56 protein-coding genes (2 of these 56 only partly in view) are annotated in these 57671 nt (G+C 39.6%); 22 read left to right on the top strand and 34 right to left on the bottom strand.

Annotated features, from left to right (window positions below):
• From M1D52_RS06110 to ubiE, 7 genes are all read right to left on the bottom strand, one after another.
• Window positions 1-169, bottom strand: the beginning of a protein-coding gene (locus M1D52_RS06110; RefSeq protein WP_437391844.1) for an NAD kinase. The gene continues 722 nt to the left of window position 1, outside the view; the window shows 169 of its 891 coding nt (coding positions 1-169); it begins with the start codon at window positions 167-169; its stop codon lies off the left edge, out of view.
• A gap of 88 nt (window positions 170-257) precedes the next feature.
• Entirely contained in the window at window positions 258-923 is a 666-nt protein-coding gene (locus M1D52_RS06105; RefSeq protein WP_013668391.1) for a CBS domain-containing protein, read from the bottom strand.
• Window positions 924-1065: 142 nt separating this feature from the next.
• Entirely contained in the window at window positions 1066-1827 is a 762-nt protein-coding gene (locus tag M1D52_RS06100) for an alpha/beta fold hydrolase (RefSeq protein WP_013668392.1), read from the bottom strand.
• A gap of 58 nt (window positions 1828-1885) precedes the next feature.
• On the bottom strand, window positions 1886-2341 hold the full coding sequence (locus M1D52_RS06095) for a GatB/YqeY domain-containing protein (protein WP_437391843.1): 456 nt from the start codon (window positions 2339-2341) through the stop codon (window positions 1886-1888).
• A 226-nt stretch (window positions 2342-2567) separates the two neighbouring features.
• Complete coding sequence (locus M1D52_RS06090; protein WP_013668394.1) at window positions 2568-3335, bottom strand: SDR family oxidoreductase; 768 nt, start codon at window positions 3333-3335, stop codon at window positions 2568-2570.
• 142 nt (window positions 3336-3477) lie between these two features.
• Window positions 3478-4305, bottom strand: a complete 828-nt coding sequence (locus M1D52_RS06085; protein WP_013668395.1) for a hypothetical protein — start codon at window positions 4303-4305, stop codon at window positions 3478-3480.
• Window positions 4302-5036: a bifunctional demethylmenaquinone methyltransferase/2-methoxy-6-polyprenyl-1,4-benzoquinol methylase UbiE gene (ubiE, locus tag M1D52_RS06080; protein WP_013668396.1), complete on the bottom strand. Its 735-nt coding sequence runs from the start codon at window positions 5034-5036 to the stop codon at window positions 4302-4304. The genes M1D52_RS06085 and ubiE overlap by 4 nt, the downstream gene beginning before the upstream one ends.
• 199 nt (window positions 5037-5235) lie before the next feature.
• Here ubiE and yihA point away from each other — a divergent pair, with 199 nt between their 5' ends.
• The 5 genes from yihA (at window position 5236) to M1D52_RS06055 (ending at window position 10359) form a co-directional block, all read left to right on the top strand.
• A complete protein-coding gene (gene yihA, locus M1D52_RS06075) occupies window positions 5236-5838 on the top strand; it encodes a ribosome biogenesis GTP-binding protein YihA/YsxC (protein ID WP_041387796.1) in 603 nt (200 codons plus the stop codon).
• 63 nt (window positions 5839-5901) lie between these two features.
• Window positions 5902-6756, top strand: a complete 855-nt coding sequence (locus M1D52_RS06070) for a UbiA-like polyprenyltransferase (protein ID WP_013668398.1) — start codon at window positions 5902-5904, stop codon at window positions 6754-6756.
• Window positions 6757-7166: 410 nt separating this feature from the next.
• Window positions 7167-8003, top strand: a complete 837-nt coding sequence (locus M1D52_RS06065) for a hypothetical protein (RefSeq protein WP_437364513.1) — start codon at window positions 7167-7169, stop codon at window positions 8001-8003.
• A gap of 54 nt (window positions 8004-8057) precedes the next feature.
• On the top strand, window positions 8058-9779 hold the full coding sequence (locus tag M1D52_RS06060; protein WP_437393120.1) for a M3 family oligoendopeptidase: 1722 nt from the start codon (window positions 8058-8060) through the stop codon (window positions 9777-9779).
• The gene (locus tag M1D52_RS06055) at window positions 9763-10359 is read left to right on the top strand and encodes an LOG family protein (RefSeq protein WP_013668402.1); all 597 of its coding nucleotides are present in this window, start codon (window positions 9763-9765) and stop codon (window positions 10357-10359) included. The genes M1D52_RS06060 and M1D52_RS06055 overlap by 17 nt, the downstream gene beginning before the upstream one ends.
• Before the next feature lie 84 nt (window positions 10360-10443).
• Here M1D52_RS06055 and M1D52_RS06050 read toward each other — a convergent pair whose 3' ends face one another.
• Together M1D52_RS06050 and M1D52_RS06045 are read right to left on the bottom strand one after the other, a co-directional pair.
• Window positions 10444-11100, bottom strand: a complete 657-nt coding sequence (locus M1D52_RS06050) for an HAD family hydrolase (RefSeq protein ID WP_013668403.1) — start codon at window positions 11098-11100, stop codon at window positions 10444-10446.
• A gap of 75 nt (window positions 11101-11175) precedes the next feature.
• Window positions 11176-13233, bottom strand: a complete 2058-nt coding sequence (locus tag M1D52_RS06045; protein ID WP_437364506.1) for a dipeptidyl-peptidase 3 family protein — start codon at window positions 13231-13233, stop codon at window positions 11176-11178.
• Window positions 13234-13597: 364 nt separating this feature from the next.
• Here M1D52_RS06045 and M1D52_RS06040 point away from each other — a divergent pair, with 364 nt between their 5' ends.
• The gene (locus M1D52_RS06040; RefSeq protein ID WP_013668405.1) at window positions 13598-14308 is read left to right on the top strand and encodes a hypothetical protein; all 711 of its coding nucleotides are present in this window, start codon (window positions 13598-13600) and stop codon (window positions 14306-14308) included.
• A gap of 159 nt (window positions 14309-14467) precedes the next feature.
• On the opposite strand, the gene serS is transcribed toward M1D52_RS06040, so the two are convergent.
• On the bottom strand, window positions 14468-15739 hold the full coding sequence (gene serS / locus M1D52_RS06035; protein ID WP_013668406.1) for a serine--tRNA ligase: 1272 nt from the start codon (window positions 15737-15739) through the stop codon (window positions 14468-14470).
• Window positions 15740-15962: 223 nt separating this feature from the next.
• On the opposite strand from serS, the gene rsmI reads away from it, so the two are divergent.
• From rsmI to lnt, 3 genes are all read left to right on the top strand, one after another.
• Window positions 15963-16628, top strand: coding sequence for a 16S rRNA (cytidine(1402)-2'-O)-methyltransferase (gene rsmI / locus M1D52_RS06030; RefSeq protein ID WP_013668407.1), 666 nt, complete (start codon window positions 15963-15965; stop codon window positions 16626-16628).
• A 120-nt stretch (window positions 16629-16748) separates the two neighbouring features.
• Window positions 16749-17387 (top strand): PH domain-containing protein, encoded by a 639-nt coding sequence (locus M1D52_RS06025; RefSeq protein WP_013668408.1) that lies wholly within the window; start codon window positions 16749-16751, stop codon window positions 17385-17387.
• Between the two features lies 1 nt (window position 17388).
• Entirely contained in the window at window positions 17389-19029 is a 1641-nt protein-coding gene (gene lnt, locus M1D52_RS06020; protein WP_437391840.1) for an apolipoprotein N-acyltransferase, read from the top strand.
• Between the two features lie 210 nt (window positions 19030-19239).
• Here lnt and M1D52_RS06015 read toward each other — a convergent pair whose 3' ends face one another.
• The 3 genes from M1D52_RS06015 to M1D52_RS06005 all read right to left on the bottom strand — a co-directional run bounded on the left by M1D52_RS06015 (window position 19240) and on the right by M1D52_RS06005 (window position 22243).
• Complete coding sequence (locus M1D52_RS06015) at window positions 19240-19794, bottom strand: DUF4136 domain-containing protein (protein ID WP_013668410.1); 555 nt, start codon at window positions 19792-19794, stop codon at window positions 19240-19242.
• A gap of 95 nt (window positions 19795-19889) precedes the next feature.
• Complete coding sequence (locus M1D52_RS06010) at window positions 19890-21533, bottom strand: NAD+ synthase (protein WP_377611569.1); 1644 nt, start codon at window positions 21531-21533, stop codon at window positions 19890-19892.
• Window positions 21534-21556: 23 nt separating this feature from the next.
• Complete coding sequence (locus tag M1D52_RS06005) at window positions 21557-22243, bottom strand: outer membrane beta-barrel protein (RefSeq protein WP_437391839.1); 687 nt, start codon at window positions 22241-22243, stop codon at window positions 21557-21559.
• 396 nt (window positions 22244-22639) lie between these two features.
• Here M1D52_RS06005 and gldB point away from each other — a divergent pair, with 396 nt between their 5' ends.
• Window positions 22640-23683: a gliding motility lipoprotein GldB gene (gene gldB / locus M1D52_RS06000; protein ID WP_013668413.1), complete on the top strand. Its 1044-nt coding sequence runs from the start codon at window positions 22640-22642 to the stop codon at window positions 23681-23683.
• Between the two features lie 17 nt (window positions 23684-23700).
• Here the strand turns inward: gldB and M1D52_RS05995 are convergent, their stop codons facing one another.
• From M1D52_RS05995 to M1D52_RS05945, 11 genes are all read right to left on the bottom strand, one after another.
• Window positions 23701-24360, bottom strand: a complete 660-nt coding sequence (locus tag M1D52_RS05995; RefSeq protein ID WP_377611571.1) for a hypothetical protein — start codon at window positions 24358-24360, stop codon at window positions 23701-23703.
• Window positions 24361-24503: 143 nt separating this feature from the next.
• Window positions 24504-25271, bottom strand: coding sequence for a 5'-nucleotidase, lipoprotein e(P4) family (locus M1D52_RS05990; RefSeq protein WP_013668415.1), 768 nt, complete (start codon window positions 25269-25271; stop codon window positions 24504-24506).
• A gap of 86 nt (window positions 25272-25357) precedes the next feature.
• On the bottom strand, window positions 25358-25576 hold the full coding sequence (locus M1D52_RS05985; RefSeq protein ID WP_013668416.1) for a hypothetical protein: 219 nt from the start codon (window positions 25574-25576) through the stop codon (window positions 25358-25360).
• A gap of 267 nt (window positions 25577-25843) precedes the next feature.
• Complete coding sequence (atpG, locus tag M1D52_RS05980) at window positions 25844-26731, bottom strand: ATP synthase F1 subunit gamma (protein ID WP_013668417.1); 888 nt, start codon at window positions 26729-26731, stop codon at window positions 25844-25846.
• Window positions 26732-26827: 96 nt separating this feature from the next.
• Entirely contained in the window at window positions 26828-28402 is a 1575-nt protein-coding gene (gene atpA, locus M1D52_RS05975; RefSeq protein ID WP_437364496.1) for a F0F1 ATP synthase subunit alpha, read from the bottom strand.
• 44 nt (window positions 28403-28446) lie between these two features.
• The gene (atpH, locus tag M1D52_RS05970) at window positions 28447-28983 is read right to left on the bottom strand and encodes an ATP synthase F1 subunit delta (RefSeq protein WP_437391838.1); all 537 of its coding nucleotides are present in this window, start codon (window positions 28981-28983) and stop codon (window positions 28447-28449) included.
• 22 nt (window positions 28984-29005) lie between these two features.
• Window positions 29006-29500: a F0F1 ATP synthase subunit B gene (locus M1D52_RS05965; RefSeq protein ID WP_013668420.1), complete on the bottom strand. Its 495-nt coding sequence runs from the start codon at window positions 29498-29500 to the stop codon at window positions 29006-29008.
• 111 nt (window positions 29501-29611) lie between these two features.
• A complete protein-coding gene (gene atpE / locus M1D52_RS05960) occupies window positions 29612-29818 on the bottom strand; it encodes an ATP synthase F0 subunit C (RefSeq protein ID WP_010601523.1) in 207 nt (68 codons plus the stop codon).
• Window positions 29819-29866: 48 nt separating this feature from the next.
• Window positions 29867-31039: a F0F1 ATP synthase subunit A gene (gene atpB, locus M1D52_RS05955; protein WP_013668421.1), complete on the bottom strand. Its 1173-nt coding sequence runs from the start codon at window positions 31037-31039 to the stop codon at window positions 29867-29869.
• 14 nt (window positions 31040-31053) lie between these two features.
• Window positions 31054-31443, bottom strand: a complete 390-nt coding sequence (locus M1D52_RS05950; RefSeq protein ID WP_013668422.1) for a hypothetical protein — start codon at window positions 31441-31443, stop codon at window positions 31054-31056.
• An 18-nt stretch (window positions 31444-31461) separates the two neighbouring features.
• Window positions 31462-31692 (bottom strand): AtpZ/AtpI family protein, encoded by a 231-nt coding sequence (locus M1D52_RS05945; RefSeq protein WP_013668423.1) that lies wholly within the window; start codon window positions 31690-31692, stop codon window positions 31462-31464.
• A 287-nt stretch (window positions 31693-31979) separates the two neighbouring features.
• On the opposite strand from M1D52_RS05945, the gene porW reads away from it, so the two are divergent.
• Genes porW through uvrC form a run of 3 tightly spaced genes read left to right on the top strand, consistent with a single transcriptional unit; the run spans window position 31980 to window position 38940 of the window.
• Window positions 31980-34883, top strand: coding sequence for a type IX secretion system periplasmic lipoprotein PorW/SprE (gene porW, locus M1D52_RS05940; RefSeq protein WP_437391837.1), 2904 nt, complete (start codon window positions 31980-31982; stop codon window positions 34881-34883).
• A gap of 14 nt (window positions 34884-34897) precedes the next feature.
• A complete protein-coding gene (locus M1D52_RS05935; RefSeq protein WP_437391836.1) occupies window positions 34898-37138 on the top strand; it encodes a transglycosylase domain-containing protein in 2241 nt (746 codons plus the stop codon).
• A 2-nt stretch (window positions 37139-37140) separates the two neighbouring features.
• Window positions 37141-38940: an excinuclease ABC subunit UvrC gene (gene uvrC, locus M1D52_RS05930; RefSeq protein WP_013668426.1), complete on the top strand. Its 1800-nt coding sequence runs from the start codon at window positions 37141-37143 to the stop codon at window positions 38938-38940.
• Window positions 38941-39005: 65 nt separating this feature from the next.
• On the opposite strand, the gene porN is transcribed toward uvrC, so the two are convergent.
• From porN to M1D52_RS05910, 4 genes are all read right to left on the bottom strand, one after another.
• Entirely contained in the window at window positions 39006-39872 is an 867-nt protein-coding gene (gene porN, locus M1D52_RS05925; RefSeq protein WP_013668427.1) for a type IX secretion system ring subunit PorN/GldN, read from the bottom strand.
• A gap of 10 nt (window positions 39873-39882) precedes the next feature.
• Complete coding sequence (locus tag M1D52_RS05920; protein WP_013668428.1) at window positions 39883-41178, bottom strand: gliding motility-associated lipoprotein; 1296 nt, start codon at window positions 41176-41178, stop codon at window positions 39883-39885.
• A gap of 296 nt (window positions 41179-41474) precedes the next feature.
• Entirely contained in the window at window positions 41475-42239 is a 765-nt protein-coding gene (locus M1D52_RS05915) for a uroporphyrinogen-III synthase (RefSeq protein ID WP_013668429.1), read from the bottom strand.
• Window positions 42240-42260: 21 nt separating this feature from the next.
• Window positions 42261-43049: a DUF4271 domain-containing protein gene (locus tag M1D52_RS05910; protein WP_168204603.1), complete on the bottom strand. Its 789-nt coding sequence runs from the start codon at window positions 43047-43049 to the stop codon at window positions 42261-42263.
• Window positions 43050-43506: 457 nt separating this feature from the next.
• Between M1D52_RS05910 and M1D52_RS05905 the strand changes: the two genes are divergently transcribed.
• Window positions 43507-44943, top strand: a complete 1437-nt coding sequence (locus M1D52_RS05905) for an NAD-dependent succinate-semialdehyde dehydrogenase (RefSeq protein ID WP_437364485.1) — start codon at window positions 43507-43509, stop codon at window positions 44941-44943.
• A gap of 108 nt (window positions 44944-45051) precedes the next feature.
• Here the strand turns inward: M1D52_RS05905 and M1D52_RS05900 are convergent, their stop codons facing one another.
• Together M1D52_RS05900 and M1D52_RS05895 are read right to left on the bottom strand one after the other, a co-directional pair.
• Window positions 45052-46020 (bottom strand): isopenicillin N synthase family dioxygenase, encoded by a 969-nt coding sequence (locus M1D52_RS05900; RefSeq protein ID WP_013668432.1) that lies wholly within the window; start codon window positions 46018-46020, stop codon window positions 45052-45054.
• Window positions 46021-46169: 149 nt separating this feature from the next.
• On the bottom strand, window positions 46170-47012 hold the full coding sequence (locus M1D52_RS05895) for an alpha/beta fold hydrolase (protein ID WP_130858578.1): 843 nt from the start codon (window positions 47010-47012) through the stop codon (window positions 46170-46172).
• 255 nt (window positions 47013-47267) lie between these two features.
• Between M1D52_RS05895 and M1D52_RS05890 the strand changes: the two genes are divergently transcribed.
• Window positions 47268-48386 carry a M42 family metallopeptidase gene (locus M1D52_RS05890; protein WP_013668434.1) on the top strand — a complete coding sequence of 373 codons (1119 nt, stop codon included), beginning with the start codon at window positions 47268-47270 and terminating at the stop codon, window positions 48384-48386.
• A 58-nt stretch (window positions 48387-48444) separates the two neighbouring features.
• Entirely contained in the window at window positions 48445-49590 is a 1146-nt protein-coding gene (locus tag M1D52_RS05885; RefSeq protein ID WP_437364482.1) for an MFS transporter, read from the top strand.
• Window positions 49591-49686: 96 nt separating this feature from the next.
• On the opposite strand, the gene M1D52_RS05880 is transcribed toward M1D52_RS05885, so the two are convergent.
• Together M1D52_RS05880 and folP are read right to left on the bottom strand one after the other, a co-directional pair.
• Window positions 49687-50712: a WD40/YVTN/BNR-like repeat-containing protein gene (locus M1D52_RS05880; RefSeq protein ID WP_013668436.1), complete on the bottom strand. Its 1026-nt coding sequence runs from the start codon at window positions 50710-50712 to the stop codon at window positions 49687-49689.
• Window positions 50705-51562, bottom strand: a complete 858-nt coding sequence (folP, locus tag M1D52_RS05875; RefSeq protein ID WP_013668437.1) for a dihydropteroate synthase — start codon at window positions 51560-51562, stop codon at window positions 50705-50707. The genes M1D52_RS05880 and folP overlap by 8 nt, the downstream gene beginning before the upstream one ends.
• Before the next feature lie 227 nt (window positions 51563-51789).
• Between folP and M1D52_RS05870 the strand changes: the two genes are divergently transcribed.
• The 3 genes from M1D52_RS05870 to M1D52_RS05860 are packed head-to-tail and all read left to right on the top strand — an operon-like array spanning window position 51790 to window position 54067.
• The gene (locus M1D52_RS05870; RefSeq protein ID WP_013668438.1) at window positions 51790-52350 is read left to right on the top strand and encodes a DUF1599 domain-containing protein; all 561 of its coding nucleotides are present in this window, start codon (window positions 51790-51792) and stop codon (window positions 52348-52350) included.
• 6 nt (window positions 52351-52356) lie between these two features.
• Entirely contained in the window at window positions 52357-53541 is a 1185-nt protein-coding gene (locus tag M1D52_RS05865) for a BT_3928 family protein (protein ID WP_013668439.1), read from the top strand.
• Between the two features lie 13 nt (window positions 53542-53554).
• Complete coding sequence (locus tag M1D52_RS05860) at window positions 53555-54067, top strand: shikimate kinase (RefSeq protein ID WP_130858582.1); 513 nt, start codon at window positions 53555-53557, stop codon at window positions 54065-54067.
• On the opposite strand, the gene M1D52_RS05855 is transcribed toward M1D52_RS05860, so the two are convergent.
• Window positions 54062-54352 carry a DUF721 domain-containing protein gene (locus tag M1D52_RS05855; protein ID WP_013668441.1) on the bottom strand — a complete coding sequence of 97 codons (291 nt, stop codon included), beginning with the start codon at window positions 54350-54352 and terminating at the stop codon, window positions 54062-54064. The two genes, M1D52_RS05860 and M1D52_RS05855, sit on opposite strands and share 6 nt — an antisense overlap.
• 245 nt (window positions 54353-54597) lie before the next feature.
• A complete protein-coding gene (recF, locus tag M1D52_RS05850) occupies window positions 54598-55695 on the bottom strand; it encodes a DNA replication/repair protein RecF (RefSeq protein ID WP_013668442.1) in 1098 nt (365 codons plus the stop codon).
• Window positions 55696-55879: 184 nt separating this feature from the next.
• Between recF and M1D52_RS05845 the strand changes: the two genes are divergently transcribed.
• The 3 genes from M1D52_RS05845 to M1D52_RS05835 form a co-directional block, all read left to right on the top strand.
• Entirely contained in the window at window positions 55880-56533 is a 654-nt protein-coding gene (locus tag M1D52_RS05845; RefSeq protein ID WP_013668443.1) for a tetratricopeptide repeat protein, read from the top strand.
• Between the two features lie 32 nt (window positions 56534-56565).
• Window positions 56566-57060: a 6,7-dimethyl-8-ribityllumazine synthase gene (ribH, locus tag M1D52_RS05840; RefSeq protein ID WP_013668444.1), complete on the top strand. Its 495-nt coding sequence runs from the start codon at window positions 56566-56568 to the stop codon at window positions 57058-57060.
• Between the two features lie 369 nt (window positions 57061-57429).
• On the top strand, window positions 57430-57671 hold the beginning of the coding sequence (locus M1D52_RS05835) for a hypothetical protein (protein ID WP_437391833.1). It continues 478 nt past the right edge of the window; only the first 242 of its 720 coding nucleotides appear in the window; the start codon lies at window positions 57430-57432; its stop codon lies off the right edge, out of view.

Raw genomic sequence — 57671 nt, 5'->3', positions numbered from 1 at the left:
AATAAAAGGAGTGGGTTTCCTTCCTCCAAGCTATTTTATCGGCTAAAAATTCATTGAAAGGTTGATATACCCATATTTCGATATCTTCTGCTGCTAAAAGATCGAACAACGCTTGTACATATTGAATGACAGCATTCTGAAACTCTCTTCCGTATATAGCTATTTTCATTAAAATAATTTATTCTTAACGGAGATGAAGCTTTGATCGCATGAGGCGGTCGGCTGTGTCATATCGTCTGTCTGTTTCATCCGTAAAATCATAAATCCAGGTACCTCATTAACTGATCATACCGATCCCGGGTAGAGTCGTAGCCTCTCTTATCATTATAAATTCCCTTGACGATATAATCGTGCCTTAAAAACGCTGCCACAATAGAAGATATATCCGTTCTATTTAATTTCAATGTGATTTCAAGCCGCGTTGAGTCAGGAAAGCTTCTGACACTTGAACTGAGAATCTGGGTATTATCTGATTCGATAATTTGTGATATATGGGACAATGAGTTATCTCTATTTCCTATTTCCAACACAATGATTCCGCCTTCTGCATCGGACGCCATGTTTTCTGCCAGGAAATCTGTTAGATTTTTCAACGTAATCACACCTTTGTACTGCTGTTGTTCATCCACAATCGGCAATATATCCAAGCTATGTGCATGAAAAAGACGTAGCGCGTCATAAACGTGTTGATTTTCGAAGGCAAAAATCAGTTTTAAGGCATGCTTGGATGCAACCGCTTCCAAGCGCATCTCTCCCACATGCTCCAAAAGATCATCTTCAATAACCAAACCCAAGTAAGCGTTATTCTGCACTACAGGAAGTTGCGACACTTTATATTCAGTCATTCTATCCAAAAGAAATTGTAAGGTATCTTCCGGGCGGACTGGAAATATGTCGTTTTTTATGATTTCACCTGTAGTCATCGTTGCTTTTACTTTTTTAGTTAATCGGGTAATGAGTGCTGCAATTTCTCATCGAGCGAGTCATCAATAACTATTTATATATACGATAAAAACAACGTTTGGTTTAATCCCTTATCAAAAAAGAGGTCTTTTTTGATAATACCTATGCATCCAGTTTATTCAAAAATGCTTTTAAGTGTTGATTAAACTGCAAAGGTTGTTCCATCATTGGAGCATGGCCACACTGATCGATCCAGGTCAATTCAGCATTGGGCAGTTTTTCTAAAAATTCCTCAGCTACTTCCGGCGGCGTAATTTTATCATTTTTCCCCCAAATTAAGCCTACTCGGATTTTAATATTTGGCAATTCCTTGGCCATATTATGCCGAATTGCCGATTTAGCCATAGCGATTGTTTTAATGACTCGCTCTTTATTATTTACGGTTTCGAAAACTTCATCTACTAGTTCCTTAGTAGCTATTTTTGGATCGTAAAAGGTAAACTCTACCTTTTCCTTTATATAATCGTAGCTTTCCCTTCTGGGAAATGAGCCGCCAAATGAATTTTCATATAATCCTGAGCTTCCCGTCAATACCAGCGCTTTCACTTTATTTTGGTGCTCCGCGACATACATGAGAGCCACATGGCCTCCTAAAGAATTACCGATTAGTACAAAATTGTTTAACTTGAGGTGGTTAACAAATTTTTCAAACCATTTTGTTAAACTTTTAACACCCGTTGAGATTATCGGCATATCGTATATCGGCAACATGGGGATGATCACTCTATGGGTCTCTTTCAATTCGCTAACTGTATCTTCCCAGTTACTTAAGGCTCCCATTAAACCATGGAGCATAAGCACCACTTCTCCTGTACCTTCATCTATATATTTAAAACCCTTATCTTCCTTAATGGTCAACTCCATATAATAATTCCTAGTATCTATATAACTTTTGATGAAATGCAATCATGTTTAGCACCTCCTATAAGGCACTTAACTGCTCCTTAACTACTTCTGCTATCGTCTTTCCATCAGCTTTGCCTGCTAAACGCTGATTAATAAGGCCCATTACTTTACCCATATCTTTGACGCTTGTTGCACCCACCTCTTGTACTACACGTTGTACCTCTGCAACGATCTTTTCCCTACTGAGCTGTTTGGGTAAGTATTCTTCTATAACGTCCTGTTCTTCTTTTTCTATTTGATAAAGATCCTGTCTGTTTTGTTGCAAATAAATCTCAGCAGATTCTTTGCGCTGCTTAACGAGTTTTTGTAGGACTTTTACCTCTGTTTCCTCTGTTAACGTTTCGGTTGCTCCTTTTTCTGTCTTCGCTAGTAAAAGAGCAGATTTAATTGCTCTCAATCCTCTCAACCGAGCCTCGTCTTTGGCTAACATAGCCGCTTTAATATCCTGATTTATCGTGTTCTCAAGAGCCATATTCATTTTATATTATGCACCTTTATGATGCGAATTATTTAACGTTTGGGATTGTTCCCTATATTATAAGCTACCGCGACATTACTTTTTGGGCAAAACTAATTATTTTACACATAAAACAGGTAAACAGGAACAAGTATTTACTTAAGATTTACCTTTCCTGCTAATCGATCAGTCTCAAAATAACCACAAAATAGCATACAATCCAAGTTTCGATAAAAATATTTTATGGCTCCTTATGGAAAAGAGTGCCGGTTGCCTGAGCCGTTGGCATTAGCAATAAATCATTTACATTTACATGGGGTGGACGGGAAGCTGCGAACCAAATAGCTTCTGCAACGTCCTCGGCAGACAAGGGAGTAAAACCTTCATATACTTTTTTAGCTCTCTCTCTATCACCTTTAAACCGAACAACGGAAAACTCAGTTTCGACTGCTCCCGGATCAACACTTGTGACCTTTATATTATACGGCAACAAATCGATTCGCATCGCTTTCGTCAAGGCATCTACTGCATGCTTTGTTGAACAGTACACGTTTCCATTTGGATAAACTTCCTTCCCGGCAATCGAACCGATATTGATGATATGTCCTGTCTTTCTCTCTTGCATAGCAGGAGCTACGGCTCTCGTAACATAAAGTAAGCCCTTCAAATTAGTATCAATCATGCGATCCCAATCGTCAGTGTTGCCTTCTTGTATGGGTTCCAATCCCTGACTCAGACCTGCATTATTGATTAAAACATCAATAACCTTCCAATTTTCAGGTAATTCATCCCATACCTTTTGTACTAGGTTCTTATCCCGTACATCTAAACCTATTGCATGAATCTGAACGCCATATTTATTTTGTAGATCAGTAGCCATGGCATGCAACCGGTCTACCCGGCGGGATGCCAATAAAAGGTTGTACTTTTCCCTTGCAAATATTTCCGCGCAGGCAAAACCAATTCCCGAGCTTGCACCTGTTATAAAGACCGTCTTCATTCCTAACATGTTATTTTTATCGTGTTATACTGCTCAAGGTAAACACGATATTTTTAAATGAATTCCTTCTGTTTTGTTCTTTTATCTATGTAAGTCCATCTCCTTTTATGCTTTCTGAAATCACTCCCTCATAAAAGACTCGTTCAGCCAACTACTCAAATATCAAACTGAATTGGATACTTCTTAGCGATAGTTTATCAAGTGGTTCCATAAAAGGATTGGGTAAGTTCTTCCATTTTTTATCGAGAATGCTATTCATGGTTTGCGACCATTTTAACTCTGCCGACATCTTGAAGTACTCAAAAAACAAATCGACACCTACCCCCGCTTCATATGAAAAATAATAAGGTTTTACAATAAGGGGCATGAATTCCGGACGATTTTCTGTAAGCTCGTTATAGTATTTGTTCCGTCCTATATTTCTACTGAATTTTGCACCTCCAACAAGGTAGCCCCGATATTTATCTTCGCCGTAGATCTTTTTCATATCCGATTTAAACTTAAATAGAACAGGCATTTCAAATGCAAAAAAGTTCTTATCTAAGCTGTTGCCGCTTGCATTAGGGTTGGGTTCCTCTTTATGATATTTAGATATCGTAACCCGTTCGCCTGTAGCTTCGTCCAAAAACGTATAGTCCAACGACTGGTTAGCGAATATCAAATATGTGGGCCTGACAATAAAATTTGCATTCCCACCAATCCGTACATCAATTGGGATGCCGAAGCCTACTCCGCCCATGGCGGCAGGCGTTTTTAACCCTACCAACCTTCTTCCCGGAACACCACCATTGGATGATTGCCAATGGGCATTTTTTGTGGCCTTATAATAAGAAGTCTGATAGGTAAAGAAAAAGCCGAGATGAAGTATCTGATCTTCATCGTACTCGCCGCTAAAAGGTAAAGTCATTCTTTTTTGCGCACTCGCAACAAAAGAAAAAACGAGCATAACGCCCAATGCAATACCTTTTTTTATCATCATTTTGTGCCTATATAAATGCTACAAATACCGAAAGTTTGCGGTCTACATACTGTTTTTGAAAAACCTACTCGATCAAGAATTGTTGTAAACCGCTCTCCGTCCGGAAATTGTACAACTGACTCCGGCAAATAGCTATAAGCTTCCCGATCTTTGGAGAACAATCTTCCGAAGAAAGGCATGAGTGTCCTGGAATAAACACTGTAAAGTTGCTTCATGGGAAAAGTTTTTGGATTTGAAAATTCCAATATAACCGCTTTCCCTCCCGGCCTTAACACGCGACAAATATCAGCAAGACCTTTTTCCAGGTTTTCAAAATTGCGAACGCCAAAAGCGACTGTAACGGCATCGAATGATCCATCATCAAAAGGTAAACCCTCCGAATCTCCCAACACTACTTCAAATTTATTGCCCACACCTCGCTTTGCGATTTTCTCCTTGGCAACCGCTAACATCCCTTCAGAAATATCAACTCCGACTATTTTATCAGGCTTCAGTATATTAATAGCCTCAAAGGCAAAATCACCCGTCCCGGTAGCTACATCCAATATTTTTTTAGGTTGCAATTGGCGGAGCGACCTAATCGCCTTCTTTCGCCATATGATATCAATACCAAAAGATAAAAAGTGATTGAGGAAATCGTAGGTCTTCGATATATTATTGAACATGGTAGCGACCTGTTGTTTCTTGCCTACCTTGTCATCTTTATATGGGGTAATTGTGTTTGAATCCATGCGTACGCAAACTTATACAAAATTGCGTTCTTCGCCAAGGGTCTCTATGTAATAATCGTTGTGAGTGGTCGACTAGCGTTGCAGACATAATTTGTCATGTCTTATGCCGAGTATCCTATCCCTTGTCTGTTATCAACCATTTCCCTACTCAACTATTTACGGCTTAAAACGTACAACTAAAATGCTATCTTTGCCTATTATGATCATAAAAAGTGCTGAATTTGTTTGTAGCAACACAAGGATAGATAAGCTTCCTCCTCCTACGATTCCTGAATACGCCTTTATAGGACGTTCAAATGTGGGAAAATCTTCATTGATCAATGCGTTAACTCAGCATAAAGGTTTAGCAAAAACTTCGCAAACACCCGGAAAAACGCAGTTAATAAACCATTTTTTAGTTAACAAGGAGTGGTTTTTGGTAGATTTACCGGGGTACGGTTATGCAAAAACCTCTAAAACAAATCGCAGCGAATGGGAAAAATTTATAAAAAAATACCTATTTAACCGGGAGAATCTACAATGTGTATTCGTGCTGATAGACAGCAGATTAACACCACAAAAAAATGATTTGGATTTTTGCTGTTTGTTGGGAGAAAAAGGCATTCCCTTTATTCTTATTTTTACCAAGGCTGATAAACAGTCTAAAATAAAATCGGAACATAATATAGAACTGTTTCGTAAGGCTCTTTTAACTTGGTTTGAAGAAGTTCCACCACATATACTCACCTCGTCCGAAACCCGAAATGGGTGCGACGAAGTACTTGGTTTAATTGACGAAGTTAATCAGAGATTCACCGTTTAATATCATCGATATAAACATAAGCTGACATCAGCAGGTGCGTAGCACGCCGTTACAATTACACAAATGAAAAAATATCTATCGCTTGTTCTTTTTGCACATAGCATTTTTGCGATGCCCTTTGCTTTTATTGGTTTCTTTTTAGCCATTCACACAACCAATTATACGTTCAATTGGTTGTTACTGTTACTGATGTTGATCTGTATGGTTTCAGCGCGTAATGCCGCTATGGCCTTTAATCGTTATCTAGACAGGGATATTGATGCGCTTAATCCCCGCACAGCTATGCGTGATATTCCAGCAGGCCGTATAAGTGCAAAGAGCGCACTAATTTTCACCACCATAAACTGCATTATTTTTGTAATAGCCACCTATTTTATTAATCCTGTTTGCTTTTACCTCTCGCCTGTAGCACTATTTGTTGTATTGTTTTATAGCTATACCAAACGTATAACGCCTCTGTGCCATTTGGTATTGGGATTAGGTCTAGGTTTAGCTCCCCTCGGTGCTTATTTGGTTGTAACGGGCAGCTTCAATATCGTACCGGTGTTATATGCGTTCTCTGTACTCTTCTGGGTAAGTGGTTTTGACATTATCTACGCTTTACAGGATGAAGAATTTGATCGAAGCCATCATTTAAACTCGATACCAGCTTACTTTGGCAAGAAGGGTGCATTACGTATATCCGAAGTTTTACATATACTATCGGCTTGTTGCGTAATCATCCCTATGTTTTATCTACATTTAAGTTGGTTCTATATTATAGGTGTTCTTTTTTATTGTTCGCTACTCGTCTATCAACATCTTATCGTAAGTCCTACCGACTTACGACGAGTTAATCGGGCGTTTATGACCACCAATGGGATTGCCTCCGTTATTTTTGCTATGTTCTTTTTATTGGATATTTATTTCTTTGGTTAAGCCTTTACTAAAAAGGTGCTATTTTAATATGACAGTAGACACAATGGAAAAAGAGTAAGTGTTTGCACTACTCGATGCTTTTCCAGTCAAAAGCAAATAAAAGCCCTGCTTAAATAGATGTCCTAGGAGATCCCTTTTTCATCCGTCTTCCATTCCTATGATATTCCTGTAACATCCGTACTATATACGTTCTATAGAAAAGCAATGAAATACGGATGGATAGCGGAAGTATACCGAATGATAGGTGGATATGACGTGGACTAAAGGTGGATTTCACGTGGACTTGACGTGGATTCAAACATTGAAAAAATCTGATGTAATAATTGAAATCAGGAAGCTTTTAGGTGTTGGTAGGAATACTTTGCAAATTTACGAAAAATATTGTAAAATGCCGGCTAATTGGTAATACTATGGCAAAACAAACAAGTGATATTACCCTTAGCGGAAAATTAGGTGATCATGTTCATTATCATCGTAACGGCAAGCACTTTACAAAAAGGGCCTCCACTAAGCCCCATAATTTTTCACCAAGAAGTGTTGCGGCCCAAGAAACTTTCGGTTTGGGCAGCGCCGTAGGGAAGCAGTTAAAAATAGCTTTAAAGCCTGTTTTAGATGAATATAAATATGATGGTATACACAATAGATTAACTGAGGTTTGCAAACAAATTTTCAGAAAGGGGCCGATACATCCATCAGAAACTAAAAGATTCGAAGACCATAATATTAAAATGCTGCTCGGTTTGAACTTAAACAGGCACACAGCTATTGAATCACTGATATATAAAAACCCGTTAGAACTCCTTTATAGCCCTACAGGAGAAATAAAGATCATGGTAAATGAGCATAATCCAACGGAGGTTTTTCCGAACCATTTAAAGATGTATGCAGCTTCAATCAGATTTCTTTTTTTAATCATTGACTTAGAAAAACCATCTCATACCCACCATCAAACACAGGAGATCATAATCCCGTTAAATCAATCGCACTTTGCGAAAATACAGGGAAGTGTACACCTAGGATCAGTGGATAATAAACTGTTAATGTGTTGTACACAACTTAGATATTATGGCAATGCAGACTGCCATTCTTATTCAAACAATAAAAAGTTGGTCGCTGCAGCGATTACAGCCATCGAATACATTAAAAACGGAGCTTTTGTCTCCTATCCTCCATTTAATCAACATGAAGCTAAGCCTTTAGCCAATAAGGGCGTACCGCTTAATACAATCGCTATAAAATGGGAATAAGTGACAAAGAAATTAATGTCCTTTCCACTTCAAACGTTATTCATAAAAAGATATATGCAGACACCAAATAAAATTAACCGTCGATTTGTATCACAAGATTTATCCATCTTATGGGAAAATCTGAATCCTTTGTTTCAAGACTTACAAAATCGATCCATTGATTCCAAAGAAGCATTGGAACAATGGATGCTTGACCGTAGTGAATTAGAAGCAGTTTTGGAAGAAGATTTCGCTTGGCGTTATATCCGTATGACATGCGATACAACAGATGAGAAATTACTTCAAGATTTTCAATATTTCGCTACGGAGATTGAGCCGAAAATAGCACCCATTGCCAATTTATTAAATAAAAAACTTATAGAATCCCCCTTTGTAAAGGAATTGGATCAAGAAAAGTATTTTATCTATTTGAGGGGGGTTAAGAAAGCGTTGGAAATATTTAGAGAGGAAAACATCCCACTTTTAACCGAATTGCAGGTGGAACAGCAAAAATATCAATCCATCACCGGAAATATGGAGGTGGAATTTGATGGTAAAAGTTATACGCTTCCCCAAGCGGCCACATTTTTAAAGGCTACTAACCGGCAAAAACGGGTAGAGGTTTGGCAGCGTATAAACAACAGGCGCCTACAAGATAAAGATCAGTTGAATAGTCTTTTTAACCGTTTACTGAAGCTAAGACACCAAGTAGCGCTGAATGCCGGTTTTGAAAATTATCGCGATTATATGTTTCAATCCCTAGGTCGTTTTGACTATACTCCTCAAGACTGTTATGCTTTCCATGCAGCAATCGAAAAAGAAGTGGTTCCGCTTTTGCAAGAAAAAGCAGAAATACGTAGAAATACGCTTCAGATTAACGAGCTAAAGCCGTGGGATCTGGAAGTGGATATTACGGGAAAACCAGCGCTTAAACCTTTTGATAACGGACAAGAACTGATCGAAAAAACCGCTGCTTGTTTCAACCGATTAGATTCATCTATTGGCAAATACATCGAAATTATGCAAGCACGTGAACTTTTTGATGTGGAAAGCAGAAAAGGGAAAGCTCCCGGTGGCTATAACTATCCCTTAGCGGAAAGCGGTGCTCCGTTTATTTTTATGAATTCGGCCAACACATTTAGAGATTTAACAACTATGGTCCATGAGGGGGGGCATGCTTTGCATACCTTTCTAACTGCCGACTTAGAACTGAACGACTTCAAGCACCTTACCAGTGAGATTGCCGAACTAGCATCCATGAGTATGGAGCTCATTTCGATGGATTACTGGGATTCGTTCTTCGAAAACCATGAGGATCTCGTACGCGCCAAACGAGAACAACTGGAAGATGTATTGAAAACCTTACCTTGGGTGGCTACCGTTGATCAATTCCAGCATTGGCTCTATACTAATCCCGACCATACGGAGGAACAACGGGCTATCGCATGGAATGAGATTTTTGATCGCTTTGGCCATAATTTCGCGAACTGGGACGGCCAAGAGGAGGCAAAATCGTTCCTTTGGCAAAAGCAGCTGCATATCTACGAGGTACCGTTCTATTATATTGAATATGGTATGGCTCAATTGGGAGCGATTGCTGTATGGAAAAATTATAGGGAAAACCCTGAATTAGGCTTAAGGCAATACATAGATGCCCTTAAACTGGGGTACACGAAAACAATTCCCGAAATTTATCAAACGGCTGGAATTGCCTTCGATTTCAGCCAAACTTACATAAAAGAGCTGATACAATTTGTGAAAGCAGAATTGGAAAAATTATATGAAGAACAACATTAAGAGTATTACCGTATTTTGCGGATCTAGTAACGGACTGAAAAGCAGTTACATGGAACAAGCCTTTTTACTTGGCGAAACGTTAGCGCAAAAGGGTATTCAACTTGTATATGGTGGCGCTAAAGTAGGCTTAATGGGAGCCGTTGCGGATGGCGCGTTGAGCAAGAAGGGCAGAGTCGTCGGTATCATACCTGATTTTCTAAAAAAGAAGGAGTTGGCACATGGAGGTATTACCGAACTGCATATCGTTGAAACCATGCATCAACGTAAAACAAAGATGCATGATCTGTCTGATGGTTTTATAGCGTTGCCTGGAGGTTTTGGAACCATGGAAGAGCTGTTTGAAATTATTACCTGGGCCCAACTTGGCCTACATAAAAAGCCCATCGGGCTGCTCAACACAGATAGCTTTTATGACCACCTCGTCTTATTGCTCGATCAAATGGTCAATAACGGCCTCTTAAAGGAAAGCAATCGTAATATGTTATTGGTTAATCAGGATATTGATACGCTGATTGAGCAGATGTATTCGTATGAAGCTCCCGCTGTAGGCAAGTGGATCAGCAGTGAGGAAGAAGTGTAGTTAAATATAGCAGCGGCACGAACTGTAGCAACATCAATAAGAGAGAGCGTGCTCGTGCTGCTGCCACTGTTACTATTTAACAAGCTAGCGAAATAACCGATCGAGAGTCTCGAGGTCAATATCGTGGTAATTGCGGATATAGTAGTCACAGGGTGGTAGTTCTTCTTTGGTATGAGAAGAAAGAACTCCAACAACCTTCATGCCTGCATTGACCGCTGCCGTCACGCCCGAAAATGAATCTTCAAAAACAACACAGCCCGTTGGTAATACCTGCAAATTTTTCGCCGATTTTAAATATACTTCGGGATTAGGCTTATGCTTTTCTACATCCTCGCTGCTTAATACCGATTCCATTTGAGGCGCGAATGCTAACTTGTCCAAAATAAGCTCGAGATTTAAGTAAGGCGCCGAAGTAGCCACCCCGGTTTTATATCCTGCATCTTTCAAGCTCGACAAAAAACTCAGAAATCCTGGTATAGGGTCAATATGATTGGCATAAATGGTTCTGAATAACAATTCCTTTTCGTCCTCCAGTTCCTTCACCTCCTCATCACTAAGCTCTTTTTTTAGAAAATACTTCATGATATAGCTATTATGCTTACCATACATATGATCTATGAATTCCTGTTCGGTATACGGAATTGATCTTTTATCAAAAAATTGCTTAAACGCTTCTGCATGATATGGGTTGGTATGACAAATGACTCCATCCATATCGAAAATTACGGCTCGATGATTCATGCCGCAAAGATAGTGATAAAGGTATAAGGTGAAAAGCCTAATCCTTACACCCTATACCGTACTTCTCGCACCGTTCTAATTCTTTATCGGTAAGAAGCCATACGTTTTCCCATATTCCAACATTTGTTCGTAAAAAGAAGTGGGATATTCGATTTTAACATCCGTTATTCGTCCATCTTCTTCTATTGCAATCAATTTTGGCTGTATGAAGCCCTTATACGGCTTGAGATTTAATTTCGCATACCGCTCCAACACTTCTTTATGCAGCGCTTGATCAACCTTCACGCCGTAGTTTTCAACGAGATTTTTACCCGCTTCATAATCACCTTCGGATTTAATGCGTTGGATTTCTCTTAGCAGCTCGCCAAACAAAGTACGCAATTTTTCATAATCATTGATCTGCACATAGGTTTTACCGTTAGCTTTGATGAATTCAACAACTTTATCATTCTTCCCACGCTCATATACCCAGTAAGCATTCAACGCGCGATTGCGCATGTGGGCTTCTTCTATATTATCACCTAACTTTAGCCGTGTCAACTGCGTCATTAAACCGTTCATCATATAGTTATCGTATTCGGCTTTCCCGACCTCTAAAGAAGGCATAACGCCTATTTCAACTAATTTAGGATCCATCACATAGTACAAGGCAACGAGATCAGCGCGAGCTTCTTCTAAGCACGAAGCATAGCTTTTCAAGGTTTTATCCGGAGTTCCAACGCCCGAATTTATCTGGCCCGAAGCGTGACCTATACATTCATGCATATCGGTATGCAAATCGCTTCCCAGGTTCCCAAATTGTTTCATACGCTCCAATTTTTTCGGATTATTAACAAACTCATCCAAGAACCCGCTGCTGGCACTACTTTCATTATAAGCATGTATGATATTGCTCAAAGACACTGACTTTGAGCCATACTCTTTGCGTAACCAGTCAGAGTTCGGTAAATTAATTCCGATAGGAGTACTAGGAGCGGCATCACCTGCTTCTACAATTGCCGTGATAGCTTTGGCACTGATTCCTTTTACTTTTTTCTTCTTGTGCTCTGCTATCAATGGTGAATTGTCTTCGAACCATTGCGCCTGATCCGCGATGGCTTTAATTCGTTTGGTACTTTCGAAATCCTTTAGGGAAAGAACGGCTTCATAGCTACCTTTCATGCCGATGGCATCGTTATAAACTTCGATAAAACCATTCGCAAAATCAATGGTAGCGGTGGTATCTTGCACCCATGCAATATTGTATTCATCCCATTTTTTTAAGTCGCCCGTTCTATAATAATCTACGAGCAACGACAGCGATTTTTTCTGTTGGTCATTTTCCGCTAATGGAATAGCTTTCTCAATCCAATGCACCATCTGCTTGATGGCTGCATCATACATGCCGCCCATTTTCCAAACACGTTCAATCAACTTGCCCGATTCTTTGGTAACTTTACTATTCAGGCCCCATTCCGGATCTTGCCCTGTATGTGGAAATGAATTGTAAAAATTTTCGACTTCCTGTTGTGTAACACCTTCATAAAAATTGTTAGACGACTGCGCGACGTGATCAATACCCTCTGTCAAGTTAACCATTTTAGACTCAAACGACGGATCAAAGATGATCTCTTTCATTTTTGCCAAAAAGGCTTCTACAGTCTCGCCTTCATTTAACGGGAGCGACTTTTCGTCGCAAGCCTTCACCAATTTAGCAAAGTAGTCAAAAGTGCAAGTAGGCACAAATTTATCGTTTGAATAATGATGATGATTCCCGTTACTGAACCAAAATTGTCCTGAATAAACCTTAAATTTCTCCCATTCATCTCCGGATTGCTCCGTTTTAGGGTTATGCCAAATGGCTTCTAACGTCTTCCTAATTGTTAAATTATACTTTCCTCTTTGATCATAGATAATATCACGACCCGAAAGTGCCGCTTGATAGAGATAATACGCGAAAGTCTTTTGTTTTAATGTAAGTTGTTCCCAGCCCGGTACCTGATAACGTAAGATTTCGAGGTCTGCGAAGGAATCGACGGAAACTTTAAACGTGTCCTTAACTGAAGTTTGCTTTTCAGAAGTATTGCAAGCGGGTAAAAGTGCGACTGCTAGTACACTAAAGAGCCAAATGCTCCGATTTTTTTTCTTCATCATATTGTGGTTCTAATTTAGCTTGTAAAGGTACTAGTTTAGGAAATAGTTAGTAGGGAAATTGTTAAGTAGTTGATTAGCCGATGAGCCAATGTGATGATGAGCTTATTGCGGGCTTAAAGCGTACTGCTTATGGCTTAGAGCATCGGCAATGGTTGAGTAGGGAAATTGTTAAGTAGTTGATTAGCCGATGAGCCAATGTGATGATGGGCTTATTGCGGGCTTAAAGCGTACTGCTTATGGCCTAGAGCATCGGCAATGGTTGAGTAGTTAGTTGCTTTTAATACAGGTAAAAAAGCTAATGGATAGCTGATTTGTATATTCGATAAATTTTTCATAACTTAAACATATAAAACCGGAGGTTAATATGTCTAAATTAAATGCCGATTGGTTTATCGAAATTCCCTTGGATTTTGAATACAAGAAATATCACCTTTTAGCCTATCTTAAAGAAATCAACCATCATTTCCACAAAAATAGGCTATATCCTAACTTAAATGATTTGGTCTTTCATTATAATAATTTACAAAAGTTCAAGAAGGATAAGACAACACTGCAAGATTCTTTTCCGGTGCGTTTAACCCATGCCGATACGGAAGCAGTAAAATTAACCTATGAAAAGCTAGTGAACGACGATGAATTAATGATGGAGATCGAACGCATTATCAGTTACGCTATCGTAAAGTTAGGTAGCGTCTTAAAAGAAGGAAAAGAGATCTATGATTTTGTAGAGAGCCGTTTGACCATTGAGTCGATTGGAGTAATGCCGCTTTACCCATATAATGGATATATGCTATTAAAAAACGGAGATGAGAAAGGCATTTTAGTATATGAATATCAAGTGACTTTGTTTGAAGGAAAAGACGAAAAATATCGTGGCGTTCATATGCATTACGTTACCAAATACGATCGGCATTTTCTTTACGGAACACCGGAGTCGATTCGTAAAGATCTTATACACAAACGGAAAAAGCTACCCAATCCGGCGGTTTACCATGTGGAAAGCGATATTACTTTTCCACTCGATCAGACCTTGTTACCGCTGGCCAAGCGCACATTGATGAAGCATATATCTTAAGTTGTTGAGTGGTAAACTAGTTAAGATGTTTAGTGGTTAGTGGTTGATGTATTACAGTTACAGTACCAAGAAGCCATAACCAGTAACGCTTTAAACCCACATAAACCCATCATCCCATTGGCTAATCGGCTAATTAACCACTCAACTATTCCACTTTTCTTAATCAATCCATTCGAAACCTGTATAAGGCACAAGTACCGATGGAACTTTGATTCCTTGATCTGTTTGGTTTTCCTCCAAAATACAAGCAACAATCCTCGGAAGTGCCAAAGCACTTCCATTGAGCGTATGGGCTAAATGCATTTTCCCATCCTGTCCTTTAAATCGTGCCTTTAAACGGTTACTTTGAAAAGTTTCAAAATTAGAAACAGAAGAAACCTCCAACCATCGTTGCTGTGCGCCACTCCATACTTCCATATCATAGGTCATAGCAGAGGCAAAGCCCATATCCCCGCCACATAAACGTAACACTCGGTACGGTAGTTGTAGCTTTTGCAACAGTGATTGCACATACTTGCTCATTTCCTCTAATACGTCATACGATTTTTCGGGGTGAACGATCTGAACCAATTCTACTTTATCAAACTGATGTAGCCGATTCAATCCTCGAACGTGTGCTCCATAGGATCCGGCTTCTCGTCTAAAACAAGGTGTATATGCCGTATTTTTTATAGGAAAATCCTCCTCCTTGAGAATCTCCCCTCTATACATATTGGTTACCGGCACCTCCGCTGTAGGAATAAGGTATAAGTCATCATCGGTTACATAATACATTTGCCCTTCTTTGTCCGGTAATTGTCCTGTTCCAAAACCCGAATCCCCATTGATTAAAATAGGCACCTGTACTTCCCGATAACCATTTTCAATTGCTTGATCCAAAAAGAAATTGATCAAAGCGCGTTGAAGTTTAGCTCCTTTTCCTTTATAAACAGGAAAACCAGCCCCACTAACCTTAACTCCTAACTCAAAATCAATGATATCATATTTGGCTGCCAATTCCCAATGTGGCAACGCATTTTCAGGTAAAACAGGCTTTTCACCGTGCTCCAATACAATTTCATTGTCTTCCGCTGTTTTACCCATGGGTACATCTTTGTAGGGGAGATTGGGTAATTGAACAATTTTCTGAAAAAACTGCTCTTCCAAAGAGCCTAACTCTTCGTTTAATACTTTTAGCTGTTCTTTGTATTCTCCTGACCGGGTTTTGATTTCTTCCGCTTCTTCTCTTTTCCCTTGACGCATTAATTCGCCAATTTGTTTCGCTGCTGCATTACCTTCCGCTGCAATGGACTCTGATCGGGTTTTGATGGAACGAATGTCTTCATCTAAACGAATGACTTCATCTACCAATTCCAATTGACCGAAATTACGCACTTGTAAGCGCTTAATCACATCCTCTCTATTCTCGCGGATATAGCTAATTTGCAACATATATTCTTATTTTTGCAGACAAAGATATTAAAAGTAAAAAGTAAAAAGTAAAAATTCAAAAACTTGGCTCCCGTAGGGATGGCCTGCCCTCCTGTAGGGATGGCAAAAAGCGAGCTCATTGATATCTTTAAAAGTAAGTAAGATATGTTCATAAAAAGCCATCGGTAGCATCCAGGTATCTCTTGACACCTCACACCCATGACTTGATCTTAATAACAGACAAATGCTTTATATCGTTCCAACACCCGTCGGCAATTTAGAAGACATGACATTCCGTGCCATACGTATTCTAAAAGAGGCTGATATCATTTTGGCTGAGGACACACGTACAAGTGCGCCTCTTCTCAAGCATTTTGGGATTGATAAAAAGGCTTATGCTCACCATCAACATAACGAGCATAAGGCCTTGAACGAGATTATTCGCTTTTTAAAAGAAGGTAAAAAAGTAGCACTCATATCCGATGCGGGAACACCCGCCATTTCTGACCCTGGTTTTCTGTTAGTCCGAGAAGCTATAAAAAATGGACTGGAAGTTTCTTGCCTTCCCGGCGCAACAGCTTTTGTTCCGGCATTGGTAAATTCGGGATTACCTACGGACAGCTTTGTCTTTGAAGGCTTTCTACCGATAAAAAAAGGCCGACAAACAAAACTCAAATCGCTCATTGACGAAGAAAGAACTACTATTTTTTACGAGTCGCCCCACCGCATTCTAAAAACCTTGGAGGAATTTAGTATATATTTCGGGAAAGACCGCTTCATTTCTGTATCACGAGAGATCAGTAAAATATACGAGGAAAATGTAAGGGGCACCATCGAAACTGTATTGACACATTTTAAAAACAATCCGATAAAAGGGGAGTTTGTAATTTGTGTGGCAGGAAAATCGTAAATTAGCATGGCTTAGTTGTGAGTAAGTTGATTAGGAAATGGGAATGGTCGAATGTACGACTTAACGTCTCAACGACTTACCCTATATTCTTTATTTTGAATTTTGAATTTTACTTAAAAGATGTACATAGAACAATATCTAAACGAGGAACAAGACCCTAAAGTGGTAGAAAAACTCGTAAGCAAGTTAAAAGACATGCTTACTTCCGGTGAAGTGATCACTTATATTGCTGTACAAAAAAAACCAGCGGTTACACTGCTACCTGATTGTGTTGTAATTACCAGCAAGCGAATCATTCTTTGTGAGTCTGCTAAACTAGGTCTTACTACCAATTTTGAGATATTTACTTGGCAGGATGTAAAAGATGTGACGTTTAAAGAGGAATTCTTTGGAGCAAAATTTACGGTAATTCCGCAAAGTGGCGAGAACTTAACGGTAGAATATATTCCGAAAGTGCAAGCTAGAAAACTTTATCAACTAGCTAATGAAGCACTCGAAAGGAAGCGGGAAGAGCAACGTCTACGAGAAATAGAATTAAAAAAGGCCGCGACACCTCCTGTTATGTTAAAATCATTACCGGAGGAATTACCTATTGAACCACCACTGAAACCGGAAGAAGAGCCGGTCCTTAAAACACCCGCCGAACAGGAGGACGAAGTAACCATCAAATTGAAGAAGCTGAAAACGCTATTTGAAAAGCAGCTAATTACACAAGCCGAATACGAAAATAAGAAAAACGAAATCCTATCTCAATTTTAAGGTGAAGAACAATTACATTTGGGCCCTAATAAGTGCCTTTTTATTATGGCTGGGCTGGCCGCCCGTTCCTTATTCTGCTCTACTTCTTTTGATAGCTTTCGTCCCTTTATTAATGGCTATTGAACGTGTTATTTTAGATGACACAACAAAGAAAGGACAAAAAATATTTCTTTTAGCCGGTTTTACAGCGCTGATATGGAATACAACTTCAATTTACTGGGTATATAATGCAATAAGTGCAGTAATGCCAGCCTATATCGCTATTTTTATTAGCTTAATACCTTTTGGCTTGGCCGCCTTAATGATAGCTATCGTATTTAGGCTCTACTATCAACTCAGAAAACGATATAGTGTATCCGGTAGCCTCGTTGGACTTGTGTGCTTGTGGATCGGTTATGAATATCTCCATCAAAGCTGGGATCTCGCATTTCCTTGGATGACCTTGGGAAACGGTTTTTCCAATACACATCAATTAATTCAATGGTATGCCTACACCGGAGTTTATGGCGGAACGGCTTGGATCTGGTTGTGCAACATTGCTTTATTTCTTGTACTACGTAAACGAATTTATGAGAAAACTTCCACGCTAAACTTCAAACAATTTATACGTTTTGCCTTAGCAGTTCTAATTCCATCTATTATTTCGTTAGTACAATATTTCTCGTATGAGGAGCATGAAAATCCCTCTAATGTGGTGGTAGTACAACCAAATATTGACCCCTATGGCAAATTCGGCAATATACCTGTCGCCACTCAAGTTGAGAACCTTATTCGACTATCAAGAGATAAAGCACAAACAAATACCGAATTTTTTATTTGGCCCGAATCAGCAATTCCTGAAAGACCGCCCGGAGTAAATGAAGAGGAAATAAGGAATAACGACAGCTATCTTCGCATACGGGATTTTCTGTATAATTATAAAAACGGAAATGTATTATCCGGGATTGAATCAATGCAGTTGTACGATTCGCTTCAAACACCATCTGCTCGTCAATTCAGTAACGTATCCAAATACTATGACGTTTTTAATGCTGCCGTACTAATTGACAATTCCTCAAAAGTGCAATTCTATCATAAATCGAAATTGGTACCAGGTGTTGAACAAACACCATTTTCGTATCTATCCTTTTTAAAACCTTTATTTGCCGCATTCGGCGGTAGCACCGGGAGTTATGGTTCGCAAGAAAAACCTTCGGTCTTCTACTCGCAAAGCGGCATTGGAGCTGCCCCCGTCATTTGTTATGAATCCATTTGGGGAAATTATGTAGCTGAATACGTACGACAGGGCGCTCAATTTATCGCTGTAATCACAAACGACGGCTGGTGGGGCAACACCTCCGGTAAAAGCCAACATTTGGCTTACGCTAAATTGAGAGCTATAGAAAACCGACGATGGGTGGCGCGGGCAGCTAATACGGGTATTTCAGCCTTTATCAACCAACGGGGGGATATCGTTAGCCAGAGCGAATGGTGGGTACCAACTGCGCTTAAAGCAGATATTAATCTGAATGAAGAAATAACGTTCTATACAGCAACGGGCGACTATTTTGCTTATGCAGCTTGCTTTGGATGTGCAATCTACTTGGTTTTACTTTTGGGAACTTTTTTTAAACGGTTTGGTCGTGGAGTGGTTAGTCGATGAGGTATGAGTTAATTAGCCCATGAGGTTGCGTTGTTGTGTAGAAGATCACTCAGTAGATAATTAGCGCATGTGATAATGAACGAAGTCAGTTCATAAGTACTGGAATAAACAAATAAAGAATAGCATGACGGTATAGACCACAACTATAAACTAAAAAAGGGGCTCAATCTAACAGAAGAACCCCTTTTCAAATCATCACTTAAAAAATTCTTAGTTCTGGGCCATTACCGGATATTGTTTCATAATATTTTGCACAACTACCGGCAGGTCATTTACTGCTTTTTCAGGATTTCTAACTTCACCCGTACCTCTTCCTTGCCATACAATCTTCTTTGTTTTGGCATCGATTGCCTCTATGATAATATGACCGGCACGATAGCGCTCTCTACCGACAGCACCTCCCATGCCCCAACCCCAGTAAGGACCCCAACCCCAGCCCCAACCCCATCCGCCATACATTGGCGCATAGATAGTTCTACTGGTGTTGTTTACGATCGCTTTATATCTAAAGAGCAAATCAGGATTGCTTTTATCATAAGTCAAACCCCTCGCTTTCAGCGCAGCATCCGCTGCTTCGTAAATATTCTCCTCAGCTATTGAGTTATTGTAGTACGATTTAGAAAGCGAATCTAATCCCGGTAACCAAGCATAGGTTTTATACTGAGAAAAAGCCCCGTTTTTACTCTGTGTTGTATAGTATTTATATGGTGAGCAGGCAGCTATCATCACGACTGCCACAACCAACAGGAACCACTTTGTTTTCATTTTACTTACCTCCCAATTGTGTTATAAAAATAACGAATTTAATGCCAAGTTGCTACAGATTAGAAAAATTTAATGCATTGTAACAATATTTTACATTAAAAAGGATGTTTAGCTACCAAAGGCATCGCCCGACCTACGCCAAATGCTTTTCGTGTAACACGTAAAATGGGAGGCGACTGAAATCGCTTAAATTCTGAACCTACTACTAACTTAATAACACGTTGTACCAAAGCTTCATCGAAACCATCAGCTATAATTTCTTTGCTGCTCATCTCAAGTTCTACATAACGATGCAGTATCGCGTCGAGCACGTTATACTCAGGCAACGAATCCGAATCCTTTTGATCGGGTCGTAATTCAGCCGACGGTGCTTTAGTAATAGTATTTTCCGGAATAACAATGCCGTTACGGTTAATATAATGGGCAAGCTGATAGACTTTCGTTTTGAGTACATCGCCGATAACACCCAAGGAACCGGCCATATCTCCATAGAGGGTTCCATAACCAACGGCTGCCTCGCTTTTATTAGAAGTGTTCAATAAAATATAGCCATGCTTATTAGACATAGCCATCAAAACGATTGCACGTACACGTGCTTGTATGTTTTCTTCGGTAATATCGTTTTCCTTTCCTTTGAAGGCCTTCATCATCATATTATCGAAAGCTTCCGTCGCCTCTTTAATCGGAATCACTTCATGTAAACACCCTAGATTCCCTACCAAATCCATGGCATCGTCTACGGAATGCCCGGTTGAATAAATGGAAGGCATCAACACTCCCATAACATTCGTAGATCCCAATGCCTCACAGGCTAAAGCCGCAACCACTGCAGAATCGATGCCTCCAGACAATCCTAATATGGCTTTTTTAAAGCCCGATTTTGCAAAAAAATCTTTGATTCCGAGAACCAAAGCTTCATGAATATTAACAATTGACTCAGGTTCTTTATAAACAGTGGTTAACTGTCGTGCAACAAGCTCTTTCCCGTTGAGCTGGTAATAACGAAGATCCTCGGCGAAAGGATTCAGCACATCTATCAATTTAGCTTTCTCATCAAACACTAACGAACGTCCATCAAAGATGATGTCTGCATGAGCACCTATGGTATTGACATACAGCGCAGGCAATGCATGCCGCTTGCTATGGGCGGTTACAACGGCGCAGCGAGCTTCAAAATGGCTTTCAGAAAATGGAGAAGCGGCGACATTGATCATAATGTTCGGCTGTTGCTTTGCCAGTTCGATCATGGGATCTTGCGGATAAAGGGAAGGGAAATGCTCATTCCATAAATCTTCGCATATAGTAAGTGCAATGCGGTTCCCTTTATAATCGACACACTTAAAGGTATTATTTGGTTCAAAATACCGGTATTCGTCAAATACATCATAATCCGGCAAAAGGGTTTTGTGAACCGTGTCCTTTACCGCTCCGTCTACGATAAAAAGCGCAGCATTATATAGCTGCTTTCCTTTGGTCAGCTTACTCCTTACAGGAGCACCAATAATACAGGCGATCCCAACACAAGATGCTGCAATCTGTTCAATACTTGTCTCGCAGGCATCCAGAAAAGAACGATATCGAAATAAATCTTTAGCTAAATAGCCGCCTATTGTGATTTCCGGAAACACCACCAGATCAGCGCCTTTCCTTTTAGCCTCAGCTATTGTTGCTATAATTTTTTCTGTGTTTCTCTCAAAATTACCAATATGGTAGTTTGTCTGCGCAATCGCTATAATCATATGTTACTGAACCTATCCGTTTATTAAAAAAGTATACCAAGATTAAAGGCAAAATAAGAATTATTAGCCCCTCCGTGTTTAATGACACGTGTAAATCCGTTATTAAAGCTTAGTCCCGTCATAAGCCGCAAATTATGATCTAACAGCCATTCGACCCCTCCTCCTATTTGGAGACCTAATCTGAAAATATCGGCGCTACCTTTCATATTATTGGATTCTTGGACTACGACCCTGTTACTGTTTAATATTTCTTGCTTCGCACTTAATTTAACGCCTAAAGTAAAGCCGAACTGGCCATAATAACTTCTATAATATTTTTGGGTGCTTTTTAGTTTTACGCCTAAGGGAATTTGGGCATATTGTAATCGATAGTTACTGATCACAAAATCGTTCCCTTCAGGTCCATTCTGATAGGTTTCTGATTGAGCGCGCAAGTTATCAATCAACAAACCACTTGAAAAATAATAATTCTCTGAAAACGCAAAATCGGCGACTAAGCCGTAATTGTAACCTATTTTAGCTGTATTTGACTTCACATCAAAGTCGCCGTACCGCAACCAGTTAATGTTGGGCGACAACATAATTCCTAAACTGATACGCTTATTATCATACTTTGATGCATAGTAATCCTGGCTATTAGCACTTGATAACATGAAAAAAAATATGCTTGTAATAAGCGCCAATTTTTTAAATGGTATGTTTATTTTCATTGATCTTTTGTTATTCGTTGAAGTTATTAAAAAACGTTAGTCGTTAAAATGTTGAATGGTCAAGACGTTAAGTAGTTGAGACGTTGAGTGTCGAGTGCTTTGATGTATTACAGTTACTGTACTAAGGCTCTAAGCCATAAGCAGTATGCTTTAAGCTCGCATAAGCCCATCATCACATTGGCTAACCGGCTCTAATTAACTACTCAACCATTTTATCAGCTCTAAGCAGTATGCTTTAAGCTCGCATAAGCCCATCATCACATTGGCTAATCGGCTCATTAACTACTCAACTATTCCTCTACTTAACCATTTCCCTATTCCACGTACCTCGAAATAAACTTTCCTTTCCACTTTTTACTTTTTATATTATTAATTTAGCGGCCTATCATCACAAGCATGAAGGCACTTAATTTGAAAGGCGCACAAATCTACCTCTTTTTTTTGACTATTACTTTGATGGCATGTAAGCATAGGCAAGAGCCTGATGTAAGCAACATCCAACTTGACATTAAAATCGAACGTTTCGACCAATCCTTGGATAGCCTTACCGCGTATAACCTATCTGAAAAGCATTCGCAATGGCAAAAAAAATACGATCAATTTTATAGCGACTTTATAACGCATATGCTCCAAGCAGGAAATCTACAAGACACCTCGGAGCTTTTCAACAATTATAGAAAAATATTACAGAGTCGTGATTTTATAGCGCTGAAAAAAAGTATTTCACAAACTTATCCAACTTTAAACGCACAAGAAGAGCAGCTAACGATTGCCTTTAAACATCTAAAGTATTATTTCCCAAACATAGAGATTCCAAAATTCATCGCCTTTTTCTCAGGCTTCACCGTCCAATCCCCCATTAACGAGCATTATATTGGTATTGGACTAGACATGTTCTTAGGTGCCAACTCGCCGTTTTATCCAGCTTTAATTAAAAGCATCCCACTCTATATATCGCGAAGATTTACGCAGGAGAATATCGTGCCTCGTACGGTTGAAACTTACCTGCGGGAAGAGCTATTTCCGGAACCGGATAAAGGAAATCCAAGTATGCTGGATCTAATGCTGTACAATGGAAAAATCATGTACCTCATGGACAGGTCGATGCCTCTCCTAGCTGATAGTTTAAAAATCGGCTATACCGCCGCGCAGATAAATTGGGCTAACACTTACGAAAAAGATATATGGGCCTGGTTTTTAGAGGAGAATTTGCTGTACGAAACTGACTACTATAAAATTCAGAAACACTTTGGCGAAGCTCCTTTTACACCCGAACTTGGCAGTCACAACGAGTCAGCGCCGAAGTTAGGTATTTATTTAGGCTGGCAAATAGTAAAAAAATATATGGAAGCGCATCCTCAAACGTCTTTAATGGACTTACTCCGTATTGAAGATGCTCAACAACTACTGCGAGATGCTCGCTATAAAGGCATTAACTAATCGCTATCCGATTTCAGTTAGAAGCTTTCTACAGTAACTTTACCATCCTTACCCGGGGATCCGGAATAGATTTGTCCTTGAGGCACACCGCCCAACCGGCCGCCGCCAGCCCGAATTCCCATTCCGATCTGTGTGTAAATATTGTATAGATCGGATTGGGGATTTACTCGATAACCACCGGCCCGCGTATCTATTCGTAAGTAAGCAGTTTGCTCTTTATCTTCCTGCTGGGGGTTAATGCCCGACTTATCGTAGCGGAATGTAACATTTCCCCCGTTCCCGTTAGGGTAAGTACGTGTCCCATTGTTGGCATCACGTCCTCCTGCTAATACGTAAAGTGCTCCAAGTTTTGCAAAATGGATTTGAATATCCATATCCGACCCATTGTTCTTACTATCGGTACCAATAATATAAGCTTGCTTTGGAATTTCCGCATAGTGAATTTTTAGCTTCACCTTTTTCTTTCCGAAGAATTCAAGGGAAGATTTGTCTTGCATAATCAATGTATCGATAGTTAGCACCAAAGTAGAATCTTGACGTTTTGTAGTGAAGCTCTTTTTCTTCTTATGCCCAATCTCTAGTTTTTGAATATGTTGCACCGAATCCTGAGAACCGGCAAATCCCCATGTACTACCTACCAAAAGTAATAGGAGTGTCAAAATCATTTTACCCTTCATAACCATATCTAATTTGATATAGATGATAACCTCGTTTTTTGTCAATTGTTCGCCAAAAACGCATAGCTATTTCTATCACTTAACTTGTTCAGCTGCTAATTAGACAGAAAATCCGGTAATAGGTTTAAGCAAAACAGCGACCTTTAATAGCCTTTTATTTTTTTCAATCGAATAGTTGCCTTCTCTGCTTCTGTTAAATTCCCTTTTGGATATAAAGATTGTTCCCAATCCCCATACATGGGGTTTGGAAGCATAATAAACGTGGTTCCGAACTTCCCCGCATGTTGATCCACCACTTTCTTTGTATCCTTACCTTCTTGATAGAAAATGGTAGAAAAATCACTTAAATTGTCACCGACCAACATGGCTATATGATGCGTTTTAGCCACTTGGTTTCTTCTTGATTGTTTATTAGAGGTACTATCTCTAAACAATAGGTGGTCCGTATCGACATAAGGAAATCCAAATTGCTTCAAATTCTGCATGGTGGCGGGAATTTCGCTTTGATCCCGATTACTGATATAAAAAACTGCGACTTTTTTTGAAGCGGCATATTGGAGAAATGAGCACGCTCCAGGAACCGTGTCAGCAATGGCCATTCCGGTCCAACGCTTCCATTCAGCCAAATCAAAGGCTTTCTTCGATAGAACAGCCTGACCGCTTTGCGGAGAATTATCCAATAACGTTTCATCGATGTCTACAATAACACATTTAGGTAACTTCGAGTACTCTTTTAAGGCCTTATCAAGACTACTATGCGCGTAATTATAGGCCTGAAAACATAAAGCCCGATATTCTCCCGATTGTTGTTGCCATAAAACCGCATTGGTATAATCCCGATGGAACTCCTGCCCATGGGCGCTTGCTATGGCAAAGAGAACACTCACTGTAAATAGATATTTGCTAACCATTTGTTTATAAGATTTTTTTGAAATTACCGGCAATAAAAAAGGCGCGAAAAACTTCACGCCTTCTTATATTTTAAGATTCGGTTGCTTTATTTCATTATTCTGAAAACCGTACGGAAAGCTATAAAACTACCGATAATCAATAGAATATTAGAAATGGAAGTGAACAAAAAAGAATCCTGTATGAAACGGAAAAAGGTACCGGCTAAGCCAAAGGCTATAGCCACAACCAAGGTTACGTAATAATGAGTCTGATTTGCATTATTATCGGTACTGACGTGAGGTCTCTGCTCTGCTGAATTTGCCATAATAATTTCTTTGTATGCAAAAATAAACTTTTTTTGATGGAATAAAAATATTTGGTGCTTCGTTACGTATTTAAGTAGAAAAATAGCAGGGACGCTTGTTAGCTAGTCAATACGGTGTTATTCATAAACGTTCTCTTTAATAGACTTTCATGGCTTCCTACGGTCGCATAACCATTGTTAACGGATAGATAAGACCGGTCTGTCCTTCAAATAAAAAAAGGCCTCCACAGTGTATTGTGGAGGCCTTTTTTAAATAGTCGTAGCTTACTAGCCGTTGGACAAAGCCGCTGCGCCACTGACAATTTCAGTAAGCTCAGTAGTAATAGCCGCCTGACGTGCTTGGTTATAAGAAAGCTTAAGTGATTTAAGCAATTCCCCCGCATTGTCGGTAGCTTTATCCATTGCAGTCATCCGGGCCCCATGCTCTGAAGCATGCGAATCCAGAACCGCCTTATATAACTGTATTTTTATGGACTTTGGTATTAACTCCTGAATAATCTCTTCTTTCGACGGCTCCAAAATATAATCGACTACATTCTGAGAAGTCTTTGCTTCATCCTTTTCAGCAGGAAGCAAAGGTAAAAGTTGCTCGGTCTTTAAGAATTGGACAGCAGCATTTTTAAACTGATTATAGATAAGTTCAACTCGATCGAATTCACCGTTTATAAAACCATCCATGATTTCTTCGGTGATCTTTGAGGTATTCTCAAAATTCAGTTTCGAAAACAGCTCGGTATGGTTACCTAAAACCTCATATTTATTCTTTCGGTAATAATCCTGTCCCTTCTTTCCAATAGCAATAATCTTTACGTTTCCTTTGCGATGTTGCTCTTGATATTTCTCGGTAATCAACAGATTGGTTGCCTTTATCACATTTGCGTTAAAAGCGCCCGCTAAACCACGGTTAGAAGTTACTACAACCAGTAAAATCTTTTTTGGTTTCCGAACAGCCATAAACGGAGAAGAAGTACCTTCCACTGAAGCTGATAAATTAGCTAAAATGTCTTTCAACTTTTCAGCGTAAGGTCGTAATTGTACAATCGCATTGGTAGCGCGCTTTAACTTCGCAGCTGACACCATTTTCATGGCTCTTGTAATCTGCTGTGTAGAGCTTACAGATGCAATTCGATTTCTAACTTCTTTTAAATTAGCCATATACTTATAAAAGTTGTGCGTTGTTAGTTATGGGTTGCGCGTAAGTTGTACGTTTTAAGAAAACCGGCAACTCGCAACTGGCAACTCGCAACCATTCTAATAACTCGCAGCTATCTCTTTAGCTACCTTATCTAAAACAGCGGTAATATCATCCGTGAATTTACCAGCCTTCAAGTCCTTAAGCACTTCAGGATGACGTAACTCCAACTGTTGCAGATAGTTAGACTCAAACTCCTTCACCTTATTTACAGGAACACTACGGAACAAGCCCTTGACACCTGCGTAGATAATAGCAACTTGTTTCTCCACAGGCACCGGTGCAAACTGACCTTGCTTCAAAATCTCAACGTTTCTCACACCTTTGTCAAGCACGCCCTTTGTTGCAGCATCCAGATCCGATCCAAACTTGGCAAAAGCTTCCAATTCGCGATATTGTGCCTGATCTAATTTGAGAGTTCCGGCAACTTTCTTCATCGACTTTATTTGCGCATTACCTCCAACACGAGACACCGAAATACCAACGTTAATAGCAGGTCTTACACCAGCATTGAACAAGTTAGACTCTAGGAATATCTGACCATCAGTAATTGAAATTACATTTGTTGGAATATAAGCAGATACATCGCCTGCCTGTGTTTCTATAATAGGCAACGCTGTCAACGATCCTCCTCCCTTAACAATGCCTTTCAATGATTCCGGAAGGTCGTTCATGTTGCGTGCAATTTCATCAGACGCATTGATCTTTGCAGCGCGCTCTAAAAGGCGGCTGTGAAGGTAAAATACATCCCCAGGATAAGCCTCACGTCCGGGAGGGCGACGAAGTAACAAAGATACTTCGCGATAAGCCACAGCCTGTTTAGACAAGTCATCATATACAATCAGGGCCGGGCGACCTGTATCGCGGAAAAATTCACCAATTGCAGCACCTGCCATGGGCGCATAGAATTGCATGGGTGCCGGTTCGGAAGCAGAAGCTGAAACTACGATCGTATAAGCCAATGCTCCCCTTTCTTCTAAAGTACGAACGATATTGGCAACGGTTGAATTCTTTTGTCCCACAGCCACATAAATACAATATACGGGTTCACCTGCATCGTAAAATTCCTTTTGATTAAGAATGGTATCGATACAAACTGCCGTTTTACCCACCTGACGATCGCCGATCACCAACTCCCGTTGTCCACGACCGATCGGAATCATTGCGTCGATAGCTTTAATTCCCGTTTGAAGCGGTTCATTTACTGGTTGACGATAGATAACACCTGGAGCTTTTCGCTCAATAGGCATCTCATAAGTTTTACCGGTAATCGGACCTTTTCCGTCTATCGGCTGTCCCAGGGTATTTACAACACGTCCAAGCATTCCTTCACCAACATTGATGGAAGCAATTTTATTGGTCCGTTTAATGGTATCACCTTCCTTGATTTCATCTGAAGATCCTAGCAACACCACCCCTACATTATCTTCTTCAAGATTAAGTACAATTCCTTGTAATCCGTTTTCAAATTCAACCAATTCACCTGATTGGACTTTGGTTAGGCCGTAAACCCGAGCAATACCATCTCCCACCTGGAGTACAGTACCAACTTCTTCTAGTTCGGCTTCTGATTTAAAGTTCGACAATTGTTCTCTTAAGATTGCCGATACTTCATCTGGTCTTACCTCTACCATTTTATCTTTATTTTATATATTTCTCTTTTAAACCTTTACAATTATTAGGCATGAAAAGCCCTATCTAATTTATTAAGACGACCTGCTAAACTCGCATCAACCTGCCTGTCGCCTACAGTTACCACAAAACCGCCTATTAAATCGGCATCAACCGAGTTCTCAAGGATTACTTCCTTGCCTGTTGAAGAGGCAATAAGCTGCTTCAATTGAGCCACATTCTCAGCTGATAATGGAGCAGCTGAGCTTACCTTGGCGGTAACAATGCCTTTGTATTCATTGTATTTGCGGACAAACTCCTGTGCAGTTGCATACAGAATATCTCCTCGTCCTTTGTTGATCATAATTTTAAAAAATCCGATCACAACCGGGCTAAACTTCGCTCCAAAAAGTGCAGTAAGTATGTTGATTTTCTTATCGTGTTTGATAATCGGATTCTTCAATACCGCCTGCAATTCCACGTGGTCTTTAACTACGGCGATTAGCTGCCCTATTTCCGCTCGTACCTGATCAAGCGCACCTTGCTCGATGGATAAATCCAACAGTGCTTTAGCGTATCTAGATGAAACCTTAAATTCTGACATATCTTTAATAGGAATTAGCTGATTAGTTTAATTTCACCTCTTTCAACAACTCACCGACTAAAGCTTCTTGCTTGTTCTTATCCGCTAACTCTTGTTGTAAAACTTTACGGGCAATTTCCAATGAAAGCTTAGACACTTGGTTTTTAACATCAGCCATTGCGATGGCCTTTTGATTGTTAATTTCAATACGTGCCTTTTCAATCATTCTGTTTCCTTCCAACTGCGCTTGTTCTTTTGCATCTTTCAATAGCTGCTCTTTTATTTCGCGAGCCTCTTTTAAAATAAGATCGCGCTCGGCTCTGGCGTCTTTTAACAATTGTTCATTTTCATTTGTTAAGCGTGCCATTTCCTGTTTCGCTTTTTCCGCTGCATCTAACGCATTTTCAATTGAGCGTTCGCGATCTCCAATCGCTTTCATCACCGGCTTCCATGCAAATTTTGCGAGTAAAAACAACAATAGCAAAAACGAAAGGGTATGCCAAAAAATTAAGCCAATCTCAGGGATGAGTAAATCCATATTGTGTATTAATTAAGTGCTTTTATATATAAACGGTGCTTTAATGTCTGTGAAAAGAGCCTATAAACGGCAATCCCGAGGATAGGCTCCCTTTTTTCATTCGGGGTTTCCTTATTTTGCAATTAAAGAAACAACCACAGCGAATAACGCAACAGCCTCAATGAAGGCAGCAGCGATCAACATCGCAGTTTGAATTTTTGAAGCAGCCTCAGGTTGGCGAGCGATGCTTTCCATTGCAGAACCACCGATTTTACCAATACCTAATCCAGCGCCTATCGCAGCTAGACCTGCTCCAATTGCAGCTAATGTTCCAGTCATTTTGATTTAATTTATATATTTAGTTTAACAATAATGTTTAATAATTTTCTAGTGGTCAGCATGCTCTTCTATAGCCATTCCAATAAAAAGCGCAGATAAAATGGTAAAGATAAAAGCTTGAATAAAGGCTACTAACAATTCAATGGCACCGATAAATACAACAAAAAACACGGATACCGGTGCTACAGCTAGCGATTTAAAAATGAATACCAAACATAGTAGAGACAGCACAAGTATGTGACCTGCGGTGATATTCGCAAACAAACGGATCATCAAAGCAAAAGGCTTAGTAAAGATCCCGAAAATCTCAACAGGGATCATCAAAGGTTTCAACCACCATGGAACCGGAGGGTTAAAAATATGGCCCCAATAATACTTATTACCACTGAACAAGATGATAATCAATGTAAATAAAGCCAATATCATAGTAATAGCAATATTCCCGGTAACATTGGCACCTCCCGGGAAGAAAGGTACCAAACCCAGCATATTATTCAACCAAATAAAAAAGAAAACCGTTAAAAGATACGGCATATACCTCTCGTATTTATGTCCTAAATTAGGTTTTGCAATATCGTCTCTAACAAATATAATGATCGGTTCCAATACAGACTGTAACCCCTTCGGAGCCCTACCTTCGCGTTTCCTGTAACCTTTTGCTACCGTTAGAAATACAATAAGCAAAATAGCAACCGATAAGAAAATCGTAAATACGTTCTTGGTGATCGATAAGTCAATCGGACGGGAATTCGTCACCACCTCTTGTCCATCAGTGTTCTGCTCATGATGTACATAACTTCCATGCACTGCCTCCTCTGCGGCGTAATAGATTTTTCCGTGCGAGCGAGCAAAACGCATACCCGCCTTTTCCACTACTACACTCCCATCATCATTCAAATGAAATTCTTTTGCACTAAAAGTAACCAACCCATTATGTGTATAAAGAATAACCGGAAGATACAAACCTGTCCAACTTTCGCCATGTCCCCAAAAGTGAAATTCGTGCGAATCACCTATATGATGAAAGATAAAACTCGTAATATCAAACTCTTTTTCTTCATGGTTTTCATGATGGCCTGCTTCCACCTGTTCTACTGCGGTCGAATCTGCATGTTGACCATGATCATGATTTTGGGCATTGGCGTTCAAAAAAGCGAAGAAAACGGCAAAAAACGCTAGTATTCCTGATTTTTTTGAAGTCAAAAAGTGGCTAAATTTCATTTATTCCGTGATTTTTACTTATTATTTTGGTGGCGCAAGTTACGCAACAAAGACATAACTTCAAAGAGTGTAAATAATAAATATAAAGAAAAATAATTCAACGCAAAAACTAGCTGGTTTTCAGCTGTTTTCATCAAGATCACCAAAGCAAAGGATAGAGCAAAGAGTAGCTTCAAAATTATCCCTCCCATCATGGCCAAAACCCCTGTTTGAGGTGTTTTTTGAATCCCGAAGTAAGAAACCAGATAGGCAATGTAGGTAAGAAAAAAAAGAAAAAGAAAAATGAGCCAATAATTGGACACCAGCAACGCATGCCCTTGAAAAAGCACAGAAAGCAAATAAGATAATAAGGCTAATACCAACCCGAAAATTCCGTAAAAGAGCGTAAATCTTAGTAATGTCATGCGCCTTCTTAATATATGCTATTTTTTATTCAAAACCGATCGAATGGTAGAATATAGGCTTACACAAACGCCTACTAACGAAAACAGGCCCGTGTAAATACCCACATCCCCTTTTTTTGCCATATCGATCTTATAACCAATAAAAGCAAATACACCAATGGTCGCAATCATTTGAAATCCTAATCCCGTATAATAGACATATGCTTTTCCTTCCTTCTGAAAGTCTGATCGATCTCTTTTAGGTTTCATTTTGTATCCTTGAAGATGCAAACTTAGCTAAAATGCTTATTATTCGAGCAATCCAAAATAAAATAGGTGTCTCTTAACAGTGCTTGCGTCCGGATGATAACTGACAATTAGGCATTGAATATTTTTAAAAAAGGTCATTTAAAACGTACAATGTATCTGGAAGAATCCTTTGTTGGCAATAACAAAAACTGTATCTTTATAATTAGTGTTGAAAGCGGATCAGCGGAGTTATAATAAGATTTTCAGATTAGCAAAAGAGATTTAACTTTGTATATATTTTTAAATTGATGACTCATCGACGCAGAAGCATAAATCCGCATTCTATCTTTCCGGAAACCATTTTATCCACCAATTATCCATTGAAAAAGCCTAAAATTACATTCCATATCCTGTTTATCAGCGTACTATTCTTATCGAGCTGCTTCCTTAATAAAAAAGAAAAGGCGGTAAAAACAGACTTGATGCAAAACATTACCACCAAGTTCAATATTCTATATAATTCAAAAAAAATATTGCATGATGCGGAACAAAACCGGATTAGCTTGGCAAAACCCAATTATCAACATCCATTGCCGGTTTTTATTGAACCGAATGAAGCGAGTATTTCCTCAAATGCCAAACTGATGGACTCTGTTATACAGAAAGCAGTTACTATTATCAATGATAAGAGCGAAAGCAAATATATAGATGATGCTTATTTTATCATGGCAAGAGCTAACTACGAAAAGGGCAACTATTACAACGCCGCCGAATTTTTTTCCTATGTAATCAATACCGTAACCCCAGGTAAAACCGAGCTACTAGAAGCGTCTTTGGCCTGGAAATGTCGGGCACTTCTCCAAATTGGCTATGTAAAGCAAGCCGCAAAAGTACTGGATTCTGCTTTTAGTGTCGCCGCCGGAAATAAACACACTTCGGCCTTGGCTTACGCAACAAGAGCTAAATATGACATTGAAACTGGCGACCTTGACCATGCGATACAGTCGCTTAATCTAGCTATTGACGAAAGTAAAGACGCGAAAGAGAAATTACGCTGGCATTACCTGCTAGGTCAATTATTGCAAAAACAAAAAGACTACGTTGGAGCTTCGGCTCACTTTAAGCGGGTTATCAAAAGCAACGCTTCTTTTGAAATGGCTTTCAACGCACAATTGAATGAGGTCTTTATGCAAAAAAATGAGGGGGACTCCTCGTATGTTAATACCATATCCAAGCTTAAAAGGATGCTCAAAGACGATAAAAACAGGGGGTTCACTGACCAAATCCACTATATCATAGGCGAGACCTATCTGCAGGCAGAAAAGAAAGAAGAAGCCTTGAAAAGTTTCAATTCATCATTAAAAGAGCAGAGTACCAATAATTTTCAGCGAGCCCTCACCTATTTGAAGATGGCCGATCTTTATTTTGAACAGGGTGCCTATGAAAAATCGAAACTTTATTATGACAGTACGTCAACGCTTATAGACACCAATTTTCCGAACTATGAACTGATTCGATCAAAAGTCAGCCACTTAGATGAGTTAGTGCTTCATTTAAATACCATTTCCACACAAGACACCCTTCAAATGCTGGCAAAATTACCGGATGAGGCCAGAGCAAAAAAAATAGACAGTATCTTTGAGCACCGAAAACTTCAAGAAAAATCCGTTGCTCAGACAAATGTATCAGCCAATCAAACGCAAAACCTAAACTTTAATGATGTACCCCTTCGTGATGCAGCGAATAAGGGGGCGACTTCAACAAGCTTCTATTTCAATAATCCGGCAGCCGTAAGCAGTGGGCTCAGTGCCTTTCGAAGACGGTGGGGCAATCGTTCATTGGAAGATAATTGGCGTTTTAAAAATAAGGGTACGGATGCGTCATATGCCAACGAGACAGAGCTCTTGGAGATCAAGAAAGATTCGATGACGAACGAGTTGGCCGCATTAGCGGAAAAGGAAAACTTTATTCAGGCGATTCCCTTGACAGAAGAGTCTTTAAAAGAGTCTAACCGGAAAATAATTTACGCTTATCTTAAGCTGGGCGAAATTTACCGCGATAACCTACAAGATAAAGAAGCTGCCGCCAAAGTTTACGCCACGTTATTAGCTCGCTTTCCACAGTTGACAGAAAAAGATCTGATTAACTATAATCTTTACAGGTTGTATAGCGAGCTTGGCGAGCCCGAGAAAAGCTCGCGCTATAAAAACCAGCTCCTGTCTTCTTCTCCACAGTCAATTTATGCCAAAGTTATTCAAGATCCTGATTACCTCAATAAGTTGAATCAGGAATCACAAACATTGAACAACCTTTATGGCGAAGTATATACACTTTATGGGGAAAAACAGTTCGACCAAGTGATTGCATTAACCGATAGCATTAACACCCTTATAGACGGAGATGATAGACCCGCTATTGCAGCTCAATTGGCCTATCTAAAGGCATTGGCAATTGGCAGAACGAGCCCATTAGACACTTTTGAACAAGAATTAAAACAAATTAAATCCGATTATCCTAATAATGAACTGATTACACCTCTAATAGAACAACATCTAAGCTATATTGATTCGAATAGACTATCTTTGCAGGAGAGGAAAGTCGCAATAATGGACATTGAAGCAGGCAGAGAGCAATTTGTAGATGAACCTATTCTCACTAAGTGGCCCGAATTGGCCTTTAATCGGGAAATGGCTGCGCCTACTCCTACTCCTCGTCGAAATTTGGCAGGAAATTTGTCTAAAAATCAACCGGGCATTCAGGTAACTCCTTTCAATAAAAAAGTGAATCTTCAAGGAAGCATTCAAGTGGCGGAATATAAGCCTGGTGAACATGTCAATAGTTATAGGGATTTGGCCCTTTTACCGGATTCGGCAGTGTACTATTTCGTTATCAACGTACAACATCCAAACGTAAATCTAAGTCCCTCTCGATATGGAATTGGTCAATTTAACCGAGGGCAGTATCCTTCAAAAAACCTAATCCATCAACTAAAGAAGATTGATGATGAATTACAGCTGTTGTATATTGGCAAATTTTTCACCTATGACGAGGCAAACGCTTATGCCGAGAAAATGGTAACACAATTAAAAAATATTATGAAAATACCATCAGCGAGTTATAATACGTTCCTTATAACAGAGCAATTTCTGCAAGGACTCGATGATTTCGATAAAGTGAATGATTATTTCATCAAATATCAGGAACAACGCTAAAGGCATATAGAAAAATGCAAAGAAACACAAAAAAGCAAAACAATAAATTAACAAACGACGACATTAGACGCTACACCTTTTCTTTTTGGAAATTGGTTGTAGGACTCATTATATTAGGTTTCTTGTTTCTTACAAGTGTAGGCCTTGGCTTATTTGGTGAGTTACCTTCATTTAGGGACCTCGAAAACCCTAAAAGCAACTTATCTTCCGAAATTATCTCAGCCGACGGCGTCGTTCTCGGCACTTACTATGTCCAAAATAGATCGAATGTTACTTATAAAGAATTATCACCGGCTCTCATTCAAGCACTGATTGCGACGGAAGATATTCGCTTTAATACTCACTCCGGTATTGATTTCAAGCGTACTTTCACGATACTCTTTTATAACCTTATTGGCAAGAAACAAGGCGCAAGCACCATTACGCAACAATTGGCCTTAAATCTGTTTCAAGAGGAAGGAAGAGCACGTTCCTTTTCCAAACGATTTATTCAAAAACTCCAGGAGTGGATCATAGCAGTACGTTTAGAACGTAATTACACCAAAGAGGAGATATTAACGATGTATTTGAATACGGTCGACTTCGGAGCCTATAACACCTATGGCATTAAATCCGCAGCGCGTACGTATTTCAATACAACTCCTTCGAAGTTGACGGCACCACAAGCGGCCGTTTTAGTCGGAATGTTAAAAGGACCAGGTATTTATTCACCTATCCGCTATCCCAAAAATTCATTGAATAGACGAAATACTGTTTTGGAAAATATGCGAAAAGCAGGTTTTCTTACAGCCGAACAAACTGCAAACTATAAAGAACAACCGCTGGGACTCGCATTCCGGCCAAATGTATATGGTGACGGTGTTGCGCCTTATTTAAGGGCTGTATTAAAAAGCGACATAAAGAATATATTTAATAAGCTATCGATCACTAAAGCGGATGGTACCCCATACGACCTGGATCGTGATGGTTTGAAAATTTACACCACCATCGATTCGAGAATGCAAGTCTATGCCGAAGAGGCCCAAAAGGAAATGATGCGCGAGTTGCAAGTAACTTTCAACAACCAGTATAAGGGTCGAGACCCATTTAAAGGCTTGGAAACCCTGATCGATAGAGCGGTAAAACAATCGGATCGCTACAGATGGTTAAAACAAGGTGACCTTTCTGAAGATGAAGTTAAGAAGAATTTCAATACACCGGTTAAAATGACCGTGTTCAGTTGGAAGGGCGATTTGGACACCACCATGACGCCGCTTGATTCTATCAAATACAACAAACTGATTTTGCGGAATGCCATGATGTCGATGGAGCCGCAAACCGGGTATGTAAAAGCTTGGGTTGGAGGCATTAACTTCTCGCATTATAAATACGACCAAGTCAAAATGGGAACACGTCAAGTTGGGTCTACGGCAAAACCTTTTACTTATGCAGTTGCTATTGACAATGGCTATTCACCTTGCTTTAAAGTGCCCAATACGCCCATTAACGTCGACGGCTGGGCACCGAAAAGTGAGGGTACAATTGCCGGTCCTATTACCCTTAAAACGGCATTAGCGCATTCGCAAAACTGGGCTACAGCCGATGTTATCCAACGTGTTGGTGCACAGAATGTAGCTAACTTGATAAAAAATATGGGCATCACTTCGGAGGTACCGGCCTACCCCTCCATCGCCCTGGGAACTTTTGATGCCTCTGTTTATGATATGGTAGGCGCCTATTCTACCTTTGTAAATCACGGGGTTTGGACAGAACCTATCTATCTCTTACGCATCGAGGACAAGAATGGTGCGCTGATTTACGAACACACGAAAAAAGTCAAAGTGGTCATGAACGATCAGTCAGCCTATGTTATGGTTGATATGCTGAAAGGTGTGGTGCAAAGTGGCTCCGGCGGCCGAATTCGATGGAAATACAAATTGCTTAATCCGATCGGCGGAAAAACCGGTACTTCCCAAGCTAACTCCGATGCTTGGTTTATTGGCGTAACACCGCAGTTGGTAAGTGGGGTATGGACAGGAGCCGATGAACGCAGTATACATTTCAGTAGTACTAAACTTGGCCAAGGGGCTAATGCTGCGCTACCGATGTTTGCCATTTTTATGCAAAAGGTGTATGCGGACAAGCAATTAAAATATAGTCAGGGTGATTTTGAACTGCCACCAGGTGGCCTGCAGCGGGAACTGGACTGTGGCAAATACCAATATGACTACCCTTCAGAAGAGGAAGGTAAGATTGACGATCGGCTGGATTTTTAGTTATGGGCACGTTTGACTACAGGGAAGAGTTAAAAAAAATACCCCATAAGCCCGGTGTTTATCAATATTATGATAAGCAAGGTACGCTCATTTACATTGGGAAGGCCAAAGACTTAAAAAATCGAGTAAGCTCTTACTTCGTTAAAGACGAATACCTGCACAATGCGAAAACACGTGTTCTCGTTAGAAAGATCAACAAGATTTCCTTTACTATTGTAGATACGGAGATCGATGCGTGGCTATTGGAAAACAGCCTTATCAAAAAGCATCAACCTCGGTATAATGTTCTCTTAAAAGATGATAAAACTTACCCGTGGATTGTCATTAAAAATGAGCGCTTCCCTCGAATTTTCTGGACACGTAAAATTATTAAAGACGGATCAAAATACTTTGGGCCCTACGCTTCGGTAGGGATGATGCACGCCATTTTAAGTGTAATCAAAGAAATTTTTCCACTGCGTACCTGTAACCTACCATTAACGGTTAACAATATTGAACAAGGGAAATTTCGGGTTTGTTTGGAATATCAAATTGGCAATTGTAAAGGTCCTTGCCAAGCGTACCAAACAGAAGAAGAATATAATCAGAATATCGAAAGTATAAAAGATATCCTCAATGGGAAAACCGGTGTCGTGTTCAAGCAATTAAAAGCCAATTTAGAACATGCCACCAATAATCTCCAGTTCGAGTTAGCACATGTTCTTAAGCAAAAGTTAGAGCTTCTGAGTAATTATCAAAGTAAATCTACGATCGTAAGCAACACCATCAACGATGTAGATGTGTTTAATATTGCCTCTGAAGAAGGATATGCTTTTGTTAATTTCTTAAAGGTAATGAACGGAACGGTTATACAAACGCAAACTCTTGAGCTGAAAAAGAGATTAGATGAAAGTGATCAGGAATTGCTCAGCTTAGCCGTTCAAGAACTTCGCACCCGCTTCAATAGTACATCCAAAGAAATTATCGTTCCTTTTAACCTCGACATTGAAAGCCCCAACTTCAAACAGACGGTTCCTCAGTTAGGCGATAAGAAAAAGTTATTGGACCTTTCTTATAAAAACGTAAGTTTTTTCAAACGGGAACGCTTGGACCAGTATGAAAAGTTAAATCCGGAGCTCAAAACAGAACGGCTGCTTAATAAGATGAAAGAGGATTTGCGGCTCAATGTATTACCTAAACACATCGAATGTTTCGATAATTCGAACTTTCAGGGTAAATATCCTGTATCAGCGATTGTCGTATTTAAAGATGCCAAGCCGTCTAAAAAAGATTATAGGCATTTTAATGTTAAAACTGTTGAAGGCCCGAACGACTTTGCTACGATGGAAGAAGCTGTGTTCCGTCGGTATAAACGCATGTTAGATGAAGGTAGTTCATTACCGCAACTAATTATTATTGATGGAGGTAAAGGACAATTATCGGCAGCCTTAAAAAGCCTTAAAACACTAGGTATCGAATCAAAAGTTACGGTTATCGGTATTGCTAAACGTTTAGAAGAGCTTTACTACCCCGGAGATCAGTATCCCTTATATCTTGACAAAAGGTCGGAAACTTTAAAAATCATACAACATTTACGTGATGAAGCCCATCGATTTGGGATCACTTTTCACAGAAACCAGCGCAGCAGAAAAACTTTCCAAACGGAATTAGAGCAAATTCCCGGTATTGGCAGAACAAGTGCAGAGAAGTTGTTAGTAAACTTTAAATCTGTAAAAAAGATCAAGGAAGCATCCAAAGAGCAGCTTATGGAAGTGGTCAATACAAAACAAGCCGAAGCGGTACTAGCGTATTTTAACAGCTAACGATTTCCGTTGTTAATACTTAAAAAGGACAACTAACACCTAATAGCTAATCCTAAAAAGTTATATCAATAACTCCACAAATCGTGCTCGTAATCCATCAAGGCTTGCTTGATGCGTTCCGATTCGTATAGCTTATCAATTCCTTCTTTGTAATCCTTAATTCGCAGGTCTTCAGGATTTGATTGTTTAACGATATAGCTAGCGAATATCCTTTTTGTAAACACATCATCATAGCTTAAACCGGTAGCATCGTTGTTTCTGTTTACTACCTCTTTATTTACCAATATGTGTCTAGCTTCCGGAAAGTATACCCAAAATGCTGGCTGTGGGTCTAAATAAACATCAGCAGCCTTCACGGAAACTAAAGGTGCAATCCCAATAATACGGGGTTCAAAAACCGATCGTTGCTTATCAAATATCCAATCTTCCTTGATTCTGAATTTTAACACGCTATCAGTATTGAATTCACCTGATTGAAAACTCCCGCCGATCTGGTTGCCCTCAGCATCAAATTCAGGAACAAATACACTATCAGCCAAGTTGCTCATTAGCTTAGACGGATCTAAAGTTGTTTTAAAGCTGTCGCCGTTCGGATCGTCCTTAGTGGGTGTAGGATCATAGGCTGTCAGCTCACCGGCTTTAATTGCTTCCATCAAAATATCCATGAGCCGCGATTTAGGAGAAGCGAAACTAGCATTTAACCGGTCGCGCAGATCAATTTCACGCCATACTCGTTTACTATACATTACGTCAACACTTCTTATGTGCGAATAAGGAATCACTTTTCTATTCTCGATGTCAGACTTAACATAGTAGCCGTCTACCGGCGGTCCATCCTGTATCGGTGTAACGCTGTTCGATAAATTTTCTTGTTGTCCATATGCCTGACATAGAACCAATAAACCGATGCAAGTAAAAAATAGTCGTTTCATATCTATCGTTCTATAAATCGCGTCCCGCGTATGAAGTTACACATCTAAACCCGATATAAGATTTGGCTGTATCCTGGTACTCATAAGTTCGGGTAGAGTTCTGTAAAAAGTAACCAATGTCCTTCCACGACCCACCTCTAACAACTTTCCGTTTAAGTATTTCAGGATCATTACTTTTCGCCTCATATGAATACGTTGGATTCATATCGTGGATAAACGATGATGACGATTCCTCGAATGAAGAGGCTGTCCATTCTGCCACATTTCCTGCCATATTGTAAAGTCCATAGTCGTTGGGAAAATAAGAGTGTACAGGCACCGTATAAGCACCTCCATCATCTGCATAATTCCCTCTGCCAGGTTTAAAATTTGCCATTAAACACCCTTTTGCATTTCGGATAGTTGGTCCGCCCCACGGATAAGGGGCCCCATTTAGTCCTCCCCTGGCTGCGTATTCCCATTGGTGTTCTGAAGGTAATTCGTACGATAAGCGAGCTAATCGAGAAAGGCCAACCCTTTGGGCGTAATTTTCATATAAACGAGTACGCCATACAGCAAACGCTCTCGCTTGTCGCCAATTGACTCCCACCACAGGATAATCCTGAAAAGCCGGATGCGAAAAATATCCTTCTACCATAGGTTCGTTTTGAGCATAAGAGAAATCGGCTAGCCATACCAAAGTGTCCGGATAAATCCCGATCGTGTCGCGAATAATAAAATCCGAGCGTCGCATGTTTTTGTTATTTTTATTAGCGGCGGCCATGCGATGATTATAAATTTCGTAATGATATTTGAGCAAACGTACATCTAACTCGTCTCGACCAAAAATGCGATCATCTCCCTGATAGTACATCTGATTTAAGGCATCTTTATTATCATTCTTCTTTCCCCATAAACCATTGCCGTCCCCTACCTTTTGCCAATCGATAAAACGTTGCCCCGCATTATCACCTTCCTTTCCCTGTATAAAATATGAAGGATCATTTAAATACTGGGTGATGGCGATGGAATCCCTTACCCAATTGACAAACTGCCTATATTGACTATTTGAAATCTCAGTCTCGTCCATAAAAAAAGCAGATTGTGTAAACTGCCTGTTTTGTGCGATTTGTGCACTGGTGATATCTTCATCAGACTGACCGGCTATAAAGCTTCCAGCAGGAATAAAAACCATTCCTTTTGGGGCCTTACTCGATTTAAGTCCTTTCAGTCTAACACCTGTAAGTTCACCGCCTGCTTTACGATTACCACACGCACAAACAAAAAAGGACAACAACGCAAAACAACAATAGTAAATTTTCCTCATATTGATCATTATAACCACCTCATAATCACTCAATCAGCAAAAGTAAAGCAGCTCTTAGAACGCATTACAGCCTTGTAACAAATATAATTTGACTTATCAGGCTAAACTTTGTTCATTTTGTTCATTATTTGAACTGACAGATTTTTCAGGGATGCGACTAACTGAATTACAAATAGAAAAGTAATTCGATGCAAACGAATAAGGTTATCAAATTCTACTTCAATTTAATAACCATAAAAAAAGCAGAACTTTTTAGGTTCTGCTACTATATATTATTTCAGTTTTCTAAAACGATACTACTTATTAACTTTCTTAATGTACTGTTCAACGGCCATGGTCATACTTGGAGCTTCAGGTGTAGGTGCGGCAATATCTAGTATCAAATTTCTATCGGCTATTGCTTGATGGGTGCTAGGTCCGAAAGCAGCAATACGCGTATCATTTTGTTTAAAGTCAGGAAAGTTCTCAAATAGTGATTGAATGCTTGATGGACTGAAAAACACAATAATATCGTAAAACACATTTGCAAGATCAGACAGATCACTTACAACAGTTCTGAATAATACTGCAGGAGTAAAATCATAACCGTTTTCCTGTAACCAATTTTGCGTTTCTTCATTGGCTACATCCGAACAAGGATACAAAAATTTCTCCTTTGCATGCTTTTTGAGTACTTCTTCCAAATCTTGGGCAGTCTGCTTACCGAAGAAAATTTTCCGCTTTCTGTATTGGATGTACTTTTGTAGATAAAGTGCTATTGTTTCCGATAAACAGAAGTACTTAAGGTCGGCCGGAACCTCATACCGCATCTCTTCGCAAATCCGGAAAAAATGATCCGCAGCATTTCTACTGGTAAAAATCACTGCCGTGAAATCGGCCAGATTAATCCTTTCCTTTCTAAATTCTCTAGCCGGAACACCCTCAACATGAATAAACGCTCTGAAATCGAGCTTCAAATTATACTTGCTAGCTAAAGCAAAATAAGGCGATTTATCATTCTCAGGTCTCGGTAAGGTTACTAAGATGCTTTTTACTTTTTTTTCTCTATCTTCTGCTGCCACGTGTGTTTATTTTTGTTTCGGTTAAATGCCTAATAACTTGATCAAAATAAGTATTGGACCAACTTCGAGGGTGCAAAGATAAATAAATAAATAAAACTTTGAAAACTGATAGCTTTTTAAAACGGTATTTGAGGCGCGCAAAAACTGCATAGCAAAGACAAAAAGACCTACAGCACAAGAAACTAGTATCCAAACTTTTACATGATTTGTCGGCACTAAACTCAATACCAAAAGTAAAGGAAGAAAAATTATAGCAGCATTAAAATAACTTAAATATAATATAGAAATATAGTCTCTCACAAGTTTTTGAATACCAAATACAAAACCGATTGCTCGGGTTATTAATATTTTAACGACAAATAGCATCAATACAAGCGCAGTAATAGTAAAAAAAAGACCTATTTCCGAATATCCCAGTTGAAGCTGGCCATACGAAACGTACAAATACAAAAAAAGTCCAATGGTGAATCCGAATAATAGATATAGAAACACGAAAGGCCAAGACGTGATTAGATTATCTTCTTTACTAACCTGCAAAAGGACTCTATTACTATAAAAAGACGTAGCTATTGCTTCTAGGTCTTTCATAAAAAACATTCTAATGAGTGCAAAAAACAAGAACAGGGAAAACACAGTATATAAAACCCACCGAGGCCGATGTACCTTTCGTACCCCCAGTTGCTTACTTCCGCTGTAGTTAATATTTTTCCCCCATACAAGTGTATTCCCATCCGTAATAATGTAAACCTTTCTCAAACTATCTAAAAATTGGTTCTTACTTCCGCGAGCAAGGGGTTTTATATAGTGCATACGCATCGAATCACGGACTAGCGCCAGTGAATCTGCAACTCGCTCTAGCGAGTCCTTAACACGCTGCTTTTCAATGGCCCGTGCAAAACGGGCTGAGTCTCTTACTAGGTACTTCAAAGAGAGAGGCACTGGTTTACGTGACGACGTGTCCTGAACGGCAATGGCAGAAAAAAAAGCAAAACTAAACAGTAATAGAAAAACCAGCCGAATTTTTAGCATCTATATTGAATCGGATTTAAGCTGCAAAGTTAGTTGTTTCCAGGTAAAAGAAATAGACAAAACGATACTTTAGCTAGCTTCATCAATGGAATCATTTAATAAACGTATTTAGAAGCCCTCGATCGCCATAATCGGTTCTATAGACAAAAACCAAGAAACGAAATTAGTGTTAACTTTATAACGATTATATTGAGCCGCTGGCTATTTGAGGTGTTAAAACCGCTTTAAAGATTACGAAATGAAAACAAGAAATAAATTGATTAATGGTGCCGCATTTATAAATGGCGAGCCAATAACCGGAAGAAAAACATTTGATGTCATCAATCCTGCAACAGGCGAAGCGATCATTTCCGTAACTGATCTTACAGCTAAAGACATTGAGCAAGCTATAGATTCTGCTGAGGAGGCTTGGATATCGTGGAAAGCGACTTCGATTGCCGAACGCAGTACTGTTTTAAAGAAATGGTATGATTTACTTATCAAGCACACCGAAGAAATAGCGGAAATTATAACGATGGAGTCAGGTAAGCCATTGGAAGAAAGCAGAATTGAGGTAAACTATGGTGCCTCATTCGTTAGTTGGTTTGCAGAAGAAACGTATCGTGCCTACGGTGATCACATCCCATCGCCTACGAATGACAAACAAATTGTGACATTACGACAGCCGGTGGGCGTTAGTGCCGCTATTACTCCCTGGAATTTTCCTTTAGCTATGGTAACTAGGAAGGTGGCACCGGCACTGGCCGCTGGCTGTACGGTTGTATTAAAACCAGCCTCTCAAACACCACTTACAGCCATAGCCGTTGCTCGTCTTGCAGTAGAGGCCGGCTTGCCAAAAGGTGTACTTAATGTTGTAACGGGAAAGGATTCAGCTGGTATCGGTAAGCTTTTATGTACCAGTCGCGCCATAAGGAAAATATCTTTTACCGGCTCAACCGCGGTTGGTAAAACGCTTATGCAACAAGCTGCATCTACTATTAAAAAAATCTCATTAGAGCTTGGAGGAAATGCACCGTTTATTGTGTTTGATGATGCAAACATAGAGTTGGCAGTTCAAGGTGCCATTGCCTCAAAATTCAGAAACTCGGGCCAAACTTGTGTCGCGGTAAACCGATTTTTGGTGCAGGATGCAATTTACGAAAAGTTTGCGCAGCGAATAAGTGAAGCCATTGCGGATTTAAAAGTCGGAAATGGCTTAGAAAAAGGAGTAAAAGTTGGCCCGTTAATCAATCAAAATGGACTAAAAAAGGTTGAAGACCATGTACAAGACGCTGTAAAAAAGGGTGCAATAGTGCTTACAGGCGGAAAACCCATCGCTAATTTATTCTTTGAACCGACTGTGCTAAGTGACGTTCCCTTAAATGCAAAGATTGCACATGAAGAAACTTTTGGTCCGATCGTCTCCCTATTTCGATTTAAAACGGAACAAGAGGCTATAAATTTGGCGAACAATACGGAATTTGGGCTTGCTACTTACTTTTACAGTGAAAACGTTAAACGTTGTTGGCGTGTAGCAGAAGCATTGGAGGCCGGTATGGTGGGTATAAACGAAGGAGCCATTTCAACAGCGGTTGCACCATTTGGTGGCATAAAGGAATCCGGGCTTGGCCGCGAAGGTTCCAAATACGGACTTGAAGAATATATGGAAATAAAATATTTGTGTTTTGGGGTTTAGGGAGGATGGGAGTTAGGCGTTAGGCGTTAGGATTTGAGGGCTTTCTTAAGTTTTCACCTACCTAACACCTAACACCTTATATCTAAACCTTATACTTTACACCTTAAACTACATCTTCAGCCCAATCTCCCGGAGTCGTTCATCTAAATACTCACCAGCGGTACAATCCGGATAAATCTTAGGATGGCTTGCATCGACACAATTTTCTAAAGCAGCCAGACTCATTTCAGCTTTAGGATGTAAAAAAAATGGCACAGAATAACGTGAGGTTTTCATGAGCTCTTTAGGCGGGTTGACCACGCGATGCGTTGTAGATTTTAACTTATTGTTAGTAAGTCTTTGCAGCATATCCCCAACGTTAACTACAATATCCTCGCCATATGCTTTTACCGGATACCATGTACCGTTTCTTGTTAGTACCTCTAATCCATCTGCACTCGCACCTATCAGTAAGGTAATTAAATTAATATCTTCGTGCGCCCCGGCCCTAACGGCATCGGGCGCTATCTCATCCGGGTTTTCAATAGGAAAATAATGTATCGCGCGCAAGATGGAATTGCCGTTAATGACTTTGTCTTCAAAATAATCCTCTTCCAATTCCAAAAAACCGGCTATTGCTTTTAACAACGCACGTCCGGCAGTTTCCAGACGACGGTAAACTTCCTCTGTTACAGCATTAAAGCGCGGTAGCTCCCGTACTTCTACATTTTCAGGATACGATGCTCTCAACGTTTCATCGCCAATAATCGTTTGGCCGCGCTGCCAAAATTCTTTCAAGTCCGGGGTCTTCGCATCCTTTGCCTTTTCTTTACCTTTTGCTGTGTAACCACGCTGTCCAGCTAAACCGGGTATCTCATAAGCACGCTTTGCCTCTTCCGGTAAAGCAAAAAACTGTTTAACAACTTCATATAATTCATCGATGAGTTCTTTGTTCATTCCGTGATTGGCAACAGTGACAAACCCGGTATCTGTAAAAGCTTTCCCGATATCATCAGAAAATTGCTTCCGTTGTTCAGCGGTCCCTTCTGTAAAATCTAACAGGTTGAGACGAGGGATATTAATTGTAGTATTCAGCATATTGGTGGCTCTTAATCGAAATTAAAGATACGAAGCTTTTTTAAATATGTGAATGATGAAGAAAATATTCCAACTATCTGATTTATGATCAGCGATTTAATCTCCTATATACATCTATTGAGAAGACGTATCAATACACCTTAAACTTATCACAACGAATCACGAAAGAATAACAACAAATCGTTATTCAATCTTTCTTTGTGTGTCAAAAACAGACCATGTGGGGCACCTGGATAAAGAATAAATTGGCAATTTGCTATTAATGTACAAGCCACATTAGCACTTATATCTTCCGGAACAATTTTGTCGGCATCGCCATGAACGATGAGCGTGGGAACCGAAATATTAGCTAGGTCATCACGGAAATCGGTTTCCGAAAAAGCTTTGACGCATTGCTTGGTGGCTATGGGAGACGCTGTAAGTGCAATCGACATTTGATATTCCAACATCGCTTTACTTACCGGTTTATTAACCAAATTAACACCAAAAAAATCATTAAAGAAGCTTTCCAAAAAGGCAGGTCGATCGCTCACGAGCCCGTCAATCATTTCATTAAACACCTTTGCCTCCAGACCATCCGGGTTATCAGCAGTTTTAAGCATATAAGGTGTAACAGAGCTAAGTAACACAACCTTATGAATCCGACTGCTACCATAACGAGTAAAGTATCGAGCAACTTCACCTCCACCCATTGAAAATCCGACTAAGATCACCTGGTGTAAATCAAGCTGCACCAATATATCATTCAAATCATCAGCCAGCGTATCATAATCATAACCATGTAATGGACGGGACGACATGCCAAAACCTCTTCTGTCATAGGCGATGGACCTAAAACCTTGCTGAACAAAAAAGTCCACCTGCGGCTCCCACATTAGATGACTGGACGGCCATCCATGAATAAACACAAGAGGCTGACCCTCTCCTATGTCTTCGTAGCATAAAATAATGCGATCTTGACTTCCCTGATCAAACCTTTCTATGAAATTCATATTTTTTACCTTGAAGGTGAGTTTCTTCCAATAACGCAGAGAAAACTAAAATGTTTGTAAGTCACACCCATACGTGGGGTCCATTCTTTAATTACGATATAGAGAAAGACCTTTAATGTTTCCCGAATGAAACATCCTATTAAAGACCCAATCCGGTTGCCTACGTGACGGTGATCGACGAACGTAATTAATGAAAACTTTGTACTTTTGCTAACTTTACAGTATTAAGCCTTTTTAAGGAACATTATCACATATATGGCAAAATCAAAAAAGAATACCGATCAGCATCCGGTTGCAATTGTCAATGAAAAAGCTCTGCGCTTTTTCGAGAAGTACATAAACAATCCTTCACCTACAGGCTACGAATGGGAAGGGCAACGTATTTGGTTAGATTATATAAAACCTTATGTAGACGAAACATTTACAGACAGCTATGGCACGGCGGTAGCAGTAATTAATCCAAAGGCTACTTATAAGGTGGTGATAGAGGCTCATTCAGATGAAATTTCGTGGTTTGTTAACTATATTACAAATGACGGTCTCATTTATGTTATCAGGAATGGCGGCTCTGACCATCAAATTGCACCGTCTAAACGCGTGAATATACATGGCGACAAGGGCGTTGTCAAGGCTGTATTTGGTTGGCCTGCCATTCATACCAGAGGCGGGGAAAAAGAAGAAGCGCCTTCTTTAAAAAACATTTTTCTCGATTGTGGCTGTACAAGCAAAGAAGAAGTTGAAGCGCTGGGTATTCATGTGGGATCAGTTATTACCTATGAGGATGAGTTCATGTTATTGAACGACCGTTACTATGTCGGCCGTGCGCTCGACAATCGGGCCGGAGGTCTTATGATTGCAGAAGTTGCCAGATTGCTGAAAGAAAACAAAAAGAAATTACCTTTCTCTTTATATATTGTAAATGCGGTACAAGAAGAGGTTGGTTTACGCGGTGCCGAAATGATCACCCAAACCATTAAACCTAATCTCGCTATTATAACGGATGTGACGCATGACACGCAGACGCCGATGATCAACAAAATCACACAAGGTGATTTGGCATGCGGAAAAGGTCCCGTCATCTCTTATGCGCCGTCAATTCAAATTAACTTAAACAAGCTCCTGATCGATACAGCCATTGAAAAGAAAATTCCTTTCCAACGACAGGCTTCTTCACGAGTAACCGGTACCGACACAGACGCTTTCGCCTATTCTAATGGGGGGGTGCCATCGGCGCTCATATCTCTCCCACTCCGATATATGCATACCACGGTCGAAATGATTCATAAAGAAGATGTTGATAATGTAATTCGATTAATATACGAAGTACTTTTAAATATCAAAGCTGATCAGGACTTCAGAACTTTTGCCAAATAATTTAATTGCACTCGTATGCCTATATCACTTAGGCGTACGAGATGCTTAGCTATACTTAATGAAGTACCTCACGTTGTTTATGGCCATTTGCTGCGGCTTGGTCGTTGCTAACCTGTATTATTGCCAACCTCTGCTACCTCTTATAGCAGACGATTTTGGTATACGGGAAGCAGAAGCCGGAAGCATTACTTATATTACCCAATTAGGTTATGCAGCAGGTCTGTTACTCTTTGTTCCGCTAGGTGATCTATTGGAAAAGAAACAACAGATTATCGTTACAACCACTTTTTCCGTTATTGTCCTCCTCGGTGCGGCCTTTACAAAATCATTCCTTCTTCTACAGGTACTATGCTTTCTCATCGGATTGTTTTCGATTGTCCCGCAACTGATTATTCCGCTAGCGGCCAGCCTTGCTCCTGAGGAAAAACGAGGCAGTGTGATCGGCCTGGTAATGGGAGGGCTGTTGATAGGCATTGTCTCTTCCAGATCATTAAGTGGCTATATTGGGCACACTTTCGGTTGGCGACAAATGTATTATACAGCCGCCACTATCTGCTTTCTCCTAGTATTAATCATGCAAAGGGTATTTGTGAAAAGCAAGTCTACCTACCAAGGTACTTATCAATCGCTTATGTTATCGATTATCTACTATGTAAAAACATTTTCGCAACTACGAATCGCATCGATCAGCAATGCCATATCATTTGCCAGCATGAGTGCCTTTTGGGTTACTATGGTTTTATTTTTATCGGCTAAGCCCTTTGAATACAATACAGTTCAGATCGGTTTATTTGGCATTATTGGGGCCTCCGGTGCATTGGCAGCCCCTTTGGTTGGTAAGCGAAGTAGCGGAAGTATAGCGGTTGTTAAAAAGATATCTTTATTAGGTTTATTAGCACAACTACTTGGATATGTTGCTTTTTATTTTACGGGTAGTAAAATAATCCTGCTCATCATAGGCATCGTTTTAATAGATATAGGTCATCAAGCTTTACAGATTAGCAATCAAACGCTCATCTATTCGTTAAAACCGGACGCTAGAAATCGATTCAACACGGTATTTATGACCTCCACCTTTATAGGAGGTGCCGCGGGATCAGCTATTGGGATTTTTCTGTTTCATATGGGTGGTTGGAATATATTCTGTATAGGCATTAGCATATTAATCTTATGCAATATTCTTATTAATACGAAACGGCAGTAGGTATTAATTTTATACAGAAATAATTACCTGTTAGTTGATAGTTAATGGAAATAGAGCTTCAAAATGATCATTCCCGGCTCTTCCATCGTTCAAACACTATTTATTTGGTTCCACTAACCGATAAATACTTCCTTTATCGCCTGCTAACAGAACAAAACGGCCGCTTTCGGAAGATCGGACCACATTATAACCTTTTTCATCCATTAATTTCCATGATTGTCCGCTATCCATGGAAAGATCGGTGCCTGATGTGCCTGTTGCAATAACTAACGTATCATTAATAAATTCAACACAGGATTTAAAGCCAGACAACCTGGTTTTGGGTGCATTCCATGTTATGCCATTGCCTGATAATTGGATTACATTGTTGTTGTTTTTAAAATTCTTATAATCACCTCCAATAGCAACGAGCTGTTTTTGTCCGTTTATCGCTAACGAAAATATACCTTGCGAAGCTTCGCCCTGTTCAATAGGTACTTTATAACTCGTCCAAGATTGTCCGAAGTTATAAGAAAACAACAAACGTGCTTGCGTTCCACCGGTTCCAATCCACACTAAACCATTTCCTACTGTTCGAATGCTGGTACCACTTGCCGCAAAGCCCGCTTCTCCTGCTTTCATTTGGACGTTAGCTTCGTCACTAATATTTAGCCAAGTACGTCCACCATCCTCTGTCGCGACAAGCTGAAGTTTCCCCTCTATAGGGTCGCCAAATACGATTCCCCTTTTCTCATCCCAAAACCCCATGCCGTCGTAAAATATCTCCTTGATATCGTAACTATGCACTTTTTCCCACGACTCTCCTCCATCTTCAGTTAATAGAATGACAGCAGGGCTTCCCGCATTTACCATAACCGCTTTTTTATCTGAAAAAGCCACTACTGACCGAAAATCGAAATCTTCGTAACCCTTGGCAATTAGCCAAGTCCAGTTTTTGCCTCCATCTGTTGTTTTCGCGATGGTTCCTTTCGTTCCGGTAATCCAAGCCACACTGTCATTTGGAATAGACATTCCTCTGAAGCTGACTTCGTTTCCTTCTTGCAGTTTCTCTAGCTTGTATTGCTGACCTTTTGCGGCACCTATAACAATAAAAAAAATAAAAGATAGTATAAATTTATTCATAGTATGAACTCCTTTTAGCTTCACCGGCACGGGTTTTCATGACGAGTTTTCTGACTTCAACCGCTTCTTTAACATCATGTACCCTGATCATTTCAACGCCTTTAAACAGTAAGATTGTATTTAATACACTGGTTCCGTTTAATGCTTCTTGAGGACTGCTATTTAACAGCTTATATATCATTGATTTTCTCGACACGGCACCCAATATGGGAAGCCCCAAGACTCTCAACTCTTCAATCCTACTCAGTAACAGATAGTTCTGTTCTAATGTTTTGGCAAAACCGAAGCCGGGATCAACTATAATATCCTTGACCCCTGCTGAACGCAACGCCTCTATCTTCTTTGTTAGATCACTGGTAATATCGTTTATCAGATCTTGATAAGCGGTTTCATTTTGCATGGTTTCGGGCGTCCCTTTACTGTGCATAAGTACATAGGGAACACCCAGTCTGGCGATAGTAGTAAACATTTTTTCGTCAAGATTTCCTCCTCCAATGTCGTTAATTATATGAGCACCGTATTTAACTGCCTCGATAGCAACATCCGCACGAAAGGTATCAATGGATAAAACAGCGTTTGGGTAAGTTTTTCGAATAGCATCAACTATTGGTAGTAATCGGTCCAACTCCTCTTGGAAATCCACCACGCGTGCACCAGGTCGCGACGAGTAAGCACCAACATCAATTATATCCGCCCCTTCTTCTAACATCGTTCCCACTCTATCCAATGCATTATTAAGGTTATTATGCTTTCCACCATCAAAAAAAGAATCGGGTGTCATATTGAGTATCCCCATTATCTTGGGTATGTGGAAATCCAACAATTTACCGCCTACATTGCAAAATTTCATATATCTAATTGAGCAGGTATTGAACCCGAGTTAATGCTTAGGATCGACTATCTTTTGCAAACTTAGAGAAAAAGCGATTATCATGCAATAAATTGATTTCTGACAAGGGGCTTTTACATTCCGATGTGTTTTTTTAAATTTCAATTCGATATATTCGAAATAGATTTTTTTTTGTGTTAGGTTTGCAAGACTTAAGAGAATGATAAATACACGTGAACAGGAACCAAATGAATACATCGACGGCTTACGATATAATTATTAGCAAGTGTAGAGATCTGTTTGTGAAAAAAGCGGCGGACTATGGGACGGCTTGGCGCATTATGCGGCTGCCCTCTGTTACCGATCAGATTTTCATTAAGGCCCAACGGATCCGGACAATTGAAGAAAACAAATTCGCCAAAATTCCCGATGATATTCCGTCTGAGTACATTGGTATTATCAATTACTGTATAATTGCCATGATTCAACTCGAGCTGCCGGCCGATACAGAGGAGAATTTGCCTATTGAAAAAGTGAAAGAATTGTATGACCGATATATTAACGAAACAAAAGAGCTAATGCTTTCAAAAAATCACGATTATGGTGAGGCTTGGAGAGACCTCCGTATCGGCTCACTCACTGACTTGATTTTGATGAAAATATTCAGAGTAAAACAAATTGAGGATAACAGCGGATTAACTCTTGCCTCTGAGGGCGTAAAAGCTAATTATCAGGATATGCTTAACTACTCCGTTTTCGCACTTATAAAATTAAGGCACCTGGAGGAAGAACAAGTTCCAAACATATAAAATGCTATGAACGCTACAACCGTAAAGCAACATAAAAGTTCCCTTCTATTGATATTTTCCCGTTTGTTCGTTGGCTTTTTATTTGTTTTCTCCGGATTAATCAAAGCGAATGATCCGATAGGATTTTCATACAAACTTCAAGAATATTTTGAGGTCTTTCATGTAGCATTCCTTAACAACTATGCCGTTGCTTTTGCCATTGTTTTATGCAGTTTGGAAATAGTGTTCGGAATTTTATTGCTTTTCGGCTTATATAGCAAAAAGGTGGCTCTCGGCCTACTGCTACTTATAGTGTTTTTCACCTTTCTTACTTTTTATTCGGCATTTTTCAATGTAGTAACTTCTTGTGGCTGCTTCGGCGATGCTATAAAACTGACACCGTGGCAGTCTTTTAGCAAGGATTTGATTCTGTTATTTTTTATTCTCATTATTTTTTTGAACAGAAAAAAAATACAGCCTCTGTTTTCCAATGAGATCAGCCAAGCACTTACCCTTTCGGCTGCCATTGTTCTAAGCATAGGAATTGGAGTTTACACTTACAGTTTTTTACCCTTCATCGATTTCCTCCCTTATAAAGAAGGAAATAATCTACCTGCCTTGATGCACGTTCCCAAAGGAGCACCGTTGGATGAATATGAAATCACCTATACACTTCAAAATAAAACGACGCAGGAGACCAAATCGGTGACAGATAAGGTTTATCTTCAGCAGGAGCTTTGGAAAGATGAAAATTGGGAAGTTATAGGCGAACCCACAAGCCGTTTAATAAAAGAGGGATATCAAGCCCCCATTAAAGATTTGAGTATAACCGATGCTCAGGGTGTTGATTATACAAAGGAAATCATTGAAAACCCTTATTACAACCTGATATTTGTTGCCTATAATCTTGATCAGACAAATCCAAAGGCATTGAATAAAGTGAATGATCTTGCGAAACGGGCTTCGGAAGAGTATAATGTTCGAGCGGTGCTACTCACTGCTAGTACAGCACAAGACGTGAGCGAACTTGACCATCAGACTAAACTTTATGCGGAAACCTTTTTTGCCGATGCGGTTCCTCTAAAAAGCATGGTACGGGCGAATCCCGGTATCATTTTACTTAAAGATGGCGTCGTTGTCAAAAAGTGGCACTATCGCACGCTTCCTACTTTTGAAACCTTAGCCAAACGATATTTTGAACATTTAGAATAAGCAGTTATATTTCATGTTAAAAAAACATATCTTCCTAGTGGGCTTTATGGGTGTTGGAAAAACTACGAATGGTAAAAAGCTGGCCCAAGCGTTAAATAGAAAATTCATAGACTTAGATGAAACTTTCGTAGAGCAGGCAGGTATGTCCATTACTGACTATTTTAAGAAGCATGGAGAGGAAGCTTTTCGTGTCAAAGAAAGAGATATCCTACAAAATCTTTCGGCTCCCGAAGCTGCAGTGATAGCGACTGGAGGTGGAGCGCCTTGCTTCTTCGACAATATGGAATGGATGAATAAAAATGGCATCACGATCTATCTGCAAATCCCCACAGCTGCTTTGGCGAAACGATTAGCCGCAAGCAAAAGACATAAACGACCATTGATACAGGATTTGAGTGAAGAACAAATTTTTGAATTCATCAATGAGCGAATGCTCGTTCGGCATCCATATTATGCTCAAGCACATCATCATATCAATGTCATCGATCTCAATATTGATGAGCTTATAAAAAACTTGAACTTATAGAATAACTACATCTTCGATTACTACTCGGCCTACATATTCATTAAGTTTGCCTATAATCTGAGAACGCATCAGGATCAGCTCATTTTTTATAACAGCCGATTCTACTCTTACGAACAGCTTCTTGTCCCGTATAAATAATTGTCTCGTGCGATTGGCGATCGCAGTTCCCATTAAGTCGGGCCATGCAGCCAATATAGAAGTTTCATCAAATTTCCGCCGCAGTTTCAATGCGTCTAGGTATTGACTAATCGCTTCTTTCAATGTCTTATCATTTGTACGGCCCATTTGTAATTTGGATAAAATATTGATGTCAAAATATAGCAAAGCCTGCTCAACGATGGCTTTTTATTTGACCAAAAGATTAAGCCAACCTATTCTTTTTATTTCCGCTTGTCATTCGTATCAAAAACTATTATTGGCTCACGTATTGACGTCAAAGTTACAAATAGACTAGTCATTTTAAGCAAAAGTTTTCAACATTATCCGAAACGCTAACTGACATATTAGCTAGTTTGCATTATTGGCCTCCGTTATCGTATTTTTCCGTTGGAAACCTCAAAAATACGAACGTCAACATCAATTCCATGAAAGGTATTTCGAACACGTTCAGCACTGGTATCAGTAATAAAAATCTGCCCAAAATCATCGTGGGAAACCATTTCCATTAACTTTCTGGTACGCTTGTCATCTAATTTATCAAAAATATCGTCTAACAGTAACAAAGGCTTAAATCCTTTTCTTTCGCGCAAAAAGCTATATTGTGCCAGCTTCAATGCAATTAAAAACGACTTTTGCTGCCCCTGTGAACCGAACTTCTTCAATGGCATCCCATGAATAGTAAATAACAAATCATCCTTATGGATACCTGTCGTAGTTCGTTCCAAGGCACGGTCCTTTGATAACGTGTTGTTCAGCAAATCGACAAACCTGTTCTCAAACAACTGCGATTCGTAAACCAGCTCAACCGGTTCGGTATCATTGGTAAGGTGTTGATAGTGTTTGTTAAAAATTTCTATGAAGGGATTAATAAAAAGTTTACGTTTCTCAAAAATCTGCTCACCTACCAAAACTAATTGTTCATTATATACTGCTAATAAATCATCATCGTAGTTTTTGCTCAACGCTTGTTGCTTCAATAAGCTATTTCTACTTTGAAGATACTTATTATATAAGATCAAATCGTCCAGATATCGATTATCCGTTTGTGAGATGACATTATCTATAAACTTACGCCTCTCCTCGCTTCCTTCTGAAATAATAAAAGAATCATTAGGAGAAATCATTACCAAGGGATATACGCCTATATGATCGGCTAAGCGCTGGTAATCCTTTTTATTTTTCTTAAATTGTTTTTTTTGGTTTCGTTTTAAGCTACAAGCTAAAACGTCTTCCTGATCGCCCTTTTCAAACACACCCTGTACCATAAAAAAGTCAGCTTGTTGTTTGATTTGCTGCGAATCTATTGGGTTAAAGTAACTCTTACACAAGGAAAGGTAATGCAATGCATCTAAAATATTCGTTTTCCCCGCACCATTATCACCGGTGAAAGCATTTACGCCAGGTGCAAATGTCAACGACGCCTCTTCATAATTTTTAAAATTGATTACCGTTAATTCTTTAACCCACATAGGTACAAACATAGATAAATAAGCAGCAAGACACAAATTAGGTTGGAAGGCGAGGTTATAAGCTGGATGGGATACGGGCTTATACCTCTGCTAAAAATCTTTTACCTTAGGTTCTTGTATCTAAGGTTTAAAAATGTATTTTTGCAATCTTAAAAAACTGAACTCAAATTAACCAAAAAATAACGTGAGCGTTAATAATACAAAAAACGGCGGAACAGGAAGTTTTATCCGCGATAATCAAAAGAGTCTAGCATTTATTGCCATTGGAATTGTTGTTTTAATTTTACTTTATATCGGTTATCAACGTTTCTATCTGGCACCAAGGGCAGAAAGAGCTACCAATGAAATGTTTAAGGCAGAAGAGTACGCTATGGTAGATTCTTTACAGAATAGAGCGATTGATGGAGATGGTTCTTACCCTGGCTTTAAAGAAATTGCAGAAGAATATTCGAACACAAAATCGGCTAATGTGGCGAATGCGTACTTAGGTGGTTTGTATTTGCGTCAAGGTAAATACCAGGAAGCTGTCAATGCCTTATCAAAATATTCAGATACCGGAAGCCCAATTATAGACCCGCTGGTAACAGGTCTATTGGGTGACGCCTACACTGAATTAAAAGACTATAAAAAGGCGGCCGATCAATACAAAAAAGCGGCAAGTAAAAGCGACAACTCTTTTACGGCTCCTTTATTTCTAAAAAAATTGGGCTTGGTGTACGAAGCACAAAACGATTATAAATCGGCATTAGAGAATTACCAAAAAATTAAAAAAGACTACCCACAGAGCTATGAAGCTTCTATCATTGATGGTTATATTGCTCGATGTGAAGCCCGTTAATCTTGTGCTATTATACGACTGAGACTATTTAAATGGCAACTAACTTAAAAAATTTGTCTGACTTCTCCCATATTGAAGTGGGCTCTGCATCCGATTTGGAGATTGCTATTGTTGTTGCACAATGGAATGCACAAGTGACTTCTCCCCTTTTAGAAGGTGCATACAATCTGCTTTTGAAACAAGGCGCCGCTGATCATAAAATTCACATCTTGAACGTACCTGGAAGCTATGAATTAAGCGCCGGCGCCGATATTATTCTGCGTAAAAAGCAAATTGATGCAGTAATATGCATAGGCTGTGTTATCCAGGGTGATACTCCGCATTTTACTTTCATATGCGATGCGGTAGCAAATGGTATTACAAATGTATCCCTGAAACACAATAAACCGGTCATCTTCGGCGTACTCACTACCAACACATTGGAACAAGCGTTGGAACGAGCGGGAGGCAAACATGGCAATAAGGGCGAAGAGGCTGCGGTTACTGCCATTCAAATGGCCAACTTGAGCAAGTCAATACAAGCTTAGCTATAAAATATTTGTAAATTACCTATATTTAGGCTATGTTTACGTGTTTTATATAATAAATGGATCATGAGAAATTTACTGATTTATATGTTAGTGCTCGCTTTAGGTATGCTTTTATCCCAAGGCTGCGCTCGTAAAACATGTCCGGCTTATAACTCCTATCCGAAGGCAAAAAGGCTACGATAAGCGGTAGTTTTTAATCTTAAATACCCTCGCTTGAAACAATTTAACGCATAACTTGTTCCCGAATAATGTGCCAAGTTTTTCAGTTAGTTTACCTATGATTTATAGCGAACCTGGAAATTTAGCATATAAATTAACAAACAAAGGAAAATGTGTATTCTAAAGATTAAACATGCTTTTTTTTTAATGCTGTTTTTACTTTCCTTCTGTTCCGAAAAACAAACTTTTGCCCAAACCAAGGATCAAATAGTTAATCTAATATGGCAAGGGTTGGGTGGCAAACAAGGTTGGAATGAAGCTCGTTACTTTATGTTTAGCTGTAAATCGAACCTAAACAAAACACTCTCCCGGGAACATGCATATATATGGGATCGAAACACTGGCAACTGTCGTTTTGAGGGAACAAATGAGCAAGAGCAGAAAATTAT

The organism is Olivibacter sp. SA151, assembly GCF_054130995.1.
The sequence above is the reverse complement of the archived record's forward strand: the minus strand, read 5'-3'. Positions and strand labels throughout refer to the sequence as shown.

What these genes read in the sequence shown, in the direction of transcription:
- M1D52_RS05865 (WP_013668439.1), top strand. Translation starts at nt 52,357, where the DNA reads ATGAACGCTACAACCGTAAAGCAACATAAAAGTTCCCTTCTATTGATA.
- M1D52_RS05870 (WP_013668438.1), top strand. Translation starts at nt 51,790, where the DNA reads ATGAATACATCGACGGCTTACGATATAATTATTAGCAAGTGTAGAGAT.
- atpE (WP_010601523.1), bottom strand. Translation starts at nt 29,818, where the DNA reads ATGACTGGAACATTAGCTGCAATTGGAGCAGGTCTAGCTGCGATAGGC.
- M1D52_RS06100 (WP_013668392.1), bottom strand. Translation starts at nt 1,827, where the DNA reads ATGGAGTTGACCATTAAGGAAGATAAGGGTTTTAAATATATAGATGAA.
- M1D52_RS05935 (WP_437391836.1), top strand. Translation starts at nt 34,898, where the DNA reads ATGCAAAGAAACACAAAAAAGCAAAACAATAAATTAACAAACGACGAC.
- M1D52_RS05890 (WP_013668434.1), top strand. Translation starts at nt 47,268, where the DNA reads ATGGCAAAATCAAAAAAGAATACCGATCAGCATCCGGTTGCAATTGTC.
- atpB (WP_013668421.1), bottom strand. Translation starts at nt 31,039, where the DNA reads ATGAAATTTAGCCACTTTTTGACTTCAAAAAAATCAGGAATACTAGCG.
- atpA (WP_437364496.1), bottom strand. Translation starts at nt 28,402, where the DNA reads ATGGTAGAGGTAAGACCAGATGAAGTATCGGCAATCTTAAGAGAACAA.
- M1D52_RS05945 (WP_013668423.1), bottom strand. Translation starts at nt 31,692, where the DNA reads ATGAAACCTAAAAGAGATCGATCAGACTTTCAGAAGGAAGGAAAAGCA.
- M1D52_RS06105 (WP_013668391.1), bottom strand. Translation starts at nt 923, where the DNA reads ATGACTACAGGTGAAATCATAAAAAACGACATATTTCCAGTCCGCCCG.
- M1D52_RS05905 (WP_437364485.1), top strand. Translation starts at nt 43,507, where the DNA reads ATGAAAACAAGAAATAAATTGATTAATGGTGCCGCATTTATAAATGGC.
- M1D52_RS05855 (WP_013668441.1), bottom strand. Translation starts at nt 54,352, where the DNA reads ATGGGCCGTACAAATGATAAGACATTGAAAGAAGCGATTAGTCAATAC.
- M1D52_RS06090 (WP_013668394.1), bottom strand. Translation starts at nt 3,335, where the DNA reads ATGTTAGGAATGAAGACGGTCTTTATAACAGGTGCAAGCTCGGGAATT.
- M1D52_RS06010 (WP_377611569.1), bottom strand. Translation starts at nt 21,533, where the DNA reads ATGATTATAGCGATTGCGCAGACAAACTACCATATTGGTAATTTTGAG.
- M1D52_RS06015 (WP_013668410.1), bottom strand. Translation starts at nt 19,794, where the DNA reads ATGAAAACAAAGTGGTTCCTGTTGGTTGTGGCAGTCGTGATGATAGCT.
- M1D52_RS05860 (WP_130858582.1), top strand. Translation starts at nt 53,555, where the DNA reads ATGTTAAAAAAACATATCTTCCTAGTGGGCTTTATGGGTGTTGGAAAA.
- ribH (WP_013668444.1), top strand. Translation starts at nt 56,566, where the DNA reads ATGGCAACTAACTTAAAAAATTTGTCTGACTTCTCCCATATTGAAGTG.
- yihA (WP_041387796.1), top strand. Translation starts at nt 5,236, where the DNA reads ATGATCATAAAAAGTGCTGAATTTGTTTGTAGCAACACAAGGATAGAT.
- M1D52_RS05965 (WP_013668420.1), bottom strand. Translation starts at nt 29,500, where the DNA reads ATGGATTTACTCATCCCTGAGATTGGCTTAATTTTTTGGCATACCCTT.
- M1D52_RS05950 (WP_013668422.1), bottom strand. Translation starts at nt 31,443, where the DNA reads ATGACATTACTAAGATTTACGCTCTTTTACGGAATTTTCGGGTTGGTA.
- atpG (WP_013668417.1), bottom strand. Translation starts at nt 26,731, where the DNA reads ATGGCTAATTTAAAAGAAGTTAGAAATCGAATTGCATCTGTAAGCTCT.
- M1D52_RS05880 (WP_013668436.1), bottom strand. Translation starts at nt 50,712, where the DNA reads ATGAATAAATTTATACTATCTTTTATTTTTTTTATTGTTATAGGTGCC.
- M1D52_RS05985 (WP_013668416.1), bottom strand. Translation starts at nt 25,576, where the DNA reads ATGGCAAATTCAGCAGAGCAGAGACCTCACGTCAGTACCGATAATAAT.
- M1D52_RS05990 (WP_013668415.1), bottom strand. Translation starts at nt 25,271, where the DNA reads ATGGTTAGCAAATATCTATTTACAGTGAGTGTTCTCTTTGCCATAGCA.
- M1D52_RS05900 (WP_013668432.1), bottom strand. Translation starts at nt 46,020, where the DNA reads ATGCTGAATACTACAATTAATATCCCTCGTCTCAACCTGTTAGATTTT.
- ubiE (WP_013668396.1), bottom strand. Translation starts at nt 5,036, where the DNA reads ATGGATTCAAACACAATTACCCCATATAAAGATGACAAGGTAGGCAAG.
- M1D52_RS06085 (WP_013668395.1), bottom strand. Translation starts at nt 4,305, where the DNA reads ATGATGATAAAAAAAGGTATTGCATTGGGCGTTATGCTCGTTTTTTCT.
- M1D52_RS05995 (WP_377611571.1), bottom strand. Translation starts at nt 24,360, where the DNA reads ATGAAGGGTAAAATGATTTTGACACTCCTATTACTTTTGGTAGGTAGT.
- M1D52_RS06025 (WP_013668408.1), top strand. Translation starts at nt 16,749, where the DNA reads ATGTACATAGAACAATATCTAAACGAGGAACAAGACCCTAAAGTGGTA.
- M1D52_RS06070 (WP_013668398.1), top strand. Translation starts at nt 5,902, where the DNA reads ATGAAAAAATATCTATCGCTTGTTCTTTTTGCACATAGCATTTTTGCG.
- M1D52_RS05920 (WP_013668428.1), bottom strand. Translation starts at nt 41,178, where the DNA reads ATGAGGAAAATTTACTATTGTTGTTTTGCGTTGTTGTCCTTTTTTGTT.
- M1D52_RS05895 (WP_130858578.1), bottom strand. Translation starts at nt 47,012, where the DNA reads ATGAATTTCATAGAAAGGTTTGATCAGGGAAGTCAAGATCGCATTATT.
- folP (WP_013668437.1), bottom strand. Translation starts at nt 51,562, where the DNA reads ATGAAATTTTGCAATGTAGGCGGTAAATTGTTGGATTTCCACATACCC.
- gldB (WP_013668413.1), top strand. Translation starts at nt 22,640, where the DNA reads ATGAAGGCACTTAATTTGAAAGGCGCACAAATCTACCTCTTTTTTTTG.
- rsmI (WP_013668407.1), top strand. Translation starts at nt 15,963, where the DNA reads ATGCTTTATATCGTTCCAACACCCGTCGGCAATTTAGAAGACATGACA.
- M1D52_RS06050 (WP_013668403.1), bottom strand. Translation starts at nt 11,100, where the DNA reads ATGAATCATCGAGCCGTAATTTTCGATATGGATGGAGTCATTTGTCAT.
- M1D52_RS06040 (WP_013668405.1), top strand. Translation starts at nt 13,598, where the DNA reads ATGTCTAAATTAAATGCCGATTGGTTTATCGAAATTCCCTTGGATTTT.
- M1D52_RS06055 (WP_013668402.1), top strand. Translation starts at nt 9,763, where the DNA reads ATGAAGAACAACATTAAGAGTATTACCGTATTTTGCGGATCTAGTAAC.
- porN (WP_013668427.1), bottom strand. Translation starts at nt 39,872, where the DNA reads ATGAAACGACTATTTTTTACTTGCATCGGTTTATTGGTTCTATGTCAG.
- serS (WP_013668406.1), bottom strand. Translation starts at nt 15,739, where the DNA reads ATGTTGCAAATTAGCTATATCCGCGAGAATAGAGAGGATGTGATTAAG.
- atpH (WP_437391838.1), bottom strand. Translation starts at nt 28,983, where the DNA reads ATGTCAGAATTTAAGGTTTCATCTAGATACGCTAAAGCACTGTTGGAT.
- M1D52_RS06065 (WP_437364513.1), top strand. Translation starts at nt 7,167, where the DNA reads ATGGCAAAACAAACAAGTGATATTACCCTTAGCGGAAAATTAGGTGAT.
- M1D52_RS06095 (WP_437391843.1), bottom strand. Translation starts at nt 2,341, where the DNA reads ATGGCTCTTGAGAACACGATAAATCAGGATATTAAAGCGGCTATGTTA.
- uvrC (WP_013668426.1), top strand. Translation starts at nt 37,141, where the DNA reads ATGGGCACGTTTGACTACAGGGAAGAGTTAAAAAAAATACCCCATAAG.
- M1D52_RS05910 (WP_168204603.1), bottom strand. Translation starts at nt 43,049, where the DNA reads ATGCACTATATAAAACCCCTTGCTCGCGGAAGTAAGAACCAATTTTTA.
- recF (WP_013668442.1), bottom strand. Translation starts at nt 55,695, where the DNA reads ATGTGGGTTAAAGAATTAACGGTAATCAATTTTAAAAATTATGAAGAG.
- M1D52_RS06045 (WP_437364506.1), bottom strand. Translation starts at nt 13,233, where the DNA reads ATGATGAAGAAAAAAAATCGGAGCATTTGGCTCTTTAGTGTACTAGCA.
- M1D52_RS06005 (WP_437391839.1), bottom strand. Translation starts at nt 22,243, where the DNA reads ATGAAAATAAACATACCATTTAAAAAATTGGCGCTTATTACAAGCATA.
- M1D52_RS06060 (WP_437393120.1), top strand. Translation starts at nt 8,058, where the DNA reads ATGCAGACACCAAATAAAATTAACCGTCGATTTGTATCACAAGATTTA.
- porW (WP_437391837.1), top strand. Translation starts at nt 31,980, where the DNA reads ATGACTCATCGACGCAGAAGCATAAATCCGCATTCTATCTTTCCGGAA.
- M1D52_RS05885 (WP_437364482.1), top strand. Translation starts at nt 48,445, where the DNA reads ATGAAGTACCTCACGTTGTTTATGGCCATTTGCTGCGGCTTGGTCGTT.